At 72.8% G+C, this 55743-nt stretch carries 48 protein-coding genes and 1 riboswitch; of the genes, 23 read left to right on the forward strand and 25 right to left on the reverse strand.

All coding sequences use genetic code 11. The features are described 5' to 3' along the window. The first annotated feature begins 273 nt into the window (after positions 1-273). Complete coding sequence (locus tag ACGF3I_RS31985) at positions 274-525, forward strand: DUF3263 domain-containing protein (protein WP_393138221.1); 252 nt, start codon at positions 274-276, stop codon at positions 523-525. A 116-nt stretch (positions 526-641) separates the two neighbouring features. After that, positions 642-1481 (forward strand): trehalose-phosphatase, encoded by an 840-nt coding sequence (gene otsB, locus ACGF3I_RS31990; RefSeq protein ID WP_393138223.1) that lies wholly within the window; start codon positions 642-644, stop codon positions 1479-1481. Positions 1482-2030: 549 nt separating this feature from the next. Here the strand turns inward: otsB and ACGF3I_RS31995 are convergent. Further along, on the reverse strand, positions 2031-3524 hold the full coding sequence (locus ACGF3I_RS31995) for a trehalose-6-phosphate synthase (RefSeq protein ID WP_393138225.1): 1494 nt from the start codon (positions 3522-3524) through the stop codon (positions 2031-2033). A gap of 108 nt (positions 3525-3632) precedes the next feature. Further along, positions 3633-4580, reverse strand: coding sequence for a glucosyl-3-phosphoglycerate synthase (locus ACGF3I_RS32000; protein WP_393138227.1), 948 nt, complete (start codon positions 4578-4580; stop codon positions 3633-3635). Between the two features lie 132 nt (positions 4581-4712). Next, positions 4713-4867: riboswitch (SAM riboswitch) on the forward strand. Positions 4868-4883: 16 nt separating this feature from the next. Between ACGF3I_RS32000 and thrC the strand changes: the two genes are divergently transcribed. The 7 genes from thrC (at position 4884) to mycP (ending at position 14100) form a co-directional block, all read left to right on the forward strand. Further along, positions 4884-6170 carry a threonine synthase gene (gene thrC / locus ACGF3I_RS32005; RefSeq protein WP_393138229.1) on the forward strand — a complete coding sequence of 429 codons (1287 nt, stop codon included), beginning with the start codon at positions 4884-4886 and terminating at the stop codon, positions 6168-6170. A 31-nt stretch (positions 6171-6201) separates the two neighbouring features. Beyond that, the gene (locus ACGF3I_RS32010; RefSeq protein WP_393138231.1) at positions 6202-6477 is read left to right on the forward strand and encodes a MoaD/ThiS family protein; all 276 of its coding nucleotides are present in this window, start codon (positions 6202-6204) and stop codon (positions 6475-6477) included. A gap of 426 nt (positions 6478-6903) precedes the next feature. Further along, positions 6904-7107: a cold-shock protein gene (locus ACGF3I_RS32015; protein ID WP_005315736.1), complete on the forward strand. Its 204-nt coding sequence runs from the start codon at positions 6904-6906 to the stop codon at positions 7105-7107. Between the two features lie 1133 nt (positions 7108-8240). Next, positions 8241-9863 (forward strand): chaperonin GroEL, encoded by a 1623-nt coding sequence (groL, locus tag ACGF3I_RS32020; protein ID WP_393138233.1) that lies wholly within the window; start codon positions 8241-8243, stop codon positions 9861-9863. A 290-nt stretch (positions 9864-10153) separates the two neighbouring features. Then, positions 10154-10909 carry a DUF4097 domain-containing protein gene (locus tag ACGF3I_RS32025; RefSeq protein WP_393138235.1) on the forward strand — a complete coding sequence of 252 codons (756 nt, stop codon included), beginning with the start codon at positions 10154-10156 and terminating at the stop codon, positions 10907-10909. A gap of 107 nt (positions 10910-11016) precedes the next feature. After that, complete coding sequence (locus tag ACGF3I_RS32030; RefSeq protein ID WP_393138237.1) at positions 11017-11538, forward strand: hypothetical protein; 522 nt, start codon at positions 11017-11019, stop codon at positions 11536-11538. Between the two features lie 1098 nt (positions 11539-12636). Then, complete coding sequence (gene mycP / locus ACGF3I_RS32035) at positions 12637-14100, forward strand: type VII secretion-associated serine protease mycosin (protein ID WP_393138239.1); 1464 nt, start codon at positions 12637-12639, stop codon at positions 14098-14100. Positions 14101-14247: 147 nt separating this feature from the next. Here the strand turns inward: mycP and ACGF3I_RS32040 are convergent, their stop codons facing one another. From ACGF3I_RS32040 to ACGF3I_RS32050, 3 genes are all read right to left on the reverse strand, one after another. Further along, complete coding sequence (locus ACGF3I_RS32040) at positions 14248-15252, reverse strand: hypothetical protein (protein WP_393138241.1); 1005 nt, start codon at positions 15250-15252, stop codon at positions 14248-14250. Positions 15253-15580: 328 nt separating this feature from the next. Continuing rightward, the gene (locus ACGF3I_RS32045) at positions 15581-15916 is read right to left on the reverse strand and encodes a DUF397 domain-containing protein (protein WP_393138243.1); all 336 of its coding nucleotides are present in this window, start codon (positions 15914-15916) and stop codon (positions 15581-15583) included. After that, a complete protein-coding gene (locus tag ACGF3I_RS32050; protein WP_393138245.1) occupies positions 15900-16739 on the reverse strand; it encodes a Scr1 family TA system antitoxin-like transcriptional regulator in 840 nt (279 codons plus the stop codon). The genes ACGF3I_RS32045 and ACGF3I_RS32050 overlap by 17 nt, the downstream gene beginning before the upstream one ends. A 115-nt stretch (positions 16740-16854) precedes the next feature. On the opposite strand from ACGF3I_RS32050, the gene ACGF3I_RS32055 reads away from it, so the two are divergent. After that, on the forward strand, positions 16855-17112 hold the full coding sequence (locus tag ACGF3I_RS32055) for a hypothetical protein (RefSeq protein ID WP_393138247.1): 258 nt from the start codon (positions 16855-16857) through the stop codon (positions 17110-17112). 62 nt (positions 17113-17174) lie between these two features. Here the strand turns inward: ACGF3I_RS32055 and ACGF3I_RS32060 are convergent, their stop codons facing one another. After that, the gene (locus ACGF3I_RS32060) at positions 17175-19523 is read right to left on the reverse strand and encodes a hypothetical protein (RefSeq protein WP_393138249.1); all 2349 of its coding nucleotides are present in this window, start codon (positions 19521-19523) and stop codon (positions 17175-17177) included. Positions 19524-19726: 203 nt separating this feature from the next. On the opposite strand from ACGF3I_RS32060, the gene ACGF3I_RS32065 reads away from it, so the two are divergent. Continuing rightward, positions 19727-20224, forward strand: coding sequence for a hypothetical protein (locus ACGF3I_RS32065; protein ID WP_393138251.1), 498 nt, complete (start codon positions 19727-19729; stop codon positions 20222-20224). A 34-nt stretch (positions 20225-20258) separates the two neighbouring features. On the opposite strand, the gene ACGF3I_RS32070 is transcribed toward ACGF3I_RS32065, so the two are convergent. The 3 genes from ACGF3I_RS32070 to ACGF3I_RS32080 form a co-directional block, all read right to left on the reverse strand. Then, complete coding sequence (locus ACGF3I_RS32070) at positions 20259-21785, reverse strand: PTS transporter subunit EIIC (RefSeq protein ID WP_393138253.1); 1527 nt, start codon at positions 21783-21785, stop codon at positions 20259-20261. Between the two features lie 84 nt (positions 21786-21869). Next, on the reverse strand, positions 21870-22799 hold the full coding sequence (gene murQ / locus ACGF3I_RS32075; protein ID WP_393138255.1) for an N-acetylmuramic acid 6-phosphate etherase: 930 nt from the start codon (positions 22797-22799) through the stop codon (positions 21870-21872). A 30-nt stretch (positions 22800-22829) separates the two neighbouring features. Beyond that, positions 22830-23747 (reverse strand): MurR/RpiR family transcriptional regulator, encoded by a 918-nt coding sequence (locus ACGF3I_RS32080; RefSeq protein WP_393138257.1) that lies wholly within the window; start codon positions 23745-23747, stop codon positions 22830-22832. Positions 23748-23876: 129 nt separating this feature from the next. Between ACGF3I_RS32080 and ACGF3I_RS32085 the strand changes: the two genes are divergently transcribed. From ACGF3I_RS32085 to ACGF3I_RS32095, 3 genes are all read left to right on the forward strand, one after another. Continuing rightward, positions 23877-24236 carry a hypothetical protein gene (locus ACGF3I_RS32085; protein ID WP_393138259.1) on the forward strand — a complete coding sequence of 120 codons (360 nt, stop codon included), beginning with the start codon at positions 23877-23879 and terminating at the stop codon, positions 24234-24236. Continuing rightward, a complete protein-coding gene (locus tag ACGF3I_RS32090) occupies positions 24233-24499 on the forward strand; it encodes a DUF4031 domain-containing protein (protein WP_393138261.1) in 267 nt (88 codons plus the stop codon). The genes ACGF3I_RS32085 and ACGF3I_RS32090 overlap by 4 nt, the downstream gene beginning before the upstream one ends. 387 nt (positions 24500-24886) lie before the next feature. Further along, on the forward strand, positions 24887-25090 hold the full coding sequence (locus tag ACGF3I_RS32095; protein WP_393138263.1) for a cold-shock protein: 204 nt from the start codon (positions 24887-24889) through the stop codon (positions 25088-25090). 97 nt (positions 25091-25187) lie between these two features. Here the strand turns inward: ACGF3I_RS32095 and ACGF3I_RS32100 are convergent, their stop codons facing one another. The 4 genes from ACGF3I_RS32100 to ACGF3I_RS32115 form a co-directional block, all read right to left on the reverse strand. Continuing rightward, the gene (locus ACGF3I_RS32100; protein ID WP_393138305.1) at positions 25188-26393 is read right to left on the reverse strand and encodes a Cmx/CmrA family chloramphenicol efflux MFS transporter; all 1206 of its coding nucleotides are present in this window, start codon (positions 26391-26393) and stop codon (positions 25188-25190) included. A 218-nt stretch (positions 26394-26611) separates the two neighbouring features. Then, a complete protein-coding gene (locus tag ACGF3I_RS32105) occupies positions 26612-27151 on the reverse strand; it encodes a GNAT family N-acetyltransferase (RefSeq protein WP_393138265.1) in 540 nt (179 codons plus the stop codon). 124 nt (positions 27152-27275) lie between these two features. After that, positions 27276-27917 (reverse strand): hypothetical protein, encoded by a 642-nt coding sequence (locus tag ACGF3I_RS32110; protein ID WP_393138267.1) that lies wholly within the window; start codon positions 27915-27917, stop codon positions 27276-27278. A 113-nt stretch (positions 27918-28030) separates the two neighbouring features. Then, on the reverse strand, positions 28031-30250 hold the full coding sequence (locus ACGF3I_RS32115; protein ID WP_393138307.1) for a heavy metal translocating P-type ATPase: 2220 nt from the start codon (positions 30248-30250) through the stop codon (positions 28031-28033). A 409-nt stretch (positions 30251-30659) separates the two neighbouring features. Between ACGF3I_RS32115 and ACGF3I_RS32120 the strand changes: the two genes are divergently transcribed. Next, positions 30660-31349: a copper homeostasis protein CutC gene (locus ACGF3I_RS32120; RefSeq protein WP_393138268.1), complete on the forward strand. Its 690-nt coding sequence runs from the start codon at positions 30660-30662 to the stop codon at positions 31347-31349. Positions 31350-32160: 811 nt separating this feature from the next. Here ACGF3I_RS32120 and ACGF3I_RS32125 read toward each other — a convergent pair. Then, positions 32161-34134 carry a HelD family protein gene (locus ACGF3I_RS32125; protein ID WP_393138309.1) on the reverse strand — a complete coding sequence of 658 codons (1974 nt, stop codon included), beginning with the start codon at positions 34132-34134 and terminating at the stop codon, positions 32161-32163. A gap of 413 nt (positions 34135-34547) precedes the next feature. Then, positions 34548-35447 carry a sigma-70 family RNA polymerase sigma factor gene (locus ACGF3I_RS32130; protein ID WP_393138269.1) on the reverse strand — a complete coding sequence of 300 codons (900 nt, stop codon included), beginning with the start codon at positions 35445-35447 and terminating at the stop codon, positions 34548-34550. 230 nt (positions 35448-35677) lie between these two features. Between ACGF3I_RS32130 and ACGF3I_RS32135 the strand changes: the two genes are divergently transcribed. Together ACGF3I_RS32135 and ACGF3I_RS32140 are read left to right on the forward strand one after the other, a co-directional pair. Continuing rightward, positions 35678-35881: a hypothetical protein gene (locus tag ACGF3I_RS32135; protein WP_393138271.1), complete on the forward strand. Its 204-nt coding sequence runs from the start codon at positions 35678-35680 to the stop codon at positions 35879-35881. Between the two features lie 245 nt (positions 35882-36126). Continuing rightward, the gene (locus tag ACGF3I_RS32140) at positions 36127-37320 is read left to right on the forward strand and encodes a glycosyltransferase 87 family protein (RefSeq protein ID WP_393138311.1); all 1194 of its coding nucleotides are present in this window, start codon (positions 36127-36129) and stop codon (positions 37318-37320) included. Here the strand turns inward: ACGF3I_RS32140 and ACGF3I_RS32145 are convergent. Next, positions 37278-38921: a DNA repair helicase XPB gene (locus ACGF3I_RS32145; protein ID WP_393138273.1), complete on the reverse strand. Its 1644-nt coding sequence runs from the start codon at positions 38919-38921 to the stop codon at positions 37278-37280. The two genes, ACGF3I_RS32140 and ACGF3I_RS32145, sit on opposite strands and share 43 nt — an antisense overlap. 302 nt (positions 38922-39223) lie before the next feature. On the opposite strand from ACGF3I_RS32145, the gene ACGF3I_RS32150 reads away from it, so the two are divergent. After that, positions 39224-39475: a hypothetical protein gene (locus ACGF3I_RS32150; protein ID WP_393138275.1), complete on the forward strand. Its 252-nt coding sequence runs from the start codon at positions 39224-39226 to the stop codon at positions 39473-39475. 11 nt (positions 39476-39486) lie between these two features. Beyond that, on the forward strand, positions 39487-40650 hold the full coding sequence (locus ACGF3I_RS32155; RefSeq protein ID WP_393138277.1) for a flotillin family protein: 1164 nt from the start codon (positions 39487-39489) through the stop codon (positions 40648-40650). Between the two features lie 805 nt (positions 40651-41455). On the opposite strand, the gene ACGF3I_RS32160 is transcribed toward ACGF3I_RS32155, so the two are convergent. Further along, a complete protein-coding gene (locus ACGF3I_RS32160; RefSeq protein ID WP_393138279.1) occupies positions 41456-44068 on the reverse strand; it encodes a helicase-associated domain-containing protein in 2613 nt (870 codons plus the stop codon). 155 nt (positions 44069-44223) lie between these two features. Here ACGF3I_RS32160 and ACGF3I_RS32165 point away from each other — a divergent pair, with 155 nt between their 5' ends. Beyond that, complete coding sequence (locus tag ACGF3I_RS32165) at positions 44224-45345, forward strand: hypothetical protein (RefSeq protein WP_393138281.1); 1122 nt, start codon at positions 44224-44226, stop codon at positions 45343-45345. 626 nt (positions 45346-45971) lie between these two features. On the opposite strand, the gene ACGF3I_RS32170 is transcribed toward ACGF3I_RS32165, so the two are convergent. Genes ACGF3I_RS32170 through ACGF3I_RS32180 form a run of 3 tightly spaced genes read right to left on the reverse strand, consistent with a single transcriptional unit; the run spans position 45972 to position 48907 of the window. Then, entirely contained in the window at positions 45972-46829 is an 858-nt protein-coding gene (locus ACGF3I_RS32170; RefSeq protein ID WP_393138283.1) for an ABC transporter ATP-binding protein, read from the reverse strand. Further along, the gene (locus tag ACGF3I_RS32175) at positions 46830-47900 is read right to left on the reverse strand and encodes a FecCD family ABC transporter permease (RefSeq protein ID WP_393138285.1); all 1071 of its coding nucleotides are present in this window, start codon (positions 47898-47900) and stop codon (positions 46830-46832) included. Continuing rightward, positions 47897-48907 carry a FecCD family ABC transporter permease gene (locus ACGF3I_RS32180; RefSeq protein WP_393138287.1) on the reverse strand — a complete coding sequence of 337 codons (1011 nt, stop codon included), beginning with the start codon at positions 48905-48907 and terminating at the stop codon, positions 47897-47899. The genes ACGF3I_RS32175 and ACGF3I_RS32180 overlap by 4 nt, the downstream gene beginning before the upstream one ends. A gap of 88 nt (positions 48908-48995) precedes the next feature. On the opposite strand from ACGF3I_RS32180, the gene ACGF3I_RS32185 reads away from it, so the two are divergent. Beyond that, positions 48996-49628: an HAD family hydrolase gene (locus ACGF3I_RS32185; RefSeq protein ID WP_393138289.1), complete on the forward strand. Its 633-nt coding sequence runs from the start codon at positions 48996-48998 to the stop codon at positions 49626-49628. A 70-nt stretch (positions 49629-49698) separates the two neighbouring features. On the opposite strand, the gene ACGF3I_RS32190 is transcribed toward ACGF3I_RS32185, so the two are convergent. Then, positions 49699-49953, reverse strand: coding sequence for a hypothetical protein (locus tag ACGF3I_RS32190; protein ID WP_393138291.1), 255 nt, complete (start codon positions 49951-49953; stop codon positions 49699-49701). 187 nt (positions 49954-50140) lie between these two features. Here ACGF3I_RS32190 and ACGF3I_RS32195 point away from each other — a divergent pair, with 187 nt between their 5' ends. After that, the gene (locus tag ACGF3I_RS32195; protein ID WP_393138293.1) at positions 50141-50524 is read left to right on the forward strand and encodes a cold-shock protein; all 384 of its coding nucleotides are present in this window, start codon (positions 50141-50143) and stop codon (positions 50522-50524) included. Positions 50525-50580: 56 nt separating this feature from the next. On the opposite strand, the gene ACGF3I_RS32200 is transcribed toward ACGF3I_RS32195, so the two are convergent. The 4 genes from ACGF3I_RS32200 to ACGF3I_RS32215 all read right to left on the reverse strand — a co-directional run bounded on the left by ACGF3I_RS32200 (position 50581) and on the right by ACGF3I_RS32215 (position 54128). Then, positions 50581-51432: a 1,4-dihydroxy-6-naphthoate synthase gene (locus ACGF3I_RS32200; protein WP_393138295.1), complete on the reverse strand. Its 852-nt coding sequence runs from the start codon at positions 51430-51432 to the stop codon at positions 50581-50583. Beyond that, positions 51422-52153 (reverse strand): futalosine hydrolase, encoded by a 732-nt coding sequence (locus ACGF3I_RS32205; protein ID WP_393138297.1) that lies wholly within the window; start codon positions 52151-52153, stop codon positions 51422-51424. Before ACGF3I_RS32205 ends, ACGF3I_RS32200 begins: the two co-directional genes overlap by 11 nt. 17 nt (positions 52154-52170) lie before the next feature. Then, a complete protein-coding gene (locus ACGF3I_RS32210) occupies positions 52171-52668 on the reverse strand; it encodes a DUF2771 domain-containing protein (protein ID WP_393138299.1) in 498 nt (165 codons plus the stop codon). 86 nt (positions 52669-52754) lie between these two features. Next, positions 52755-54128: an MFS transporter gene (locus ACGF3I_RS32215; protein ID WP_393138301.1), complete on the reverse strand. Its 1374-nt coding sequence runs from the start codon at positions 54126-54128 to the stop codon at positions 52755-52757. Positions 54129-54447: 319 nt separating this feature from the next. Between ACGF3I_RS32215 and ACGF3I_RS32220 the strand changes: the two genes are divergently transcribed. Next, positions 54448-55359 (forward strand): DUF3027 domain-containing protein, encoded by a 912-nt coding sequence (locus ACGF3I_RS32220; RefSeq protein WP_393138303.1) that lies wholly within the window; start codon positions 54448-54450, stop codon positions 55357-55359. Positions 55360-55743 lie beyond the last annotated feature (384 nt).

Raw genomic sequence — 55743 nt, forward strand, 5'->3', positions numbered from 1 at the left:
CGGGGGCTGCGCCCCCTGCACCCCCCTTTCGCGCCTGAACGGCGCTCGTCCTCAATCGCCGGACGGGCTGAGGTGACCGGTGCGGGCCAGCACCGGTGCTGTTAGGGGCGCGGGGAACTGCGCGACCAGCCACGCACGATCCGCAGACGACCGAGGGTTGGGGGCGCGAGGAACTGCGCGAGAAGCGACCACGGTCCGCAGGGCACGCTCGCGCCCCCGGAGGGTCTCGGGAAGGGGCGGGGTGGGGGCAGAACAAAAGCTACGGTGAACCCCATGGCCCACGACCCCCTGGACCCCCCGAACTCCCTGAACCCCCAAGCCCAAGCCGTACTCCACATGGAGTCCCGCCCATGGCCCACCCCCGGCGCCAAGGAACGAGCCATCCGCGAGGAACTCGACATCTCCCCCACCCGCTACTACCAGCTCCTCAACGCCCTCCTCGACGACCCCCGCGCCCTCGCCCACGCCCCCGTCACGGTCAACCGCCTCCGCCGAGCCCGCCAAGCGCAACGCGACAGCCGCTGACACCCGGCCACCGCCACCAGCACCCCCGGCCGGAGGGCACCCTGCACCGCCGCCGCCCCGTTGCGCCACCCATGCCCCCCACCCCCGTCCCGCCACCCCCCGATAGGGTCGGACCCATGGGAAGCCAACCGGAACCCCTCCCGACCCCCGCCACCCCGTCCGGCCGCGACGGCCTGGCCGCGATCCTCCGGCGCCCGGACCGGGCCGTGATCGCCATCGACTTCGACGGCACGCTCGCCGAGATCGTCGCCGACCCGGAGAAGGCCCGGGCCCACCCCGACGCCGTACCGGCACTCGCCGCCCTCGCCCCGCACGTGGCGTCCGTCGCCGTGATCACCGGCCGCCCGGCCGGCGTCGCGGTCCGCCACGGCGGCTTCGCGGGCGTACCCGGCCTGGAGCACCTCGTGGTCCTGGGCCACTACGGCGCGGAGCGCTGGGACGCCGTCACCGGCACCGTCCACACCCCCGCCCCCCACCCCGGAGTGGCCGCCGCCCGCGCGGAACTCCCCGGGTTCCTCGACGCACAGGGTGCCTGGCGTGGCACCTGGGTGGAGGAGAAGGGGCAGGCCGTGGCCGTGCACACGCGCCGCGCCAGCGACCCGCAGGCCGCGTTCGAGGCCCTGCGCGAACCCCTCGCCGACCTCGCGACCCGGCACGGCCTGATCCTCGAACCCGGCCGCATGGTCCTGGAGTTGAGGCCCCCCGGCATGGACAAGGGAGTGGCCCTGGCCGCGTACGTACGGGAGGTGGGTGCGGAATCGGTCCTGTACGCGGGCGACGACCTGGGCGACCTGCCCGCGTTCGCGGCCGTGGAGAAGCTCCGCTCGGACGGTACGCCTGGGCTGCTGGTGGCCGCGGACACAGTCATCACCGACCTCGCCGACCAGGCCGACCTGACCCTGTCCGGCCCCGCCGAAGTAACCAGCTTCCTGAAGTCCCTGTCGACCCACATGTAACCCCGAGAGCGCTGGCTCGCCCCCACCCCCTCGATCGTGCGCCGACCGTGCCCGCGTTTCGCGCGTTCCCCGCACCCCTAACCCCGGCCATGTGCGGACCGTGCTCGCGTCTCGCGCGTTCCCCGCACCCCCAACCCCTCGGCCACGTGCGGACCGTGCTCGCTTCTCGCGCAGTTCCCCGCGCCCCTAACAGGACCGGTGCTGGTCCGCATGCGCATCCTCAGCCCGTCCGGCGTTTGAGGACGAGCGCCGTTCAGGCGCGAAAGGGGGGTTCGGGGGCGCAGCCCCTGAGCAGGGGTGCAGGGGGCGCAGCCCCCGCCGGGGTTCGAGGGGCGGAGCCCCTCAGGGGGTCTGGGGCGCAGCCCCAGGGGCCGGACCCTTCCAGCCCGCCGCACGGGCGGGTGGGTGGGCAAGCGCCGCCGGGGTCTGGGGCGGAGCCCCAGGGAGCCGGGCCAGCCAACCCCCGTCACGGGCGGGCGGGTGGGTAAACCCCCCGGGGCCCCGGGGCGCAGCCCCGCTGGGGGAAGCGAGGGGGCGGCGCCGAGCCCCCTAGACCCCCAACCCCTCCAACTGCTCCAGGAACCACCGCCGAGGCACCAACCCCACCCCCGCCGCAGCCAACCGCTTGGTCCGCTCCGCCCGCTCCCCCTCCGGCATGGACAGCCCGGCGTGCAGCGCGGCCGCCGTCCCCGTCACGTCGTACGGGTTCACGACGAGCGCGTCCTCGCCCAGCTCCTCGTACGCCCCCGCCTCCCGCGACAGCACCAGGACGCACCCCGCGTCGGACACCACCGGCACCTCCTTCGCCACCAGGTTCATCCCGTCGCGCACGGGGTTCACCAGGGCCACGTCCGCAAGCCGGTACGCGGCGAGGGAGCGCGCGAAGTCGTCCTGGACGTGCAGCACGACCGGCGTCCAACTCGCCGTCCCGTACGTGGAGTTGATGTCCTCGGCGACGCGTGCGACCTCCTCGGTGTACTCCCGGTACACCGCCAGGTCCTGTCGCGAGGGGTAGGCGAAGGCCACGTGCACGACCCGTTCGCGCCACTCGGGGTGGGTGTCCAGCAGGTGCCGGTAGGCGAGCAGGCCTCGCACGATGTTCTTGGACAGCTCGGTGCGGTCGACCCGCACGATCGTCCTGCGGCCGGCCCCGATCTGCTCGCGGAGCGCGGCCATCCGCTCCTCGACGTCCGCCTCGTGCGCCCGGCGCCGCAGGAAGTCCCCGTCCGCCCCGAGCGGATGCACGGCCACCACGGTCTCGCGCCCGGCCCCGGCCGAACCGGCCCCGTCCGAGCCCCCCGCCCCGTGCCGGAAGAACGACCGTCCCTCCTCACCCGCGCCCGGACGGCACACCTCGCCCTCGCCCGGCTCCAGCACCCCCGCCACCGAGTCCAGGAACGCCGAGGCCCACCGGCGGGTGAGGAACCCGAGCCGGTCGGCGCCCAGCATCCCGCGCAGCAGCCGGCGCGCGATGTCGTCGGGCAGCATCCGGAAGTAGTCCACCGGCGCCCACGGCGTGTGCGAGAAGTGGCCGATGCGCAGGTCCGGCCGCAGCTCGCGGAGCATCCCCGGCACCAGCGCCAGGTGGTAGTCCTGCACCAGGACGCGCGCCCCGTCCGCCGCCTCGGCCGCCAGTGCCTCGGCGAAGGCCCGGTTGTACTCCTCGTACGACGCCCACTGGCGCCGGAACTCCGCGTCGAAGACGGGCTCGAAGGGCGTCTGGTAGAGCATGTGCTGGACGAACCACAGCACCGAGTTCGCGATGCCGTTGTACGCGTCGGCGAAGACGTCGGGATCGATGTCCAGCATCCGGACACCCGGCTCACCGACCCCCTGGCGCACCGCCTCCCGGTCGCCCTCGGTGAGTGCCGCGCACACCCATACCGAGTCCGCGTCGGAGCCGATCGCGCTGAGCCCGGAGACGAGCCCGCCCCCGCCCCGCTTGGAGGCGAGGGAGCCGTCGTCGTTCAGGGCGTACGAGACGGGGCCGCGGTTGGAGGCGACGAGTACCTGGGCGAGGGGGTGTGCGTGCGGGGTGACCATGTTGCGGAACCTAGCCCGCCCCGCAATCTCTCAAACACCCGTACGCCCACCGCGAAGCCCCCGAACCGGCCACCGTCCCGTTCCCCGAACCGGCCACCGTCCCGTCCCTCAAGCGGCCCGGTGCACCGCGTACTCCTCGATCTCCCGCATCGGCGGCCGCTCCTCCGTGTCCACCGCGTACGTCCGCGGTACGAAGCCCTCCTCGCCCCGCTCGAACTGGGTGAGCTCCGGACGTACGAGATGGCCGCGCGACAGGCGCAGCTGGGCGGTGCGGTAGATCGCGGCGGCCATCCTGCCGAGCGCCTGCCCGTCCTGGTGGCGGTGGCGGCGCACGCCCACGTCCACCTGGGCCAGCGCGTCCAGGCCCACCGTGTGCAGCGCGTCCACGAGCAGTGCGAGCTCCACGCCGTACCCGACCGGGAACGGCAGCCGTTCCAGGAGCGAGCGCCTGGCCGCGTACTCGCCGCCCAACGGCTGGACGATTCCCGCCAGTTGGGGCCAGTGCAGATTGAGCAGCGGACGCGCCACCAGTTCGGTGACCCGGCCGCCCTGACCCCCCGTGGTCCCGAGGGGCCGGTCGTACATCGCCTTGACGAAGTCCACGCCGGGGTCGGTCAGGAGCGGCCCGACGATGCCGGAGACGAACGCCGCGTCGAAGTCCTTCAGGTCGGCGTCGACGAAGCACACGATGTCGCCGCTGGTCACCAGGAGCGAGCGCCACAGGACCTCGCCCTTGCCCGGCAGGGCCGGAACGCGCGGCAGGATCGTGTCCCGGTGCACGACCCGCGCCCCGGCCGCCGCCGCGACCTCGGCCGTACGGTCGGTGGAGCCGGAGTCGACGACCACCAGCTCGTCCACGAGCGGCACGGTGTCGGTCATCAGCTCGCGCCGGATCGCGGCCACGATGTCACCGACCGTGGCCTCCTCGTCGAGCGCGGGCAGGACGACACTGACGGTCGTCCCCGTGCGGTGTTTCGCGGCCAGGATCCGGTCGATGGGCCGGTCGGCCGCGGACCAGGAACGCCTGCTCAGCCAGCGTTCCACCTCTTCCAGCACGGTCCTGGGCCTCCTCGTGTGATCCATCTCGCGGTTCGGACGACTATCTCAACCGTCCGGGGCTTCGGTTACAGTCTTGAACAACGCGGACGACGCTCGCATGCCGGGGTCGTCACGCCGACAATCGAATACCGCTCATCCAGAGGGGCAGAGGGAAACGGCCCGTTGAAGCCCCGGCAACCCTCCAGTCGGTTCTCGTCGATCGCACAGATCAAGACACGGGGCCACCGGCTAGGGAAGGTGCCAAATCCGTCTCATGGCGAGGTTCGCCATGAGGAAGATGAGGAGAAAGGGCCTCCCTCCATGTCTGCACAGACTGTTGCCTCCCGCACCGCCGTCGACCTCGGTCCCGCGTCCGGGCTTTCCTGCCGCGAGTGCGGCGAGCGTTTCGAACTTGGCCCGATCTTCGCCTGCGAACTGTGTTTCGGACCGCTCGAAGTGGCTTATGACCTGCCGCTCGGCGACCCCGAGGCGCTGCGCAAGCAGATCGAGTCCGGTCCCGAGAACATCTGGCGTTACGCCCCGCTGCTGCCCGTCCCCGCGGACGTCGCCGACAAACCGAACCTGAACCCCGGCTTCACCAAGCTCGTCAAGGCCGAGAACCTGGCCCGCGAGCTGGGCGTCGAGCCCGGCAAGCTGTTCGTCAAGGACGACTCCGGCAACCCGACGCACTCCTTCAAGGACCGTGTCGTCGCCCAGGCCCTCGAGGCCGCCCGAGCCTTCGGCTTCACCACGCTCTCCTGCTCCTCCACCGGAAACCTGGCCGGAGCCGTCGGCGCCGCCGCCGCCCGGGCCGGCTTCCGCTCCTGCGTGTTCATCCCGCACGACCTGGAGCAGGGCAAGGTCGTCATGGCCGCGGTGTACGGCGGCGAGCTCGTCGGCATCGAGGGCAACTACGACGACGTCAACCGCTTCTGCTCCGAGCTCATCGGCGACCCGCTGGGCGAGGGCTGGGGCTTCGTCAACGTCAACCTGCGGCCGTACTACGGCGAGGGTTCCAAGACGCTGGCGTACGAGATCTGCGAGCAGCTCGGCTGGCAGCTCCCCGACCAGCTGGTCATCCCGATCGCCTCGGGCTCCCAGCTCACCAAGATCGACAAGGGCCTCCAGGAGCTGATCAAGCTCGGCCTGGTCGAGGACAAGCCGTACAAGATCTTCGGCGCCCAGGCCGAGGGCTGCTCCCCGGTGTCGACCGCCTTCAAGGCCGGCCACGACGTCGTACGCCCGCAGAAGCCCGACACCATCGCCAAGTCGCTCGCCATCGGCAACCCGGCGGACGGCCCCTACGTCCTGGACATCGCGCGCCGCACGGGCGGTGCGGTGGAGGACGTGAACGACGAGCAGATCGTGGACGCCATCAAGCTGCTCGCCCGCACCGAGGGCATCTTCGCGGAGACCGCGGGCGGTGTGACGGTCGGCGTGACGCGCAAGCTCATCGAGGCCGGCCTCCTCGACCCGTCGCTCACCACCGTCGTGCTCAACACCGGTGACGGGCTCAAGACCCTGGACGCGGTGGCGGCCACCTCCCAGGCGACCGCGACCATCCGTCCCAGCCTGGACGCCTTCCGCGACGCGGGCCTCGCCCACTGAGCACTGCCGAACGACTAGGAGCACCGACACCATGAGCGTGAACGTCCGCATCCCCACCATCCTGCGCACCTACACGGGCGGCCAGGCCGAGGTCGCCGCCGAGGGCACCACCCTCGCCGAGGTCATCGCCGACCTGGAGAAGAACCACACGGGCATCGCCGCGCGCGTCCTGGACGACCAGGGCAAGCTGCGCCGCTTCGTCAACGTGTACGTCAACGACGACGACGTCCGCTTCGAGCAGGGCCTGGAGACGGCCACGCCCGACGGTGCCGGTGTCTCGATCATCCCGGCGGTCGCTGGCGGCTGAACGCCGCAGCACCCCTGCACCCGCCGAACGCCGCGCGCGGTATTCGGAATTGCCCCCTCCGCACGAGAAGCGGAGGGGGCAATTCAACATGGTTGAGCGGGGTACAGTTGGGGAAGCCCCTTCGCTTCGTGTGCCGAGCGCATATGAGAACGCGACAACATGGGGTCAAAGTGTGAGAGCCCTTTGCGCCTTAAGTGCGCTTTGCCCGGCCCGACTTGCCCCGGAATGTTGAATTGATGGCATTCCGCTCTCCTCGCGTGCCCGGAATTCTCGTCCGATTGACCTGTTGCAGAGGGCAGTTGGGCAGATACATTCAGCCGCGGTCGACGCGTTCCGGCGCACACCCTCTCCTGTCGGAGGGTGCAGGTCTGACCCGGGTCCGCGAAGTGTGGTCCCGTGCAAGGGCCAGTAATAGGGGAGTTAGGCATGGCTCAGGGCACCGTCAAGTGGTTCAACGCGGAGAAGGGGTACGGCTTCATCGCGGTCGACGGTGGTGCGGATGTTTTCGTCCACTACAGCGCGATCCAGATGGACGGTTACCGCACCCTTGAAGAAGGTCAGCGAGTCGAGTTCGAGATCTCGCAGGGCCAGAAGGGTCCGCAGGCGGACATGGTCAAGCTCGCCGTCTGATCTCGGCGCGATCGACCACCGACGCAAGCAGGCATGAAGGGGGCCACCCCCAAAGGTGGCCCCCTTCACGCATCCCCTCCCCCTGGGGCTCCGCCCCGGGCCCCGAGCGCTTGCCCGGCCGCCCGTGCAGGGTTCGAAGGGCGCGGGCCCCTGCGGCTCCGCCCCAGACCCCGGGGGCGCTTGCCCACCGGCCCGCCCGTGACGGGGGTTGGCTGGGCACCGGCTCCCTGGGGCTGCGCCCCAGACCCCGAGGCGCTTGCCCACCCGCCCGCCCGTGCAGGGGGTTGTATCGGCTGAGCCCTGGGGCTGCGCCCCAGACCCCCCAGGGGGCTTGCCCACCCGCCCGCCCGTGACGCGGGTTGAAGGGTTCGGCCCCTGGGGCTGCGCCCCAGACCCGCTGAGGGGCTCCGCCCCTCGAACCCCGGCGGGGGCTGCGCCCCCTGCACCCCCGCTTTCGCGCCTGAACGGCGCTCGTCCTCAATCGCCGGACGGGCTGAGGTGGCCGATGCGGGCCAGCACCAGTGCTGCTAGGGGCGCGGGGAACTGCGCGAGAAGCGACCGCGGTCCGCACACGACCGCGGAGCCAAGGGGTGCGGGGAACTGCGCAACCCCCGGGCACCCCCAGCCCTGCCAGGGGCGCGGGGAACTGCGCGAGCAAGCGGGCACGGTCCGCATGCGACCGAGGTTTTTGGGGGCGCGGGGAACTGCGCGAGAAGCGACCACGGCCCGCAGGGGAGAGGGGGTTCGAGGGGCGCGGGGAACGGCGCGAGGAGCGAGCACGGCCCGCACACGGACGAGGGGTTGAGGGGCGCGGGGAACTGCGCACACCCCGGGCCCCGGGGGGCGGGCGGCCCCGGGTGGCATCCGCGGGCCCCCGGGGCGGCGCCCCCGGGACAGGCCGACCCGCAGGGCAAATCAGAGCGCCCGGTTCAAGAGACTCGCTTGCACTCGCAGGTGCCGAGTGCTAATCATTGGGCTTAGCACTCTCCAGGTGAGAGTGACAGAACTTGGATCGGGCCAGTGAGGCCCGCAACCCGGGTGGGGCAAGGAACCACAAGGGCTGCAGGCCGTCCGTCGCGGGCACGAGCGCGATCCACGAAGAACGCCACCCCTGTCCGGGAGGACCACTTCACATGGCCAAGATCATCGCGTTCGACGAGGAGGCACGGCGCGGTCTCGAGCGCGGGATGAACCAGCTCGCCGACGCCGTCAAGGTCACCCTCGGCCCCAAGGGCCGCAACGTCGTCCTCGAGAAGAAGTGGGGCGCCCCCACGATCACCAACGATGGTGTTTCCATCGCCAAGGAGATCGAGCTCGAGGACCCGTACGAGAAGATCGGCGCCGAGCTGGTCAAGGAAGTCGCCAAGAAGACGGACGACGTCGCCGGTGACGGAACGACCACCGCGACCGTCCTCGCCCAGGCCCTGGTGCGCGAGGGTCTGCGCAACGTCGCCGCCGGCGCCAACCCGATGGCCCTGAAGCGCGGCATCGAGAAGGCCGTCGAGGCCGTCTCCGCCGCCCTCCTGGAGCAGGCGAAGGATGTCGAGACCAAGGAGCAGATCGCTTCGACGGCCTCCATCTCCGCCGCCGACACCCAGATCGGCGAACTCATCGCCGAGGCGATGGACAAGGTCGGCAAGGAAGGCGTCATCACGGTCGAGGAGTCGCAGACCTTCGGTCTCGAGCTCGAGCTCACCGAGGGCATGCGCTTCGACAAGGGCTACATCTCGGCGTACTTCGCCACCGACATGGAGCGTATGGAGGCGTCGCTCGACGACCCGTACATCCTGATCGTCAACTCGAAGATCAGCTCGGTCAAGGACCTGCTGCCGCTCCTCGAGAAGGTCATGCAGTCCGGCAAGCCGCTGCTGATCATCGCCGAGGACGTCGAGGGCGAGGCCCTGTCGACCCTGGTCGTCAACAAGATCCGTGGCACCTTCAAGTCCGTCGCCGTCAAGGCCCCGGGCTTCGGTGACCGCCGCAAGGCCATGCTCGGCGACATCGCCATCCTCACGGGCGGCACCGTCATCTCCGAGGAGGTCGGCCTCAAGCTGGAGAACGCCGGTCTCGACCTGCTCGGCCGCGCCCGCAAGGTCGTCATCACCAAGGACGAGACGACGATCGTCGACGGCTCCGGTGACAGCGACCAGGTCCAGGGCCGCGTCAACCAGATCCGCGCCGAGATCGAGAACAGCGACTCGGACTACGACCGCGAGAAGCTCCAGGAGCGCCTCGCCAAGCTCGCCGGCGGCGTGGCCGTCATCAAGGCGGGCGCGGCCACCGAGGTCGAGCTCAAGGAGCGCAAGCACCGCATCGAGGACGCCGTTCGCAACGCGAAGGCGGCCGTCGAGGAGGGCATCGTCGCCGGTGGTGGCGTGGCCCTGCTCCAGGCTTCCGCGGTCTTCGAGAAGCTTGAGCTCGACGGTGACGAGGCGACCGGCGCCAACGCCGTGAAGCTCGCCCTGGAGGCCCCGCTCAAGCAGATCGCCGTCAACGGTGGTCTCGAGGGTGGCGTCGTCGTGGAGAAGGTGCGCAACCTGGCCGTCGGCCACGGTCTGAACGCCGCGACCGGCGAGTACGTCGACATGATCGCCGAGGGCATCATCGACCCGGCGAAGGTCACGCGCTCCGCGCTGCAGAACGCCGCCTCCATCGCGGCGCTCTTCCTCACCACCGAGGCCGTCATCGCCGACAAGCCGGAGAAGGCCGCCGCGGCCGCTCCGGGCGGCATGCCGGGCGGTGACATGGACTTCTGAGCCCCGGCTCAGCAGCTCCTGGTCGTAACCGAGGGCGGCACCCCCATCGCGGGGGTGCCGCCCTCGGGCGTTCCCCGAACCTCTCCCGCACGTCCACCTCCGAACCTCTCCCGCACTTCTTCCGGACTTCTCCCGTGGTTCGCGCAGTGTGCGGGGTTCGGTTTTCCCACCCATCGAAGGTGGTGCTGGCTCCATGGTGAAGGCCTTCGGGCGGGGCTAACTTGGTGATCGGAGGGCGCGACCGGCCCTGATCGGCACACAGCCGACTGACGTACACCTGGGGGAGTTTCATGCGTACCGCACGCCGGCTGATCCGTACCGTCGCGGCAGCGAGCCTGACCGCGCTCGCGGTCGTCGCGCTGGGCGCGTGCGGCTCGATGGACGCGATGGGCGACACGACGTTCAAGGACGACGCGAAGCTCAAGGACCGCATCACCGCGGTACGCATAGACGGCCGAGCGGACGGCTTCCGGGTGCGCGGCAAGAACAAGCTGACCCAGGCGTCCGTGCACCGCGAGGTCACCTACCGGGGCAAGTCGAAGCCGCAGGATCCGACGTTCCGGGTGGACAACGGCGTACTGGTCCTCGGCGGTTGCGCGGGCCACTGCTCGGTGGACTACGTGGTGGACGTCCCGGCGGGCGTCCCCGTCACGGGCACGACACGAGCGGGCCGGCTGAGCCTGTCGTCCGTGGGTCAGGTGCAGGTGTCCACCGACGACGGCGGAGTGAAGGTGCGCGGCGCGACGGGCCCGGTCGACATCCGCACGAGCAACGGCGCGATCGACGCGGACGGCCTGAAGGGCGCGAACACCACGGCCACCACATCGAACGGCTCGATCTCCCTCTCGCCCGACACGGCCCAGGACATCACGGCCCGCTCCAGCAACGGCAGCATCACGGTGACGGCCCCGCGCGCCCCCTACCGCGTCTCGGCCCGCACCAGCCACGGCCGCCAGGCTCTCGGCATACCCGACGACCCCTCCGCCCCCCACCACCTGACGCTGACGAGCGCCAACGGCGGCATCACCCTGAAGCAAGCCAAGTAGCCTCGGCGAACCGCCACCCCACCCCCGCCTCGGACCGTCACCGGCCGTCACACTCCGCGCCCATTCGGACGCGAAGCGCAACAAGTGACGACTAAGGTGGGAGCCAAGTGCGCAACAAGGGAGGGGTGTTGGCGACGAGCGAGGATGAGGGAGCGCCGCATCCACCGCCCCGGATGTTCGGCGTGCTGGACGTGGGGGCCGCGGCGGCGGGCGACGTGGTCGCCGAGCTGTCGTCCTTCACGACGTTCCGGCGCCGGGTGGACGAACTGCTCCGCACCCTCAAAGGGTCACCGGCCGGCCCGCACGAAGTGGGTCAACAGCGCGTGGCCCGCGACCAGTTCGGCGGCGGGGCCGCCGCCTTCCACGAGGCATCGGGCCTGTTCGCCTCCTACGACAGGGTGATCGCCGAACTGGAAACCCTGTCGACTCTGCTGGCGGACTCCCTTGAAGGCATGGGCATCGCGGTCCTCGCCTCGCACGAGGGCTACCAGAACATTGACGAGGACGTCCGCCGACGGATGGCCGCGATCAGCGAGGAGACCAGAAAGCACTACGGCCCCGCCCCTGCCCGGCCCGCCCCGGCCCCGGGCAAGCCCCGCCCCGGCGGCGACACCGGAGGCACGATCTGATGGGCGCGAGCACCCCCTTCGAGGGAATGAGCCACGAGGCGATGCTGGCCTGGCTGGACCGGGCGAACGGAGGCACGGTCCAACAAGCGGCCGACCGGCTGGCCGCCGCGGCCCAGGAGATCCGCACGATCGCGGACGACCTGAAGGTCCGCCCCCAGTGGGTGGAGTGGAAGGGTGCGGGCGCGGACGCGTTCCGCACCTGGAGCGCGGACCTGGCCAACGCCGCGCTCCGCCTGGGCGACTTCAGCGAAGGCTCCGCAAAATGGCTGACCCAGGCCGCATCCGCCATCGCCACGGCCCAGGCGGCCATGCCCCGAGCCACCCCGCCCCCAAACCCGGCGCGGGCCCCCCGCGAGCACCCACAAGAACCGACGCCCCTGGAATCGGACCGTGAACGGCTCCGCCAGGAGGCGGTGACCCAAATGAGAAAGCTGAGCCAGGCCTACCGGCACTGCGAAACCCAGTTGAACGCCCTTGAGCGGCCCCGGTTTCCGTCGATGCCGACTGCGATCGTGCCGGAGCACGTCCGGTTGCGCGACCGAAATGGCACGGACATTGGCTCGGTTCCGGCGGGCCAGGATGCTGGTCCCCTCGCCCGCAGTGCCCCAGCGCATGCACACGCGTCCGCCTCTTTCGCGCCTGCTCAGTCGTACCGGCCGGACGTCGTCGCATCTGATCCCTCTGTTCGGGCGAATGCCTGGCGCCGTGTGCATATGGACGCTGACTCGGTGGCCTCGATGCCAGCCTCTGCACGCACAACAGGGCACGCTGCGAACTTGTCTGGACCGACCACCGACGGTGGTGCCCCGGCAGTGAGTGCGTATCAGCCAGCCTTACCCGACGGGCTGAGCGCGCCTTCAATCCGGGTCGTCCCGGAACGCAACACGGCCTGGGAGCAAACTCCGTCGGGGCCCAGGCAGAGTCCGCCCGGTCGCAATGCGGTCCGCATGCCTGGCAGCAGTTCCGGCATCACGGGTGGTCGTTCAATCCCGACTCCGCAGACTCACGGTCCGGTCGCTCAAGGCAGGGGGGTGGGCGGCGGAAGTCAACAGCACGCGGTACGAGCGACTGGCCCCCGTCCCGTTCCCTCCGTCGCAGGTGAAGAACGAGCAGGCGTTTATGGCGGAAGGCCGGTCGCTGGGAGTCCGGTTGGCGCAGCCCCTGGCGGCGGACGACCGCCCCGAGACTCACAAAATGGACGATCGCAGCGGGACGCCGGCGGGAGTGTCCGAGGCAATCTCGTCGAAGACGATGAGACGTGGCTGCGCGCTGACCCACGAGTTGTGCCACCCGTCATCGACTGAGGTGCGCGGGAAGGTGCGAGAGGAACTCATGCCAACTAGCAGTGTTCGGCGCAGGCGCGGGTCCGCTGCGGCATCGATTTTGTGTGGCCTTTTGCTGATGGAAGCGGCAACCACGTCAGCCTGCGCGGAGTCGACACGTGAAAAGCAATGGTTCCTCGACGCCATGAAGGCGGACGACATGTGGCGCACCAGTAGAGGCACAGGCATCACCGTCGCCGTGATCGACTCAGGCGTCGATTCGACCAACCCCGACTTGCTCGGGCAAGTCCTGCCAGGTAAGGACTTTGCACAGGGGCTACCAGGCGGCGAACAGTACGACGTTGAGGGCCACGGCACCAGCATGGCCGGGCTTATCGCTGGAACGGGAGCACGAGGCGGAGGGAGCGGCGCCTTTGGTCTCGCACCAGGCGCAAAGATCCTCGCAGTCCGTATGCCTAAATCAGGTGACGTCAACCAAGCTGAAGGCGACAACCGGTTCAACGCGATCGCTCCCCAGGCGATTCGCTACGCAGTCGACCACAACGCGAGAGTTATCAATATCTCTCTGGGGAGCGTTGAAGGCTCACCTCAGCTGACCGCAGCGGTGAAGTATGCCCTGGACAAAGGGGCGCTGGTCTTCGCTGCGGTTGGGAACAGTGGGGACAGCGGCAACGAGGTCGAGTACCCGGCCGCCACCCCGGGCGTAGTGGGGGTAGGCGCGGTCGGCAAGGATCTTCGCCGGACCGCATGGTCCCAGTACGGCCCCCAGGTGGACATGGCCGCGCCGGGCGAGGACATGGTCCACCCCTGCGGAGGCAGAACCGGGCTCTGCAAGAGCGATGGCACAAGCGATGCCACAGCACTGGCATCCGCGTCAGCCGCGCTCATCTGGTCCGCCCACCCGGAGTGGACCAACAACCAAGTCCTCCGCGTCATGCTGAACACCCTCGGCGCCCCCACCGACGGCTCGAAGCGGAACGATTCGATCGGGTACGGGATCGTCCGCCCCCGCATCGCCCTGGAGACCCCCGGCGACCCGGGCCCCCCGGACGTCTACCCCCTGCCCGACCTCAACCCCCCGCCCGCACCCCACGCACCCCACGCCCCCCACGCCCCGACCCCGGCCGGCGCCCCCTTGCGAGTCGGCGGGTCCGTGGTGAGTGGCTCCGGATGGTGGTCAAACCCCGCTGTCGCATGGGGGGTTGGGGCGGGCCTTGTCCTGGTCGGCGGGCTGCTTGGGGTGGCTCTGAGGCGGCGTCGCGCGCGCAGCGCGGGCTGACGTCGGCCGGGCCCGAGGCCGCAGCACCCACCCCCTCAGCCGCACCCACCCCGCAGCGCGCACCCCCTCAACCGCACCCACCCCTCAGCGCGCACCCCCTCAGCCGCACCCATCCCTCAGCCGCACCCACCCCGCAGCCGCACCCCCTCAGCCGCATCCCGGGCGGACCGCTGCCGCGCGGGCCTCGGCGGCCAGGGCGCGGACCCGGTCCGAGGACAGGGTCGTGCCGGGCGGACGCGGGGCCGGTGCGCCCCGGCACGCCGCGCACTCGCCGCCCGGCAGGACCTCGGCACGTCCCGGGGCCCCGCACTTCACGCACTCCAGGATTCGTAGCGTCGGGCGCGCGGGGGGTGGGGGTTCCGGGGGCAGCTTGTTGATGAGGCGGGTCCGGGTCAGCGCCGCCGGGCTGTGCACCGGGGTGGGGAGCCCGGCGGTCAGGGCGCGCAGCACGTCCTGTTCCGCCGCACCCCGGTCGAACCAGGCGGCGGCCAGCGGTTCAAGCTCCGCGCACTCCCGTGCCGACAGGGACAGCGCCGGTGCGGTGCGACCCAGCGCCGCGAGCAGGACCAACGCCCGGCTCCGGGTGCCCGGTTGAGCCGTGACCCGAGCGGGGCGGGAGGACGTCTGCGGCGGTGAGGGAGGCGTCGGGGACGGCGTCAGCGAGGACGGTGGCCGGGGCGTTGGTGGCGGTGTGGAGGGTGGTGGGGGCGCCTGCGGGGGCGGGGGCGGGGGAGGGGGCTGCGGGGAGTTGTCGCCGCCACCCCCACGGGTGAATTCCGCCCACCACGCGTCGTCCCGCGCCGTACGCGAGAACCAGGTCCGGGTCACCCAGCGCGCACTGTCCGAGCCGCGCACATGTTCCCGTCCCCGCCGCACGTGCCCTGCCGCTACCAGCCGTTGCAGCGCTGTCCGCAGGGCGCACTGCCCGTACGGCAGCACCTTGGCCAGCGTCTTCACGGACATGTCCGCGCCCTCGGGCAGCCGGTCTATGTATCCGGCGACCGCCGCCTCACGGGGCGTCAGGTGCAGGAAGTCGTCGTTCGTGCGCGCCAGTTCGCCGGGAACGCGCTGCTTTCCGTAACCCGGACTGGCCATGGGATGCCGGTCCGGCTGCGCGGCGAAGGGGTCGGTACTAAAGTAGCTGTCAGCCATCGGAGATCGCCTGTTTCGATCGAGGTGGTCGCGCCGTCTGATCGCTCCTAACGATCTTCGGCCAGCCCCCGCAGGTGTTTCAGCGCCTGTCGGGGGCTCTTTGGTGTCTGGGACGCTAGACCGTTGTCACCCTCCGTTGCAAGTCGAACGCGGAAAGTGTTCGGCAGCCACCGAGCTGCCAACTCGCAGGGAGGGTGGGCGGGTTGAGACCCGCCTCCCATTCGATTTCCAGCACCGCTCGGCGCGGGACGCTTGAGCTTCGAGCCGTACGCGATCGAGCCGGCCGCCCTGGGAAGGGTGACCGGCTCGGGGTGCGTCAACCGCCTGTTCAGGAGCCTGTGTTGGACGCCTTCACGTTCTCGATGAAGGCACCCCATGCCGGGGCTCGGAACACGAGCATCGGGCCGTGCGGGGCCGTCTTCGAGTCCCGGACGGGGACGATGTGCGGGATGTCGTCACGGACTTCGAGGCAGTCGCCGCCGCTGCTGCCGCTGTGCGTGGACTTGCGCCAGTGGCCCACTTCGAGGCAGTTGCCGCCCTCCCCGCCGCTGTAGGTCGACTTCTGCCAGCGGGCGATCTCCAGGCAGTCGCCGCCTTCTCCGCCGCTGTAGCTGGACTTGTGCCAACTGGCCTTGCTCAGGTCGTACTCAGGGCTGATCCTCATGGGCGTAATCCTCTGCCACTGACTCGATCAGGGCCAGGGATTCCGAGGGTGACAGTGCGCTGGCCCCTACCAGATCGTAGGTCAGTTCGTGGCGCGCGACGATTGCCGGATCGTCTTCCAGCCGCCCGGTGCCCAGGCCGTCGATGAATGCCAGGGGCGGGGCGTCGTTGAAGGCCATCAGCTTGAGGGCACCGCTCATGGCGGCGTGCGCTCCGACGCTGAACCGCAGCACCTGCACGATGATGCGATGACGGAACCCGAGGCCGGCGACATGGGCCAAGGCTTCGGCCATGACCGGGTTGCCACCCACGTTGCGCCGCAGCACCGACTCGTCGAGTACTGCCCACATCAAGGGGGTTGTTGGATCGTCGAGGAGCCGGGTGCGTTCCAATCGGGCGGATACGAGTTCGTCGATGGTTTCTTCCGTCGCGGTGGGGCGGTGGGCACGGAAGACGGCGCGCGCGTATGCCTCGGTTTGGAGGAGCCCCGGGATGAGTGAGGGCGCGTACTGACGGATGGTCGTGGCCACAGCCTCCGCCTCTGCCGCCTCGGCGAAGTGGTCCGGGTACTTCGACTTGGCCGCCGCGACGCAGTTGCGGCTGAAGAACCCGTCCGTGCCCAGGATCTGGTCGATCTGGCGGGCGTATTCGAGGTGCATGCGGCGCGTGCCGGACTCCAGCTGGCCGATGAAGGAGCCGGAGACGAAGAGGGGCTGGCCGAGTTCGTCCTGGGTGAGGCCGGACTTTTCGCGGGCGAAGCGGAGTTCGGCGCCGAGGAAGGCGCGGGGCGAGGAGGAGGGGTCGAGGTCCTTGGGGCCTGGCATGGGCAACTCCCTGTACATGCGGGGTTGTTGGGTTGCCGTCGGTAGTCAGGCTAGCCGGATTCGGCCACGCTGGGTGAGGAAAGCGAAACACTCGGTGTGCAGGAGGGCAAGGCAGATGGCACTGACCGCGATGGAGCGGGTGCGGGCGGCGGAGGAGGCCGTGGAGCAGCTGCGCAGGGAGCTGGCCCGGGCCGGGGTGGTGCTCCCGTCGCTCAGGATCGACCCGCTGACGTGCGGGGGACACGTCCTGTTCCCGCTGGTGGACCTGGGGCGTTGCAACATGGACATGGCGCTGCGGCTCGTGGCCGTACTGGCCGGGACGTACGGCAAAGGGGCGCCGCTGGAGGGCGGCGCCCCTTCGGTCGAGGCGTGAGCGGTCCTGAGGGCCGGTCCTAGGCCGGTAGGGACGGGGCCTGGGGCCGGTCGGGACGGGGCCTAGTTCAGCCCGCCCCGGCGGCGCCGGAGCCAGACCAGGCCGGCGCCCAGGCCCACCAGGGCCAGGGCCACGCCCGCGAGCGTGGCGATCCGGGTGCCGGTGTTGGCGAGGCCGCCGCTCGCGTGCGGGTCGGCGGGGGCGGGCTTGTGGGCGCCCTGCCCGGAGGGGGCCGGGGCCGGGGTGGACGACGGCGGGGTGGAGGGCCCGGCGGTGTGGCTCGGGGTGGGGGTCGGGGTCGGGGTGCCGCCGGTGCCCGTGTGGGCGGCGGTGTTGCCGCCGAGCGCGAGCAGCGCCTTGTTCTCCGCGTCGTCCGTCATCGCCCTGACGGAGATGTCGGTGGTGCGCGGCAGGTGCTGGTGCTCGGCGGTGAACTTGGCCTGAGTGACATTCTGCTTGGGCGACTTGGAGAAGTCGACACCGCCCATGACGCAGGTGCCGGGGCGGCCGGCCTTCTCGCAGGGGTAGCTGTAGTCGCCCTGGGTGAAGGACTTCACGTAGTCGTCGTACGTCTGCTTGGGCGTCCAGGAGGCGTTCTTGCCGCGCAGGGGCCAGTCGGTCGCCTTGTTGCTGTTGATGATCGCGTGGTAGTCCGTCGGCGACTTGGTGTCCTGCTGGCGGATCCACTCGGCCGCGACCCGCGCGTTGTAGACCGCGCGCAGATCGGCGTACTTGGCGTCGCCGTTCACCTTCTTCTCGATGTCCGGCACGATCAGGGCGTCCATGAGCTGCGTGACCCGCTTGTGCTGGGCCTCGGTCAGGTTGCACTTGCCGTTCGGGCTGGGGGTGTTGACCTCCTGCGGAACGGAGTTGACCTTGAGCGGGGCGTCCAGGATGTAGAGGCCGCCGTCCTGCTCGCGGACCTCGGCCGGCTTGGGCACGATCCAGTTGCGCACGCCATGGGTGCAGGGGATGTTCTCGGCGGCCAGCTTGTCGAAGAGCTGCTTGCCGACGCCGGTGCGCGGATCCATGTCCTTGGCGTAGTCGTGCTTCATCTCCAGGTCGGCCTGGAGCAGCACGCGGCCCGCGTCGGTCGTGCCGAACGTCTTGTCCATGACGCGGTCGGGCTCGTCCGGGTTGAGGTTCACCCAGAACTTCTCCGGGGTCAGCGCGAGCCAGGTGAAGAACGAGTCGGAGATCAGCTCGGCCTTCTGCCGGCCTCCGTAGCCGAGGCCCGCCGACTCGTCCACCTTGTTGGCGGAGAAGGAGTAGTTGAGACCCTGGCCCTTGACCGGCTTGCCGACGTAGCGCAGCTCCAGGGTGGAGAAGTCGACGCCGCCGGGGCCGCGCACGCGCAGGCCCGTCGGGTCGCCGGCCCGGACGCGCTGCATCTGCCGGGCCATGTCGGCCGGGGTGGCCGGCGACTGGCGGACGACGTCGGAGCCGCGGCCGATGCTGCGCGCGGTGTCCTGCGCCGTGTACTTGCCGGGCTTGAACTGCGCCTCCGGCGTGGAGACGTGCTCGTAGGTGGTGACGCGGCCCTGCCCGCCGAGCTTCTTGAGGCCGGCGGTGTAGCGGGCGGTGTCCTCGGACTGCGGCTGCCCGAAGGCGTAACGCAGCTTGTAGTCCTTGTACTTCGGGTCCTTCAGGAACGCGCGGTCCTTCGGCGCCTGCGAACTGTCGTGGTTGCCCCCGGACTTGATCTCCAGGACTTCCTTGGTCTTGTGGTTGACCGCGTCGAAGCGCCGCTTGTACGGCTTGTTGGTGTCCGGATCCGTGACGTCGAGGGTCTCCTCGCAGATCCAGTCCGGGCCGAGCAGCCCGAGGTCCTTGACGACCTTGCCGTGGAAGGCCTCGCCGCGCGGATTGCGCCCGTACACCTCGATGTAGGCCTCGTTCAGCCAGTTGCCGAAGCCGCCGTACTTGGTGTCGGTGTTGCCGTTGCGCGACAGGTAGTCCTTGTACGTGGCGTAGACCCGCTCGGGCGTGCCCTCCGCGTACTTCTTGTACGGCAGGGTGAGCTTGCCGAGGATCTTGTCGCGCTCGGCCGGGTCGTCGGGCAGGGTCAGGCCGTCCATGGCCTGGCGCTGGTTGGGAAACCCGTAGGAGTCCCAGTCGGCCTCGGGCCGGGTCGCGTCGCCCTTGGCCCAGGGCAATTTGCCCGGGTCGGTCGGCTTGCCCTTCAGCTTGAACATCTGCTCGCAGGGCATCGCCTTGGTCGCGGCGTCGGCGGTGCCCTGGAGCTGCGGCAGGCCGCTGACGGAGAGGAGGCCGACGGTGGCCAGGGCCACGGCGGCGCGCGCCCAGAGGTGCCGGCGGCGGGTGGGTGCGGATGACGGCCTCGTGGAGGCGGTCGGCACGAGCGATCGGCTCGTCCCCGCCGCGGACGGCGGGACTATCGGATGGTTCACGCGAACGTGTCTTTCCCCGGGAGCCCATGACAGGTGGGCGTGGAGCGTGTCGCGACACCAGGGGCCCCCGTGCTCGATGGTGTCGCGCGGCACCACACGCTAGCCCCATCGACCCACAGGGGACACACAGTTTCCGCGTCCCCCAAACTCCCAACGCCCCATCTCCACAAGCCTCTTACACCTCTCCCGTACGCTCGGGCCCCATGAGCGAGCAGCAGTGGACGGACCATCCCCGGCTCGGCGCCTGGCTGGCGGAGCAGGAGGCGGCGTTCGGGGAGTGGGCCGCCGCGCACCCGGGCCCGTGGGACTTCACACCGTCCTCCCTCGACGCGCTGGAGCGCGCGGTGCGGGCGGACTTCGCGGAGCGGGAGTGGGAGGACGTACGCGCGGCCCAGGACACACCCCGGGTGGCGGCGCCGGCGTGGTACCTCGGCGAGGTGTGCGTACGGGCGGGCGCGGTGTGGAAGGTGAACCCGACGACGGACTTCACGGCGTGGGACGGCCCGTTCGTCGGCGTCCCGGGCGACCCGATGGAGGACCCGGACCACGAGGACCTGTACGAGGACGACGACTACTGGCCGGCGGCGGTGCCGGTCCCCGAGATCCGCGACATGTTCCTGAAGGAGGCGCCGTGGCGGCTGCGGAACGTGGTGGCGGAGTTCGAGGAGTGGTCGGCGAAGGGGCACCCTCCGGCGGCGTAAGGGCGCCCTCCGGAGGCGTGAGGGCGCCCGCCGCTCAGGCCCGGGCCGGGGCCGGGGTGTGTTCCGGGTGGTCCGGGGGCGCGGTCGGCGTGGCGGGCGCCGGGTTCAGGGCGGCCAGGGAGTCGCGGGTGAAGCCGAAGTAGTACGTGGCCAGGAAGCCCACCGCGTAGCCCGTCGCCAGGCCGCCCGCGTAGATCGCGACCGTCGTCGCCAGGCCGTGGTTGCCCTGGAGGAGGGGGAACAGGGCCCAGCCCGAAGGGCCGATCGCCGTGGAGCCCACCTTGTCGCCCAGCATCGAGAACAGCCCCACGAACGCGCCGCCCGCCGCTCCGCCCGCGCAGGCCGTGACGAACGGGCGGCCCAGCGGCAGCGAGACGCCGTAGATCAGCGGTTCGCCCACACCGAGGAAACCGGCCGGGAGCGCCGACTTGATCGTGGTGCGCAGCGATTCGTTGTGCCGCGCCCGCAGGTACACCGCCACCGCGCAGCCCACCTGCCCCGCGCCCGCCATCGCCAGGATCGGCAGCAGGACCGTGTAGCCCTGCTGCTCGATGAGGGTGGTGTGGATCGGGATCAGGGCCTGGTGCAGGCCCAGCATGACCAGCGGAAGGAACAGCCCGCCCAGGACCAGGCCCGCGAACACGCCCGTGTGGTCCAGGAGCCAGTTGGCGCCGTGTCCGATGCCGGTGGCGACCTCGCCCGCCACGAACATCAGGCCGTACAGCGTGACGAGGCCGGAGACCAGGACCGTCAGGGTGGGGGTGACGAGGACGTCCAGGGATTCCGGGACCCAGCGCCTGCACCACTTCTCGACGTACACCGCGAGCAGGGCCGCGCCGAGGGCGCCCAGCACCCCGCCCTGGCCCGGCGCCAGCGTCTGGCCGAAGACGGTGACCTTCGCGACGCCCGCGAAGACGATGATCGACGCCACCGCGCCGCCCAGGACCGGAGTGCCGCCGAACTCCTTCGCCGTGTTGAACCCCACGAACACCGCGATCAGTGCCATGAACCCCGAGGCGATGGCGGCGAGGGAGGGGGTCAGGCCGGTCAGCCAACCCAGGTTCACCAGCAGGCCGTTGAGCCCGGCGATGATGCCGCAGCCGATCAGGGCCGGGATCAGCGGCACGAAGATGTTGGCGATCCTGCGCAGGGCCAGCTTGACGGGGGTGGCGTTCCTCGCCTTACGGGCCGCCCTCAGGTCCGAGCCGCGCGCGGCCAACTCGGCCGCTGTTGTATGGGTGTCGGCGCCCGCCGCGTGGGTGCCGGGGGCCGCTGCACCGGGGCCGGGATCCTCGGCAGGCTCCGCGGCCAGCAGCGCCTCGAACTCCGGGGCCACCTTCGCGACCGTGCCGGGGCCGAGCACGATCTGGTAGGTGTCGTCCTCCACCACCCCGAGCACCGCGGGCAGGGCCTTGAGGGCGTCGTCCTGGACCAGCGCCCGGTCCTTGAGGCCCAGGCGGAGCCGGGTCATGCAGTGGGCGACGGAGTCGATGTTCCGGGCGCCGCCGACGAGGGGGAGGATCGCGGCGGCGGTGGCGCGGTTCTTGTTCTCTGGTGCCATGGTGCTGGTGCCTTGCTGTGCGGGGCCGGGGGGAGCCGCTGTGCGGGGCCGGGGGAGCCTTGTGGGTGTCCGGGGGCGGAGGGGTCAGAGGGCCGCGTGCAGGGCGGCGCGCAGGTGGCCGCCCGAGTCGGCGAGCAGGCGGGCCGCCGTCGCGCCCCCGACGCCGCCGAGGATGACCAGGATGGCGTTCTTCACCTCGCCGTCCGTGGCGGCGAGCGCGGCCTCGATCTCCGGATCGTCCGCGCCGGTGGCCAGCGCCACGATGCGGCGCGAACGGGCGCGGAGCTTCTCGTTGGAGGCCCGGACGTCCACCATCAGGTTCCCGTAGGTCTTGCCGAGCCGGATCATGGTGATCGTCGAGATCATGTTGAGGACCAGCTTCTGCGCCGTCCCGGACTTCAGCCGCGTGGAGCCGGTCAGCAGCTCGGGGCCCACCACCACCTCGATGCCGTGCTCGGCGGCCGCCGCCAGCGCCGAGCCCTCGTTGCAGGACAGGCCGATCGTGAGCGCGCCCAGGCGTCGGGCGTGCTCGACGGCGCCGATCGCGTACGGGGTGCGGCCCGAGGCTGAGATGCCGACGACCGTGTCGCGCCCGGTCAGGCCCAGCGCGGTCAGGTCCTCGGCCGCCAGCTCCTTGGAGTCCTCGGCGCCCTCGACCGCCTTGACCATCGCGGACGGGCCGCCCGCGATCAGGCCCACGACCTCGGACGGGTCGGTGTTGAAGGTCGGCGGGCACTCGCTCGCGTCCAGGACGCCGAGCCGCCCCGCCGTGCCGGCGCCCGCGTAGACGAGCCGGCCGCCCCGCGCCATGCGCGCGGCCGTCGCGTCGATCGCCGCCGCGATGACGGGCAGCCGCTCGGCCACGGCCGCCGGGACCGTGGCGTCCTCGCCGTTCATGATCCGCGCGATGTCGGCGGTCGGCAGCCGGTCGATCTCCGCGAGCTCGGGCCGGAACGCCTCGGTGGTGAGGGTCGCCAGCTGGGCGCGGAGCTCGGCGTAGTCCTGGGTGGTCATGTGACGGCGGCTCTTTCTCTGCGTACGGCTCTAGCGGGTGCGGGGGTTGTGGCGGTGGGCGAGCGCCTCGTACGAGGCGGACAGGGCCGGGGCCGCCGTCTCGTAGGTGCGCTGGGCGATGCCGATGAACAGGCAGTCCACGACGAGGAGTTGGCTCGTGCGGGAGGACATGGCGGCCGGGCGCAGCTCGCTCTCGCGGGCCGTGGACGTGGTCAGGACGTGGTCGGCGTACTGCGAGACCGGGCCGTCCGGGCGCCCGGTGATGGCGATCGTGGTGGCACCGTGGTCGAAGGCGACGCGCAGCGGTTCTATGACGTCGCCGGTCGAGCCGGAGTGGGTGATGGCGACCGCCGCGTCACCGGAGCGCAGCTGTACGGCGTTGGTGACGGCCAGGTGCGGATCGGTGTGGGCGTGCGCGATGAGGCCGATGCGCAGGAGCTTCTGCGCGAGGTCCTGACCGACCAGGGACGAGGCGCCGGCGCCGTAGATGTCGATGCGGCGCGCCCCCGCCAACGCCCCTACCGCGGCGCCGAGTTGGACGGTGTCGAGGGCGGCGGCGGTGTCGGCGAGGGTCTGCTGCTCGTCGTAGGCGAGCTTGGCCACCACGTCCGCGATCGGATCGTCGACGGCTATGTCCGCGGTGACGGCCGGGGCCCGGCCGGACTGCTGCTGGGCGGCCAGACCCGCGAGCGCGAGGCGCAGGTCGCGGTAGCCGGGATAGCCGAGGAGGCGGGCGGTGCGCACCACGGTGGCCTCGCTGGTGCCGGTGAGCTCGGCGAGGCCGGTGACCGTGAGGGCCGCGCAGCCGGCCGGGTCCCCGGCGACGGCTTCGGCGACCCGCTGCATGGAGCGCGTCATGGACGGCGCGAGCGTGCGCACCTTGGCCGCGAGGGCCGCCGGGGCGGGCGGTGCGCCGTGGTTGAAACTTTCCTTCACGTCGTTGGTCACCTCTGAAAGATATTTTCGGCACGTTCCCCGGTCAACCCCCCTCCGGCCTCCTTGCGCGGGCTCCCCCTCCGGTCTCCTCGCGCGGGCTCCCGCCGCCTGCGGTGGCGCGGGCGGGGTGACAATGGGGGGATGGACGACGTACGACCCCTGGAACAAGCCCTGCACGCCGCCCGCGCGCTGGTCCTCGCGGACCTGGCGGCGCGCGACGTGGCGCACGCGGACGTCGTCTCGATGGTCGAGGACGCGGTGACCCACCGGCGCTGGTGGGTGGAGCAGTGGCCCGAGGGCACGGAGTTCGTCGCGGGGCTCGTCGCCCAGGACGTCCAGGACGCCCTCCTGGAGCGGTACGGGCGCTGGCCGCTGTGCCCGGTGTGCGACGTGGGCGATCCGCACGCGCTCGACGTGGAGCCCGAGCTGGGGCCCGACCCGCACTGGGTGTGCGGCAAGGCCGGTGTGGTGGTGGCCCGGGTCGGCGGGCTCGGCGGATGACCCTCTACATCGACCCGCCGACCTGGCCCGGACACGGGCGGATGTGGTCGCACCTGGTGAGCGACGTCTCGTTCGAGGAGCTGCACGCGTTCGCCGCGTCCATCGGCTGCCCGGAGCGCGCCTTCGAACGCGATCACTACGACGTGCCGTCGCACCGGTACGAGGACGCGGTGCGGGCCGGTGCGGTGCGGATCGGTTCGAAGGAGCTGGTGCGCCGTCTCACGGAGGCGGGGCTGCGGCGGCCGAAGGGGCGGCCGGCCTGAGAAGCCGCCCGTGCGGTGGCCCCGGGGGCAGGGCCGGGGAGGGGCTCGGCGGGGTCCCGGGGGCAGGCCCTGAGAAGGGCTCGGCGGGGTCCCCGGGAGGGCTCGCGAAGGGTCCGTGGCGGGCCGGCGCGAGGGTGGCGCAGGGGTGGTGAGGGGCCGGTGGAAAGACCCCTCTGGCCGGAACTTGTCCCCGGTTCGGCTGCGGCCCGTAGCCAGACGATCGCGGATCGGCTAACTTCCTTGCCAGTAGTCGTGGTTCCGAAGTCTCAACGCCCGCGGTTTACGCCGTGGGCGTTTGCTGTGCAGCAATGTCCGAGGACCAGGGCGATCACCTCACCCAGGGGTACTGACAAGGCAGCACCCCGCGATCCTCGACAGGGGAAACACATGGCAACCGGCACCGTGAAGTGGTTCAACGCGGAAAAGGGCTTCGGCTTCATCGCGCAGGACGGCGGCGGCCCGGACGTTTTCGTCCACTACTCCGCGATCAACTCGACCGGCTTCCGTGAGCTGCTGGAGAACCAGCAGGTCACCTTCGACGTCACCCAGGGCCCCAAGGGCCCGCAGGCGGAGAACGTCACCCCCGCCTAAGGGACTCGTGACCCCGGCCCGCCGGGGGAACACCGAAGCGCCCCGCACCCGGTCCACCGGGTGCGGGGCGCTTTCGCGTGTGCGGGCGCCGGCCCGCTCACACGCGGACGGCCGAGGGGGCCTGCGCCCGGTCGGCCGAGCGGGCGACCACGCGGGACCGGGACTTGTGCAGCCGCAGCGACGCCGTGACCAGGACGAGCGCCAGGACGGTCATCGCGGCGCCCGCCCAGGCGGTGGCGGCGAAGCCCAGGTTCGCGCTGATCACGAGACCGCCGAGCCAGGGGCCCGCGGTGTTGCCCAGGTTGAACGAGGACGTCGTGGTCGCACCGGCCAGCGTCGGAGCGGCGCCGCCAACGTTGAACATCCGGGCGTTGAGCGCCGGGGCCGTGTAGAACGCCGAGAGGCCGATGAGGAACGACAGGGTGACCGCGACGGCGGGTGTCGAGGCGAACAGGGCCAGCGCGACCAGGAACACCGTGGAGGCGGTGATGCCGCTGAGCAGCACGCCGAACAGGTGGGCGTCGGCGACCCGGCCGCCGATCGTGGTCCCGATGAGCGCACCGACACCGAACAGTCCGAGCACGGCAGGGACCCAGCCCGCGTCCACGTGCGCGACATCGGTGAGCAGCGGCTTGAGGTAGCTGAACGCACAGAACACGCCACCGGCGGCGAGTGCGGTGATCGCCACCGAGAGCAGCACCTGCGGGTCGCGGTAGATCCGCAGCTCACGGCTGAGCCGGGGCTTCTGTTCGGGCAGCGGGATGCGCGGGATACGGGTCAGGATGCCGACGAGGGCGATGGCGGAGGCGGCGCCGACCGCCCAGAACGCGGAGCGCCAGCCCAGGCCGTCGCCGAGCAGGGCGCCGAGCGGCACGCCGAGGACGTTGGCGATCGACAGGCCGCCGATCATGACGGCCATCGCACGGGCCCGCGCGTTGACCGGCACCATCGCGATGGCGACCGCCGCGCCGACCGCCCAGAACCCGGCACAGGCCAGCGCCGAGACGACCCGGGAGGCGAAGAGGAGCGCGTAGTTCGGGGCCAGCGCGCCCGCGACCTGGCCCAGGCCGAACACCGTGATCAGCGCGACCAGGGTGGTGCGGCGGGGCAGCCGGAGGGTGGCCACCGCGAGCAGCGGGGCGCCCACGACCATGCCGATGGCGAAGGCGGAGATCAGCAGTCCGGCCTGCGGGATCGACACGCTCATGTCGTCGGCGATGGCCGGAAGCAGCCCCGTGAGCATGAACTCGCTCGTGCCGAGCGCGAAGACGGAGAGGCCGAGGATGTAGACGGCGAGCGGCATTCGGGGTGCGGATCCCGACGGGGACGGAGCGGCGGGGGAGGCCTGCGCGGCCTGCTCGGCGTGGGGTGCGGGGGGTGGGGAGGCGGGCACGGGCTCGGTGGGTATGGGCTCGGCGGGCATGTCGCGTGACAACGCGGATGGCCGGATCCCTATTCCCGCAAGGCCTCCCGCGCGGTCGGGCCGCGATGGCCCGGCGGCCCGTACCCGGGGGGTCGCCGTCAGGCGCGGCGGGCGCGGGTCGGGGTGTCCCGCGCCCGTTCGAAGAGGTACTGGGCGTCCCGGCCGCCGATCAGGCGCGGGGTGTCGCCGATGCGCAGGAAGCCCGCCCGCTCCAGGACGCGCTGGGAGGCGGTGTTGTCCTCGTCCGTGGTGGCGTACACCATCTCGACGTCCGGCTGGGCCAGTGCCCAGGCGGTGAGCGCCGTCAGGGACTCCGTCGCGTACCCCTGGCCGCGTACGGACTCGGCCAGGTCGTAGCCGATCTCCACCCGGCCGTCCTCGGGCGGACCGTGGAAGCCGATCCCGCCGATCGCCCGGCCGTCCTCGGCGCGGACCATCACATAGGCGCCCCAGCCCGTGCGGTGCCGGCCCGTCTCGATGCCCGCGAGCATCTTCGCCGCGGCGAAACGGCTGCCCTCGTGCGGGCCGCCCTCGGCCCACTCCCAGTCGCCCGGGCCGCCGTCCTGGAGGTCCGCCGCGGCGGTGCGGGTCAGCTCGTGGAGGGAGACGCGGCCGGCCTGGACTGTCAGGGGGAGCACGAGGGGCACCTGCTTTCCGTCGGGGCGGGGTCCCCGGGGACCTGGGGGCCGGGAATCCGGGGGCCGGCGACCCGGCCGGGAATCCGGGGCTCTGAGTTCGGGGCGAGCGGTGGGCTCGGGGCGATTATGCGGTCAGCAGGATCAATTCCGCCTCAAGATTCTCCCGGGCCGTGCCCTCCCACTCGCGGGCGCCGTAGGGAGTGCGGAACAGCCGTGGCAGCGACAGCAGTTGGGCCAGCACGTCGGAGCGGCCGGCCCGGAACGCCTCGTCCGGCACGAACGCGTACTCCTCGCGTACGGCGGCGGCGTACGCGGCGTACGCCTCGGGGGCGGCGGCCAGGATCGCGAGGTCCGCGTCGCACAGGACGGCGCCGTTCGCGTCGTCCTCCTCGGGTGCGTGGGTGACGGTCAGGCGCACCAGGCGGGCGACCTCGGCGGTGTCCTGCCGGGTCAACCCCGCCTCGGGCAGCGCGCGTTCGGCCAGCGCGGCCGAGCGCTCCTCGTTCTCGGAGCGGTCCGGGAGGTACACGGCGTCGTGGAACCACGCGGCCAGGCGTACGAGGTCGGGCTGATCGGCGTACTGCTCCAGTACGTCGATGTGGTCCAGGACCGCGGTGAGGTGGGCGGTGTCGTGGTAGCGGCGCTGCGGCTCCGCCCAGCGCGCGAGGAGGGCGTCGGCGTACGGGGCCGGGTCCACGGGGGGTGCCCCGGCGGGGCGGGCCGCGAGGAGGGTGGTGTGCCAGCGGGCGTGGAGGGGGGTGGGCATGGGGTGAGGGTAGCGGGGGCGCCGTGCGGCCCTCCGCCCGCCCGTTCCGGCGATCCGAGGGGTGGCTCGGGGGGCTGGAGGGGCGGGACGGGGGCCGGGGTCGGGGGCGCGGGTCACGCCGCCTTGAAGCGGCGCAGGCGCAGGGAGTTGCCGACCACGAAGACCGACGAGAACGCCATCGCCGCGCCCGCGATCATCGGGTTCAGCAGGCCCGCCGCGGCGAGCGGCAGGGCCGCCACGTTGTAGGCGAAGGCCCAGAACAGGTTCGACTTGATGGTGCCGAGCGTCTTGCGGGAGAGCCGGATCGCGTCCGCCGCCGCCCGCAGGTCGCCCCGTACCAGGGTCAGGTCGCCCGCCTCGATGGCGGCGTCGGTGCCCGTGCCCATCGCCAGGCCGAGGTCGGCCTGGGCCAGGGCGGCCGCGTCGTTGACGCCGTCGCCGACCATGGCGACCGAACGCCCCTCGCGCTGAAGGGACTTGACCACGTCCACCTTGTCCTGCGGCATGACCTCCGCGTACACCGTGTCGATGCCCACCTCGGCCGCCACCGCCTCGGCGACGGCCCGGTTGTCGCCGGTCAGCAGGATCGGGGTGAGGCCGAGGGCGCGGAGCCGGGTAACGGCCTCGGCGCTCGTCTCCTTGACGGCGTCGGCCACTTCGAGGACCGCCCGCGCCTCGCCGTCCCAGGCCACCGCGATGGCCGTGCGTCCCGCCGCCTCGGCCTGCCGCTTCGCCGTCCGCAGGGCCGGGGTGAGCTCCATCGCCCACTCCGCGAGCAGCGCCTCCCGGCCGACGAGGACCGCGTGTCCCTCGACGACGCCCTGGACGCCGAGGCCCGCGAGGGTGGTGAACTCCTCGGGGACGGGCAGGGGGCCGGTCTCGGTGACGGCCGCGTCGGCGACCGCGCGGGCGATGGGGTGCTCGGAGGCGTGCTCCAACGCGCCCGCCAGACGCAGGACTTCGGCCCGCTCGGTCCCCTGCGCCGGGTGGACGGCGAGCAGGGTCATACGGCCGGTGGTCACGGTGCCGGTCTTGTCAAGCACGACGGTGTCGACGCCGCGGGTCGTCTCCAGGACCTCCGGGCCCTTGATCAGGATGCCGAGCTGGGCGCCCCGTCCCGTACCGACCATGAGCGCGGTCGGCGTGGCCAGGCCGAGGGCGCAGGGGCACGCGATGATCAGTACGGCGACGGCGGCCGTGAACGCGGCGGTGAGCCCGGCGCCCGCGACGAGCCAGCCGGCGAGGGTGGCGAGCGCCAGGCCGATGACGACCGGCACGAAGACGGCGGAGATCCGGTCGGCCAGGCGCTGGGCCGCGGCCTTGCCGTTCTGGGCGTCCTCCACGAGCCGGGCCATCCGGGCGAGCTGGGTGTCCGCGCCGACCCGGGAGGCCTCGACGACGAGCCGGCCGCCCGCGTTCAGGGTGGCGCCCGTGACGGCGTCCCCGGGGGCGACCTCGACGGGCACGGACTCGCCGGTCAGCATCGAGGCGTCCACGGCGGAGGTGCCCTCGACCACCGTGCCGTCCGTGGCGATCTTCTCGCCGGGCCGCACGAGGAAGCGGTCGCCGACGGTCAACTCCGCGACGGGGACGGTGTGTTCGCCGCCGTCGGCCCGCAGCACGGTGACGTCCTTGGCGCCCAGTTCGAGCAGGGCCCGCAGGGCCGCACCCGCCTTGCGCTTGGAGCGGGCCTCGAAGTAGCGCCCGGCCAGGATGAAGGCGGTGACGCCCGAGGCGGCCTCCAGGTAGATGTTGCCCGCGCCGTCCGAGCGGCCGACGGTCAGCTCGAAGGGGTGGGTCATGCCGATCATTCCGGCCGTACCGAAGAGCAGGGCCCACAGGGACCACAGGAACGCGGCCGAGGTGCCCACCGAGATCAGCGTGTCCATGGTCGCGGCGCCGTGCCGGGCGTTCGTCCAGGCGGCCCGGTGGAAGGGCCAGGCGGCGTACGTCACGACCGGGACGGTCAGCGCGAGCGAGAGCCACTGCCAGTACGCGAACTGCAGGGCCGGGGCCATCGACATCGCGATGACGGGGGTGGCGAGGGCGAGGGCGGTGAGCAGCCTGCGGCGCAGGGGGCGCAGCTCGTCGGTGCCCTGGCCGCCGGCGGCGCCCGCGTCGCCGTCCTGGCGGTCCGGTACGGCCGGCGCTGCGGGGGCGGGCTCTGCGGCGGTGTAGCCGGTGGCCTCGACGGTCGCGATGAGGTCGGCGACGGAGACGTCCTCGCGGTGGACGACCTTGGCCTGCTCGGTGGCGTAGTTGACGGTGGCCGTCACCCCGTCCATGCGGTTGAGCTTCTTCTCGATCCGGGCGGCGCAGGAGGCGCAGGTCATGCCGGTGATGGAGAGGTGGGTGGGGGTCTGGGTGGGGGTGGGTTCGGGGTCGGTGCTGGGGCCGGCGCCGGGGACGGGGGTGGAGGTGGAGGTCATCGGGCGGCTCCGGGGTCAGTGGGCGGGTGGTGGGGCGGGGGTGGGGTGAGGTGCGCTTTTTGTGTACCCCCTGGGGGTATTGCTCATTGGTTCATGTATACCCCCGGGGTGTACGGGATGCAAGGGTCGATCCAGTACGGGGTGGGGGTATCTGGGGTGCGGTGAGTGAGGTTCGCGTCCCAACGGGGTGGAAAGTTCCGCCCGGCCGTGTTTTGTCGTCCGCGTGGTTGGGCATTTCGCGGCGTAGGCTAGTCAATGGACTAGACCTATTTGGGCCCGAGCCGGGGCCCGGGTTACGGAGGAATGGGGTCAGATGAGCAACCGCGCACTGCTTGAGGTGATCGCGCTCGACGCGCAGGACGCCGTCGCGGCCCAGGCCGGTGGGGCGGACCGCCTTGAGCTGGTCACCGACATGGCGGCCGACGGGCTCACTCCGCCCCTGAAGACCTTCGCGGCGATCCGCGCGGCCGTCGACATCCCGCTGCGCGTGATGCTGCGGTCGGCGGACGGGTTCGCGGCGGGGGACGTCGACGCGCTCGTACGGGATGCCCAGGCGCTGCGGGCCGAGGGGGCGGACGAGTTCGTGCTCGGGTTCCTCGACGAGACCGGGGGGCCGGACCTGGCGGCCGTTCGCGCCCTGGCCTCCGCGCTCCCCGGGTGCCGCTGGACCTTCCACCGGGCCATCGACCGAGCCGCCTCCCGCGATGCCCTGCGCAAGGAGCTCTCCGGGATGCCCGGGCTCGACACGTACCTCACGGCCGGGTCCCCGCTCGGGGTCGACGACGGGTTGCCGGTGCTGCTGGCCGAGGCGGGGCGGCGGGGGGAGCCGGGGTATGAGCCCCGGATCCTCGTGGGGGGCGGGTTGCGGTTGTCCCACCTGCCGGTGCTGCTGGCTGCCGGGGTTGATGCCTTCCACATCGGGGGGGCTTCTCGGCCCGGGGGGTGGGGGGTGCCTGTTTCTTCTTCTGCTGTTGCGCAGTGGAGGGGGGCGCTGGACGCGTGAGCCCGGGGTCGCCCGGGGGGCCGGCTCCCTGGGCCCGGGCTCGGCCCGGCTCCCTGGGGCTCCGCCCCAGACCCCGGGGGCGCTTGCCCACCCACCCGCCCGTTCGGGGGGTTGGATAGGCCCGGCTCCCTGGGGCTGCGCCCCAGACCCCGGGGAGCTGTCCCACCCGCCCGCCCGTACAGGGGGTTGCAGGTCCGGCCCCTGGGGCTGCGCCCCAGACCCGCTGAGGGGCTCCGCCCCTCGGACCCCGGCGGGTTTGCCCACCCGCCCACCCGTGACGGGCATCGAGAGGTCGAGCCCTGGGGCTGCGCCCCAGACCCGCTGAGGGGCTCCGCCCCTCGGACCCCGGCACGCTTGCCCACCCACCCGCCCGTGCAGCGGGTTGGATTGGCCCGGGCCCTGGGGCTGCGCCCCAGACCCCCTTGAGGGGCTCCGCCCCTCGGACCCCGGCGGGGGCTGCGCCCCCTGCGCCCCCCTTTCGCGCCTGAACGGCGCTCGTCCTCAAACGCCGGACGGGCTGAGGATGCCCATGCTGGCCAGCACCGGTGCTGCTTAGGGGCGCGGGGAACTGCGCGACCAGCCACGCACGGTCCGCAGACGACCGGGGGTTAAGGGGCGCGGGGAACTGCGCAAGGCAGGCCGGTCTACACGTGCGGCCCAGCACCGACCCCGCCAGGGGCGCGGGGAACTGCGCGAGAAGCGACCACGGTCCGCACATGACCGGGGGTTGGGGGCGCGGGGAACTGCGCGGACCCTGGGCGCCCCCCAATCCCGCCCGGGGCGCGGGGAACTGCGCGGACGGGGGCGGGGGCTAGGGGGTCAGTTGGGGTGGGAGGGGGGTGGTGTGGAGGATTTGCAGGCCTGAGACCGCTCTCGTCAGGGCCACGTACAGGCGACGCAACCCCGTGCGTTCGTCCGGCTCCCCCTCCACCACCGCCGCCGGCTCATCCAGCACCACGTAGTCGTACTCCAGCCCCTTGGCCAGCGACGCGGGCACCAGGGTCAGGCGGGACTCCTTCGTCGTCTCCTCGCCGGGGGCCAGGTAAAGGTGGCCCGCCGCCTCAAGTGCCGCTGCGAGTGCGGGAATTCGGGCGTCCGCCGCGATCAGACCGATCGAGCCCTCGTACGTCAGGGCCGCCGCGCACGCCGCCACCACGTCCGCGTCCAGGTCCGCCGACTCGCGGACCTCAAGCGAGCCCGGCGTCTCACGCACCGACTCGACCGCCGCAAGCCCCGGGGAGATCGCGGGGAGCAGCTTCGAGGCGTACGCGATGACCTCGCGCGGCACGCGGAAGCCCGCCGTCAGCTCCTCCACCACCGCCTCCTCCTTGCCGAGGTGGCGCAGGGCCTCGGCCCAACTCGCCGTCGCCCAGGGCGTGGTGCCCTGCGCCAGGTCGCCGAGCACCGTCGCCGAACCCGTCGTGCAGCGCCGTCCGACCGCCCGGTACTGCATGGGCGAGAGGTCCTGCGCCTCGTCGAGCACGACATGGCCAAGCGAGTGGGTGCGGGCCACCAGATCGCTCGCCTCGTCGATCAGGACGGCGTCCGCGGCCGTCCACTTCGCCGACTTCACGCTCCGCGCGGGCTTCGGCGACAGGATCGTCCTCTGCTCGTCCGCGGTGAGGATCCCCTCGGCGTGGGCCGCCAGGAATGCGGGGTCGTTCAGGAGGCGCAGCACCAGTTTCGCCGGGTCCACGGGCGGCCAGATCGTCTTCACGGCCGCCTTCACCGCGGGGTTGCGGGCCACCGCGTCCTGCACCCGGTCGTCGGGTGCCTCGCCCGCCTGCTCCATCCGTACCAGCACCGTGTGCGCGATCCGCTGCGGCAGCGCCTCGCGGGCCGCGCCGTAGCGGATGTCGCGGTCTCTCAACTCCTGCACGATGTCCGTGAGTTCGTACGCCGGTACCCGCCAGCGGCGCGAGCCGCGCACCACGACCAGCGGTTCGGTGGGAGGCGTGACGTGCGACCAGATCGCCCGGCGCAGCACCTCCGCCATCCGCGCGTCCCCCTTGACCAGGGCCGACTCCGCCAGGTCCGTCCCGCGCACCTCCACGTCCTTCGTCACCAGGTCGTCGACCGTGGCCTGCTGCACCTCCAACTCGCCCAGCGCCGGGAGCACTTGCTCGATGTAGTGCAGGAACGACCGGTTCGGGCCGATGACGAGCGTGCCGGTGCGCGCCAGACGGTCGCGGTGGGCGTAGAGGAGATACGCGACCCGGTGCAGGCCCACCGCCGTCTTCCCGGTGCCGGGACCTCCCTGCACACAGACGCTGCCGCTCAGCCCCGCCCGGACGATCTCGTCCTGCTCCGGCTGGATCGTGGCGACGATGTCACGCATCGGACCCACGCGGGGGCGCTCGATCTCCGCCTGGAGCAGCTTGCTGGTGCGCGCCGTCTCCGCGGGGTCCATGAGGTGCTCGTCCTCGTACGCCGTCAGCTCACCTCCGGTGTAGCCGAAGCGGCGGCGCAGCCCGATGTCCATCGGGTCCTTCTGCGAGGCGCGGTAGAACGGCTGCGAGACGGGGGCGCGCCAGTCGATCACCATCGGGTCGCCGTCGGCGTCGTGGACGTGCCGGCGGCCGATGTAGAACCGCTCCCCGTCGGCCCCTTCGGCCAGCTCCGCGCCGGGGGCGTGGAGGTAGTCGAGGCGGCCGAAGAAGAGGGGGGTGTGGGAGAGGTCTGCCAGGGCCTTGATGCGGTCGTCGATCTGGCGTTGCAGGACGGCGGCGTTCACCCAGTTCGCGGTGACGTCCTTGATGTCCAGGGCCTCGACGTCCTCGCGCATCGCGCGGAGGGCTGCGCGGGAGTGGGTCAGGTGGGTGCGTTCTTGGCGGAGCAGGGGGTCGGGGGCTTGGGGGAGCAGGGGGTCGGGGTCTTGGGCGTGCGTCTGCACGGGGGGCCTCCGGCGGGTGGGCGAAGGGGGGATTTTAGGGGTGGGGGTGGGGGTGGGGCCAATGGGTTTTCGCCCCGCCCCGCCCCTTCCCGTAACCCTCCGGGGGGGGATGGGGGGTGATCGTTGGGGTGCCGTGCGGGTCGTGGGGGCTTCTCGCGCAGTTCCTCGCGCCCCTGGGGGGCCGGGCCTCAGGGGGCGGGGAGGAGATGTTCAGGGTCTGGGTGCGGCGCGGTGCGGTGCGGGTCGTGGGGGCTTCTCGCGCCGTTCCTCGCGCCCCTATGCCCCCTGCCCCGGGTCGCCGGGGCTCAGGGGGTCAGGAAGGTGATGTCCAGGGTCTGGGTGCGGGTCGGGTCGGCCAGGATGTTCAGTTCGGTGATCTTTCCGTGCTCGCCCACCGTGAACGCCAGGACCGAGACCGCCCGGCCCTTCGACGCCGCCAGGATGCCCGGCATGCCGTTGACCAGGACGAGCTGGTTGAGGGCCGCGAACTTGCGGAAGCTGTACGCCTGTTCGGCCACCACCCGGGCGCCGCGCACCAGCTTCGTCGTCGGCAGGGAGCCCGCGTCGGCGCGCAGCACCACGTCCGGGTCGAGCAGGGCGAGCAGCGCCTCGAAGTCGCCGCCGCGCGCCGCGGAGATGAACGCGTCCACCACCTCGCGCTGGCGCGCGCGGTCCACCGTGGGGGAGGGGGCCCGGCCCTGTACGCGCCGCCGGGCCCGGCTCGCCAGCTGACGCGTGGCCGCCGGTGTCCGGTCGACGATCGGCGCGATCTCCTCGAAGGGCAGCGCGAACATGTCGTGCAGCACGAACGCCAGGCGCTCCGCCGGGGACAGCGTTTCCAGAACCACCATCAGAGCCAGGCCCACCGAGTCCGCGAGCAGCACCTCCTGCTCCGGGTCCACCGTGTCCACGGGACCGAGCACCGGGTCCGGCACGTGCGCGTACGCGTACTCCTGGACGTCGAGCGCCGCCTCGCGCCGCGTGCCGCGGGCCCGCAGCATGTTCAGGCAGATCCGGGCGACGATCGTGGTGAGCCAGCCGCCAAGGTTCGCCACGTCCTCGCTGTCCGCGCGGTCGGCGCGCAGCCAGCTCTCCTGGACGGCGTCCTCGGCCTCGCTGAGCGACCCCAGCATCCGGTAGGCCACCGCGCGCAGGTGGCCGCGGTGCTCCTCGAAGCGCCGGGCGAGGTCTTCGGCGTCGTCCATCCTGGTCGTTCCTCCGTCGCGTTGCGTGCCGCCCCCGCTCTGACACGTGAGCGGGGCGTGATGTGACAGGGACCTTCGGCCCGTTGCCGCGGGGGTCCCCGGTCCCCCCGGTGGGGGGCGGTGGCTCATACCCGTAGGGGACCGGGTCGGACCAGAGGACTACGCGGGGGGTGGAGAGGTTCAACCCCGGGGTCGATGTGCCGGGGATGTCCAGAATCCATCATGGATACATGAGTACAGCGACCTTCACCCCAGCCCCCTCCGCCCGTTCCGGCGGCCCCCATGGCGCCACCGCCTCCGGCGCCGCCCCTCACCGTACCCACAAGATCGGAAACGCGGTCCGGGCCGCGAAAGTTCTCGCCGGGGCCGCGTTCAGCGTGGTCGTCATGGGCGAGTTCGCCGAGGAGGCCGGGGTCCGTCGGCGGCAGCGCTGAGCCCTTGAGCTCCTGAGCTCCTGAGCCCCTGAGCTCCTGAGCCCCCGGGCCGCCCCGCTGCGGCCCGCGCCGCGTCATCGGCGCCTCGCGCGCGCTGAGTTGCCGCGCCGCTAGGGTCACTTCGTGTGACCGTTCGTTCACCGCGTGCCGCCGCCCGGTTCTCCCTCCCGGCCCCGGCGCCGCTCCTGTTCCTCGCGCTCTCGCTGACCGCGCTCGCCGCGCTCTGCCTCGGCCTGCGCATCCCCATGGCCGACGCCCTGGTCTACCGGGCGGAGGGCGCTGCCGTCGTGCACGGCACCGCGCTGTACGGGTTCACCGTCACCCCCTGGCAACTGCCCGCCACGTATCCGCCGTTCGCGGCCCTGCTGTTCGTGCCGGCCGCGCTGGTGCCGCTTCCCGTACTCAAGGCGGCCTTCTGCGTCGGCAACGTCGCCCTGCTCGCGCTGCTCGCCGTCCTCTCCCGCCGCTTCGCCGGAACCCAGGTCCGGACTGAAGCAGGGGCCGGGGCGTCGTGGCCCCGGTTCGGCTTCGTGGCCCTCGCCACCGCCTGCGGGCTCTGGCTCGAACCCGTCTTCCAGACGCTGCTCTTCGGGCAGGTCAACCTCGCGCTCGCCTGCCTCGTGCTCTGGGACCTCTCGCGCCCGGCGGGCGCACTCGGCAAGGGTGTCGCGGTCGGCATCGCGGCCGGCATCAAGATCACACCGCTGTTCTTCGTGCTGCACCTGCTGGTGCGCGGACAGCGCAGGGAGGCCGTCGCCGCGCTCGCCGGGTTCGGGGCGACCGTGGGGGCCGGGGCGCTCGTACTGCCGTACGCCACCGTCGAGTTCTACACGCGGCGCCTGTTCGAGACCGGCCGGGTGGGCAAGGCCTGGATCGTCGACAACCAGTCCCTGCAAGGGGCGACGGCCCGGCTGCTGCACACCGCCGAGCCCGGCGCGGGGTGGGCGGTCGCGGCCGCCGCGGTGGGTGCCTTCGGGCTGTGGACCGCGCGCCGGGCCGACGAGCGCACGGCCCTGCTCGTGACGGCCTTCACCGCGCTGCTGGTCTCGCCCATCAGCTGGTCCCACCACTGGGTGTGGTGCGTGCCGCTGATCGTCGTCCTCGTGGCCGAGGGGCGGACCCGTACGGCCGCCGTCGTCGCCCTCGTCTTCACCGCGCGCAGCCTGTGGCTGGTCCCGCACGCGGGCGACCTCGACCTCCAACTACCGCTCTGGCAGCAGCCGTTGGCGTCCCCGTACGCGCTCGTCGGACTCGCAGTGCTGGGCGGGGCGGCCCGGCGTACGCTCCGCCGGACCGCGCGCGGGACCGCCTGCGGGCGCGAAGCCGCCGCCCGCGAGCACAGGGCCGCCCGCGAGCGCGGGGGCCCGTCGGCGCGGGCGGCGGGGGGCTGCCGTGCTCAGCCGTCCGCGAGGAGTTCGTCCGCGTCCATGATCCGGTAGGCGTAGCCCTGCTCGGCCAGGAAGCGCTGGCGGTGGGCGGCGAAGTCCTGGTCGACGGTGTCGCGGGCGACCACCGAGTAGAAGTGCGCCTGGTGGCCGTCCGACTTCGGGCGCAGGACCCGGCCCAGGCGCTGGGCCTCCTCCTGGCGGGAGCCGAACGTGCCGGACACCTGGATGGCGACGGTCGCCTCCGGCAGGTCGATCGAGAAGTTCGCCACCTTCGACACCACGAGCACGCTGATCTCGCCCTCGCGGAACGCGCCGAACAGCTTCTCGCGCTGGGCGTTGGTCGTCTCGCCCTTGATGACCGGCGCGTTCAAGTGCTCGCCCAGCTCGTCGAGTTGGTCGATGTACTGGCCGATGACGAGGATCTGCTGGCCCGCGAACCTGCGCACCAGCGCCTCCGTGACCTTCCGCTTGGTCGCGGTGGTCGCACAGAAGCGGTACTTCTCCTCGGTCTCGGCGGTCGCGTACGCGAGACGCTCGGAGTCGGTGAGGTTGACGCGGACCTCCACGCAGTCGGCGGGCGCGATGTAGCCCTGCGCCTCGATCTCCTTCCACGGCGCGTCGAAGCGCTTGGGCCCGATCAGCGAGAACACGTCCGACTCGCGGCCGTCCTCGCGCACCAGCGTGGCCGTCAGGCCGAGCCGGCGGCGGGCCTGGAGGTCGGCGGTGAACTTGAAGACCGGCGCGGGCAGCAGGTGCACCTCGTCGTAGACGATCAGGCCCCAGTCGCGCGAATCGAAGAGTTCCAGGTGCGGGTAGACGCCCTTGCGGCGGGTGGTGAGCACCTGGTACGTGGCGATGGTGACCGGGCGGATCTCCTTGCGCGTCCCGCTGTACTCGCCGATCTCGTCCTCGGTCAGACTCGTCCGCTTCACCAGCTCGTGCTTCCACTGGCGGGCCGAGACGGTGTTGGTGACCAGGATCAGGGTGGTGGCCTTCGCCTCGGCCATCGCGCCCGCGCCGACCAGCGTCTTGCCCGCGCCGCAGGGCAGCACGACCACACCGCTGCCACCGTGCCAGAACCCCTCGACGGCCTGCTTCTGGTACGGCCGCAGGCTCCAGCCGTCCTCGGCGAGGTCGATGGGGTGGGCCTCGCCGTCCACGTACCCGGCGAGGTCCTCGGCCGGCCAGCCGAGCTTCAGGAGCGTCTGCTTGATCTGGCCGCGCTCGGAGGGGTGGACCGCGACCGTGTCCGGGTCGATCCGGGCGCCGACCAGCGGGGTGACCTTCTTGGAGCGCAGGATCTCCTCCAGCACCGGGCGGTCGGTCGAGGTGAGGACCAGGCCGTGGGTGGGGTGCTTGCTGAGGGTGAGGCGGCCGTAGCGGGCCATCGTCTCGGCGATGTCGACGAGCAGGGCGTGCGGCACGGGGTAGCGCGAGTACTCCACCAGCGCGTCCACCACCTGCTCCGCGTCGTGCCCCGCGGCCCGCGCGTTCCACAGGCCCAGCGGTGTCACGCGGTAGGTGTGGATGTGCTCGGGGGCCCGCTCCAGCTCCGCGAAGGGCGCGATGGCGCGACGGCAGGCGTCGGCCTGGTCGTGGTCGACCTCCAGGAGGAGGGTCTTGTCGCTCTGGACGATGAGTGGTCCGGTCACCTGGGGCGTGTCCTTCCGGCGGTTGGCCACCCGGGCAGGGCGGGCAAACTTCCAGTCTGCCCCATCGGGGGGTCGGGTGGGGGCGGGTGTCTGTCGCGGCGCCCGTCGCGGGGCCCGTCGCGGGGTCTTGCGCGGGGCCTTGCTGGGGCCCAGCGCGAGGCCTTGGGCGGAGCCTGCCGAGGGGCCTGCCGAGGGGTCTGCCGAAGGGGTCGGCCAACACAGGGTGGCCCGAGGATAGGCGGGCGATCGTGGCAGGTCTAAGGTCTGGAATCCAGGACCAGAACGATGGGGGGCGCAAGGCCGTGGATCAGGACGATGCGGTGGTCGGCTGCCCCGGTGTGCTGCTGATCGCCACGCGGGGAACCGCCGGGCCCGGTGAGGTCGTGGTGAGCGTCAGAGGTGGCACGGAGGCCTTCCTCGCCTGGTCGCAGGAACCCCTGCCGAAGGGGGCGACCGTACTCGTGATCGGATCCCGTGGCACCCGCCAGGTGGACGTCATCGAGTGGGCCGATCCGTTGGACGCGTTGGGCGGCCTGTCCGCCGACGCCGGTTAAGGAGACAGAGGATGTTCGGTTACCGGGTGCCCGCCCCCGACGAGGCGATGCTGATCTCGGGTGGCAGGCGCGGTCTCGGGGGCGCCCCGTTCCGCGTAGTGACCGGCCACGGCAAGTTCGTCCTGCCGATTTTCCGCAAGACCCGATTCCTGACGCTCTCGATGTGCGAGGCCGAGGTCACCGAGACCTGTGTGACCAAGCAGGGCATCGCGCTGCACGTCCGCGCGGTGATCGCGTTCAAGGTCGGCAACGACACCGAGTCCATCGTGAACGCGGGGCAGCGCTTCTTGTCCGACCAGGACCAGATGTCGGTCCTGACCGGCCGGATCTTCGCCGGTCACCTGCGGTCCATCATCGGCTCGATGACCGTCGAGGAGATCGTCACCGAGCGGCAGAAGCTCGCCGCGGAGGTCCTGGAGACCTCGAAGACCGAGATGGCGAAGATCGGTCTGATCGTGGACTCGCTCCAGATCCAGTCGATCGACGACGGCGACACCGGCTACATCGACGCGATGTCCGCGCCGCACAAGGCCGCGATCCAGCGGGCCGCGCAGATCGCGCAGGCGCAGGCCACGCAGGCCTCCGTCGAGGCCGAGCAGGTCGCGGCGCGCAACCAGGCCGAGTACGCGCGGCAGACGGCGGTGGTCAAGGCCGAGTACTCCGCGGAGGTCGACCGCGCCCAGGCGCACGCCGCACAGGCCGGCCCGCTCGCCCAGGCCCACGCCCAGCAGGAGGTGCTGGCCGCGCAGACCGAACTCGCCCAGCGGGCCGCCGAGTTGCGCCAGCAGCAGCTCGTCGCCGAGATCGTCAAGCCCGCGCAGGCGGAGGCGGAGCGCATCAAGGTCCTGGCCGTCGCCGAGGCCGAGCGGATGAAGATCCAGGCCGAGGCCGCGGCCTCCTACGACCGCGTCGCGCTCGACCGCATGCTCATCGACCAGCTCCCGCAGATCGTCAAGGAGGCGGCCGGGGGTCTGGCCGGGGCGAACGTCAATGTCCTGAACGGGGCGGACGGGCTGGGGGAGATTGCGGCGGGGCTGGTGGGGCAGGGGTTGACGATTCTGGACTCTGTTCGGCAGAACTTGTCGGGGGAGGGGCGGAGTGAAGGTAAGGGTGGGGGGCAGTTGTCTCTGCCCGGGTTGACCTCCAAGGGGGACGGCCCGATCGGCATCGACTAGCCCGCTCCGCGGGGGGCCCGCCGGCTTGCTTGCGGAGTTCCCCGCGCCCCTGAACCCGCTGTCGGCCTCGCGCCGTGCGGGCTGGTCGCGCAGTTCCCCGCGCCCCTTGGTTCCGCGGTCGTGTGCGGGCCGTGGTCGCTTCTCGCGCCGTTCCCCGCGCCCCTGGCAGGACTGGTGTCGGCCCGCACCTGTGGCCCAGCCCGCCTTGCGCAGTTCCCCGCGCCCCTTGGCGGGGCCGGTGCTGGCCCGCGCGTGGATCCCGGCCTGGCTCGCGCAGTTCCCCGCGCCCCTTAACTGCTTGGTGCTGGGCAGCACCAGGCCACCTCAGCCCGTCCGGCGTTTGAGGACGAGCGCCCTTAAGGCGCGACCGGGGGTGCAGGGGGCGCAGCCCCCGCCGGGGTTCGAGGGGCGGAGCCCCTCAGGGGGTCTGGGGCGCAGCCCCAGGGCTCAGCCGATGCAACCCCCTGCACGGGCGGGCGGGTGGGCAAACCCCTCGGGGGGTCTGGGGCGGAGCCCCAGGGGCCGGGCCTATCCGACCCCTTGCACGGGCGGGTGGGTGGGCAAACCCCCTCGGGGTCTGGGGCGGAGCCCCGGGGGCCGGGCCTATCCGACCCCCTGCACGGGCGGGTGGGTGGGCAAACCCCTCGGGGGGTCTGGGGCGGAGCCCCAGGGCCAGGCACCCTCCAACCCCCTGCACGGGCGGGCGGGTGGGCAAGCGTCTCGGGGTCTGGGGCGGAGCCCCAGGGGGTCGAGGCCTCCGGCTCGCTGCATGGGTGGGTGGGCAAGTGCCCCAGGAGGGGGGCGGTTACGGGGGGTCGGCCAGTTCGGCTACGCCGGTGATGCGGTGGAGGGGGTACGTGCGGACCTCGTCCGCCGTGTGGTCGTACCCCGTCACAAACCCCCCCTCCACCCGCACCGGAGCAATGACCCGCTGACTGGCCGCCCCCTCGGCGTTCACATACCCGATCCACACCGCGGACCCCGTCATCGCCGCCGCCTGCACCGTCGCCAGCGTCTCCGCCGACGACGTGCGCGGCAGGGACGCGGCGCCCGCGCCAGGGGAGCCGGGCCGGTCGGACCCGGGCCGGTCCGAGCCGGGCCGGTCGGACCCGGCGCCGCCGGAGCCCGCCGGGTCCTTGCGGATGACCGTCGCCGCGGTGTCCCCCGCCCGGATCGCCCGTACCGCAGCGTCCAGCAGCGTTTCGTCCGGCAGCGGAGGCCCGTCCGGCACGGGTACGGGCGCCGTCCGGCGCGGCGTGCGGCGCGCGTCGGCGCGGGTGATCACGACATCGCCCTCGGCGGACTCGGCGGCCGGCGCGTACCCCATCGACCGCAGCCCGTCGAGCAGCGCGGCCGGCTCCGCGGTGGTGGCGAGCACGGTCGGTGCGAGGCGGCGCAGCCGCAGCGGGCGGCTGCGCTTGTCGGCGAGGATCTCGCCCAGCATCGCCTCGTCGTCGCAGCGTACGTACGCCGAGGCGGCGCCCACCCGCAGATGTCCGTGGCGGCGGGCCACGTCGTCGATGAGGTAGCTGAGGGGCTGCGGCACCGGCGTACGGCTGTGCTCGGTGAGGAAGGCCTGGAGGTCGGAGGCGGTCTGCCCGGCGTCGAGCGCGCGGCGCACCGAACCCGCGGTGAAGCGGTACACGGTGGCGCCGCCCTTGGACTCGATGTCGGCGAGCACCCCCAGCATCGCCGCGAGCGGCCGTCTGAGCGGTCCGGGCGCGACCGCCGTGAGGTCGGCCTGGAGCAGGACGTGGTCCACGGGTTCGGGCAGGTGCGGGGCGAGCGCCTGTGCGGCGGCCATGCCGAGCGCCCCGCGTTCGAGGGGCCCGGCGGCCGGGGCCAGCAGCGTACGGCCGTGCGTGGTGAGCGCGCCCCGGCCGGTCACGCCGAGCAACTCCGCCTCGGACAGCGCCCATTGGGCGAGTCGCGAGCGCAGGTCGTCGGGCCCGCTGCGGGCCGGGTGCTCCCAGCGCAGCCGGGCGAGCAGCGACTCGGGCTCGGCGGACGTGGCCCCGGGCAGCGTGTCGAGCAGGGCGAGCACCCGGCGGCGGACCTCGGGAGCGGGGGAGCGGTCGAGGTCGGGGCCGAGCGCGGCGAGGGTGCGGCCCTTGGCGTCCTGCTCGCCGACGAGCCCCGCGGTACGGGTGGCGTCCAGCCAGGCCACCGCGAGCCGGGCCCACCGCTCGGCGGGCGGCAGCTCCAGCCAGTCGTCGTACTCCGGGGTCGGCGCATAGCGCTCGTCGGCCTCGCCGTCGGACGCCAACAGGCCTGCCGCATAAGCGAGTTCGAGCCAGAACGCGGCCAGGGGCTCGGTGGTGTCCAGGGCGGTCGCGGTGCGCTTGAGGTCGCGTACGGACAGACCGCCGGCGCGCAGCACGGCGGGCCCGCCCTCGTTCCACCCGGCGAGCAGGTCCTCGACGGTGGTCAGCGCGGTGAACGCCTGGCCCGCGGCGGTCGCGTCCACCACCTGCGGACGGTACTCGCGCAGCGGCGCGACCGCGGGCGCCACCGGAGCGGTGGTGCGGTGCGCGCGTCCGGCACGCAGGTGCAGGGCCACCTCGCGGGGCAGCACCACGGTGCGTGCCGAGGCCGGGAGCAGCAGGCCGTGGTCGCGCAGCCAGCGCACGGGGGGCGGCGGGTCCGCCGACACCTCGCCGTACGGCGGGCCCCACACCAGGCGGTCGAGGACGGTGAGCGACTCGGGCGGCGCGCTGTCCAGGAGCTGCCCCATGCGCGTGCGGTCGGTGAACAGCGAGGTCAGCGCGGCGACCGCGGACACCGGATCGTGGGTCGCGGCGAGCCCGGCAGCCTGGAGGATCTCCTGCACCCGGCCCGGCGACATGCCCGAGGTCGCCTCGGCGACGGTCGGGCCGAGGCCGGTGGGCGAGGGGTGCGTGGGCGAGGGGGCGAGCAGTTCGCGGGCGGTGCGCACCAGGCGCAGCCGGTCGTCGCCGCCCCACACCAGGGCCTGTTCGCGCAGCGCCGCGAGCGCGCCGGGCAGCGCGTCCTCGACCGCCGGATCGCCGTCGTCCCCGGCGAGCAGGGCCCGTACGGCCTCGTACGGGGCCGGGTCCGGGGCGACGGCGAGGGCCTGGGCGGTCTGGAGCGCGAAGGTGTCGAGCCGTTCCAGGGCGCGTACGACCGAGGCCCGGGTGCCGGCGCGGGTGGCCAGCTGCGTGAGGTCGCCGGGTACGGGGCTGAGCAGATCGGGACGGGCCCGCAGCAGCGCGGCCAGCGAGTCGTCGGGGCGCGAGCGCAGGGACTCGGCGAGGGTGCGGGGTGCCGCGGCGGGGGCGTGCGGGGCGGACGCGGGGGTGTGCGGTGCCGGGGCGGGGCGTGCCGGGGCAGCCCCGTTCGTCGCGCCGGTCGTTCCTTCGGGCACGTGCGCCTCCTGATTGCGCTCGCCGGTCCCCATCCGCCCCACGGTAGCCCGTGCGCGCTACCGTCAGGACCCGGAGCCGGTGTCCGGAACACGACTGGGCCTGCGGACGGCGGCCTTCGGGGTGGCCGGCGGCCGCCCTGCTCCTCAAGGGCCTGGGGGCGGGCGGGGCCCGCGGAGGGGATGCGCGCGTGGGGATCGAGAGCGACCAGCTGGTCTACGACTATCTGAGCCGGGTCGGCGACCTGGCCCAGCAGCGGCAGCTGCCGTCCGGGGACCGGATGCGGCTGGTCTCGTCGCTGCGCAACGAGATCGACCGGCAGCGGGCGAAGTACGGGACGGAGACGCCGGCGACGGTGCGGCGGGTGCTCGGGGGGTTCGGCTCTCCGGAGGACGTCGTGGAGCGGGCCGCGTCCGGGGCGGGGCTGCCCGCCCCGCCCGTCGCCGAGCCCCCTCCGCGGCGGGCGGTCCCGGAGCAGCGCGACCGGCTGTTCCCGGGCCGCGCCAAGCGCGTCCCGCGCCCCCGCCCGCGCCGGGCCGAGCCGGAGGAGCCCCCGGCCCCCGCCCTGCCCACGCCGCCGCACCTGGCGGGTCTGGACGAACTCGGCCCGCAGGGCGACGAGCCCGACTGGTGGCGCCTCGGCCCGGCGGGCGGGCCGCTGGGGGGTGACTCCGTCGCGGGGTTCGTGGGCGGGGTGGAGATCCCGGAGATACTGCGGCCGCCGGCGGAGGACGAGGAGGCCTCACCCGGGGCTGCCTCCGCCAAGGGTGCGTCTGCTCGGGGTGCGTCGGCCGGGGGTGCGTCGGCCGGGGGCGCCCGCGCCAAGGACGCCTCCGCCAAGGACGCCTCCGCCAAGGGCGCCTTCGCCAAGGGTGCTTCCGCCGTGGACGCCTCTGCCGAGGAGGCCGAGGTCGATCTGGTACTGGAGCCTCCCGTACGCCGTCGGCTCCGTCTGCGCCGTCCCGACGGCCCCCGCTTCTCCAGCCCGTTCCTGCTGCTGGCGGCGGTGCTGTTGGTGGCGGGCGCGCTGTTCGGCCTGTGGTGGGCGCTGGGGGCGGGCTGGCTGCTGGCGTACGCGTCGCGCCGGCTGACCCCGGCGGAGTCGAAGTGGGCGGTGTTCGGGTTGCCGGGGTTGGTGTTGGTGGGGGCGATGGTGTGGTTGTGGGGGCGGCAGGACGGGCGGTGGGGGGAGCCGATTGCTGCGGGGGGGATGGGGGTGGCGGTGTCGGGGGTGTGGCCCTGGGTGGTTCGCCTGGCGGCCCTGGCCTCGGCGGCCTACCTGACCTGGCGAGCCCAACGCCCGCTCCGCTGAACCCTTTCGCGCAGTTCCCCGCGCCCCTGGGGGTGCTGGGGGTGCCCGGGGTTTGCGCAGTTCCCCGCGCCCCTTGACCCCGGTTCATCTGCGGGCCGTGTGTGGCTGGTCGCGCAGTTCCCCGCGCCCCTTAGCGGGACCGGTGCGGGCCAGCATGCGCGTACCGGCCTGCCTTGCGCAGTTCCCCGCGCCCCCAACCCCTTGGTCGTGTGCGGACCGTGGTCGCTTCTCGCGCAGTTCCCCGCGCCCCTAAACGGGACCGGTGCGGGCCCGCACGCCTGTCCTAGCCCGCCTTGCGCAGTTCCCCGCGCCCCTAACCCCCTGCCGTGTGCGGGCCGTGGTCGCTTCTCGCGCAGTTCCCCGCGCCCCTGGCAGGACCGGTGCGGGCCGGCATGCGCATCCTCAGCCCGTCCGGCGTTTGAGGACGAGCGCCCTTAAGGCGCGATAGGGGGGCGCAGCCCCCGCCGGGGTTCGAGGGGCGGAGCCCCTCAGGGGGTCTGGGGCGGAGCCCCAGGGGCCGGGCCTATCCGACCCCCTGCACGGGCGGGCGGGTGGGCGAGCCCGTCGGGGTTCGAGGGGCGGAGCCCCTCAGCGGGGCTGGGGCGGAGCCCCAGGGGCCGGGCCCTTCAACCCCTCGCACGGGCGGGCGGGTGGGCAGACCCCTCGGGGTCCGGGGCGGAGCCCCGGGGGGCGGCCGGGGTGCGGGGGGCCCCGGGCACCACCAGGGGCGAGCCCGTCACGGGGTCGGGTATCACCACCGCCTCCAACCCGAACACCTCGCGCACGAGCCCGACCGACACCACATCCCCAGGCTCCCCCTCGGCAACAACCCGCCCACCCCGCATCGCCACCAGATGATCGGCGTACCGAGCGGCCTGGTTGAGGTCGTGCAGCACCATCACCACCGTACGGCCCCGCTCGTGGTTCAACTGCCGTACCAGGTCCAGCACTTCGACCTGGTGGGCGATGTCGAGGTAGGTGGTCGGCTCGTCGAGCAGCAGGACGTCCGTCTCCTGGGCGAGCGCCATCGCGATCCACACGCGCTGGCGCTGACCGCCGGAGAGTTCGTCGACGGGGCGGTCGGCGAGGGAGGCCACGTCGGTGCGCGCCATCGCGTCGGTGACCGCCCGCTCGTCCGCCTCGGACCACTGCTGCCACCAGTGCTGGTGCGGCTGGCGTCCGCGCGAGACCAGGTCGGCCACCGTGATCGCCTCGGGCGCCACCGGTGACTGCGGGAGCAGCCCGATCGACTGGGCGATCTTCCTGGTGGGGATGCGCGCCAGCTCCGTACCGTCGAGCAGCACCGCGCCGCCGCGCGGCTTCAGGAGGCGGCCGAGGGCCCGCAGGGTGGTGGACTTGCCGCAGGCGTTGGGGCCGACGATCACCGTGACCCGTCCGTCCGGCACCGCGAGGTCGAGCCCCTGCACGACGGTACGGTCCTCATAGGCGAGGGTCAGGCCGCTGGCGGTCAGCCGGCTGCTCATCTACTTTCCTCCAGTCGTACGGCTGCGCACGATCAGCCAGATCAGATACGGGGCGCCGATCACCGCGGTGAGCACGCCCACCGGAAGCTCGGTGGGCGAGAACAGCCGGCGGGCCAGCAGATCGGCGAGGACCACGATGAACGCGCCCGTCAACGCCGAGCAGAACAGGGGGATCTGGGCGGTGCGCGTCATGCGGCGGGCGATCTGCGGGGCGAGCAGCGCCACGAAGTCGACCGGCCCCGCGGCCCCGGTCGCCACCGAGGCCAGCACCACACCGGTCGCCACCAGGCCGAGCCGCACCCGGCCGAGCCGTACGCCGAGCGCGGTCGCCGTGTCGTCGTCGAGGGCGACGGTGCGCTGTGCGCGGGCCGCCCACAGCACGGCCGGCGCGAGCGCGAGCAGCACCCAGCCCAGCGGCGCCGCCTCGTCCCAGCCGCGCCCGTTGAGCGAGCCCGTCATCCAGATCTGGGCCTGCTGGGCGACGAGGTAGTCGCCCTTGGTCATGAACAGCGTGGTGACGGAGCGCAGCGCGATGGCGAAGCCGATGCCGATCAGGACGAACCGCGTGGCGTGCAGCCCGCCGCGCCAGGCGAACGCGTAGACCAGGACCGCCGCCAGGACACCGCCGGCGACCGAGAGGTAGGGCAGCACCGCGTAGGAGGTGATGCCGAACGTCATCGCGCCGACCGTCAGCGCGGAGGCGCCCTGGCTGATGCCGATGATGTCGGGGCTGGCGAGCGGATTGCGGGCGACGGTCTGGACGAGCCCGCCCGCGATCCCGAACGCGGCGCCCACCATCAGGCCCGCCACCATCCGGGGCAGACGCAGCGTGCCGACGACGAGTTCGGCGGACGAGTCCTGGCCGGTCAGCACCTTCAGGACGTCGCCGGGCGCGACGAAACTCTCGCCCACGCACAGATAGGCCACGCAGAGCGCGGCCAGCAGGACGAGGAGCCCCGAGCCGACCGCCGTCGCCCTGCGGTGCAGCAGGAACGCCGAACGGCCGGCCCGTACGACGGTGTATCCGGCGGGGCGGACGGGGGCGGGCCGGGCCGCGGTCGTGGTGCTCATGCCGGGACCGCCTTCCTGCGCACCAGCGTCACCAGGAACGGCACGCCGATCAGGGCGGTCATCACGCCCGCCGGGATCTCGCCCGGCGGGAAGACGATCCGGCCGGCGGTGTCGGCGACGAGCAGCATCACCGGGCCGACGAGCGCCGCCATCGGCAGCACCCAGCGGTGGTCGCCGCCCACGATCGCGCGGGCGATGTGCGGGATCGCGAGGCCGATGAAGGCGATCGGCCCGGCCGCGGCCACCCCGACGCCGGTCAGCACGGTGGCACCGAGGCCGCCGACGATCCGTACCGTCGCCACGTTCTGGCCGAGGCCCTTGGCCACGTCCTCGCCGAGGGCGAGCGCGTCGAGGCCGCGCGCCACCCACGCCACGAGGACGACGCCGACCAGGAGGAACGGCCAGATCTGGTGGGCGACTTGGGCATCGCGTCCGGCGAGCGAGCCGACCTGCCAGAACCGGAACTCGTCCAGGGCGGCCGCCCTGGTGGTGAGCACGCCCATCGTCACGGAGACCAGCAGGGCGTTGATCGCGGCGCCGCTCAGCGCGAGCTTCACCGGTGTCGCGCCGCCGCGTCCGCGGGAGGCGATCGCGTACACCACGACCGAGGCGACGGCGGCGCCCGCGAACGCGAACCACACGTACCCGGTGAGCGTGTGCACGCCGAGGAAGGCGATCGCAAGGACCACCGCCACCGAGGCGCCCTGGCCGATGCCGAGGATGCCGGGGTCGGCGATGGGGTTGCGGGTGATGCCCTGGAGGACGGTGCCGGCGACCGCGAGGGCCGCGCCGACCATGAGCCCGATCAGGGTGCGCGGCACCCGCAGTTCGCGCACGACCTCCGCGTCGGGGGTGTGCGCGCCGCCGAACAGCGCGTCCAGGACCACGGACGGCGGGATCGGGCGGGCGCCCACGGCGAGTGAGAGGAGGAGGGCGACCAGGAGCGCGGCGACGGCCGCCGCCGTCGCGAGCAGGCGTCTGGTCCGGCGGGGTGCGGCGGCTGGCATCGGGCCCATCACAGGTCGGTGTTTGGTAAGGCTTGGCTAACTACGGCCGCCAGTCTAGGGGGCCGGGCACGCCGCCCACCTGGGCACAATGGCCACCATGCTCATAGACGCCCCCACGGTCGGCTTCGACCTCGACATGACCCTGATCGACTCGCGCCCCGGTATCCACGCCGTCTACCAGGAACTTTCCGCCACGACCGGGACGTACATCGACGCCGACCAGGCCGTCAGCAGGCTCGGACCGCCGCTCGACTGGGAGCTGCGCCACTGGTTCGCCGAGGAGCTCATCGCCGAGATGGTCCTCAAATACCGTGAGATCTACCCCACACGCGCGATCCTGCCCACCCCCGCGCTGCCCGGTGCGGCCGACGCGGTGCGCGCGGTGCAGGAGCTCGGCGGCCGGGCGATCGTGGTCACCGCCAAGAACGCCCCGCAGGCCCGGCTGCACCTCGACCACCTCGGCATCGCGCCGGACGAGGTCGTCGGCGGGCTGTGGGCGGAGGCCAAGGCGGTCGCGCTGCGCGAACACGGGGCGCGCGTGTACGTCGGCGACCACCTCGGCGACGTGGCAGGGGCGCGGGCCGCGGGCGCGCTGTCGGTCGCGGTGCCGACCGGGCCCATCGGCGCGGACGAACTGCGCGCGGCCGGCGCCGACGTCGTCCTCGACGATCTGACGTCATTTCCGGCCTGGTTGAAGGGTTACGCCGCCGAACGCGCTTGACAGCGCCGCCCCGCACGCGCGTACGGGAGCGGCCGGTTCGGGTGGCTTCCCGTCCGCCTCACCGGCCCGGTCAGGCGCGGGCCCGCCGGCGCTGCTCGGCGATGGTGTGCAGCACGCCCGCGCCCGCGATCAGGAAGCCGGCGCCCATCAGCATGCAGACGAGATAGGCGTACGACGGGAACGGGGCGGTGTGCAGGAACAGCGGCGCCACCGTGACCAGCGTGGCGAGTGCGCCGACGAAGAACACGACGGCGCCGACGCGAACCAGCCGATCACCGGTGGTGAGGGCTTCGCGGTCGGTCCCGGCCTGGGTTTCGGTAGTCACTGCGCCAGGGTAGTTCCCTGCTCGTAAGGATGGACAAGGACGTCTTGTCAGGCGCCCGGGGACCACTAGCCTTGGAGTCGGCGGGTCCGAGGCGACCCGCTGCAGTGCTGTCCGGAGCCGTTTTCGCCCACCGCCCGCTCAGCACGACGCCCCGCACACAACGACGAGTACGAGGACGAGGACAGACGTGCCCACCGGCAAGGTCAAGTGGTTCAACAGCGAGAAGGGCTTCGGCTTTCTCTCCCGCGACGACGGCGGCGACGTCTTCGTCCACTCCTCCGTGCTCCCCGCCGGAATCGAGGCACTCAAGCCCGGTCAGCGCGTCGAGTTCGGCGTCGTCGCCGGTCAGCGCGGTGACCAGGCCCTGTCGGTCACGGTCCTCGACCCGGCCCCCTCGGTGGCCGCGGCCCAGCGCCGCAAGCCCGACGAGCTCGCCTCGATCGTGCAGGACCTGACGACGGTCCTGGAGAACATCACGCCCCTGCTGGAGAAGGGCCGTTACCCCGACAAGGCGGCCGGCAAGAAGATCGCCGGCCTGCTGCGCGCGGTAGCCGACCAGCTGGACGTCTGAGCCGGGCCGCCCGCCCGCCGACGTCCGGCCGGACGGCCCGCCCGGGGGCCGTGGCCCTAGACGAACGACAGCGCATCGCGGCCGAGGGGCGGTACGAGCCCCTCGGCCGCGGCGCGGGTCAGCAGCCCGCGCACGGCGGCGTAACCGTCCTCGCCGAGGTCCGCGGTGAACTCGTTGACGTAGAGCCCGATGTGCCGGTCGGCCACGGCCGGGTCCATCTCCTGGGCGTGTTCGCGTACGTACGGACGGGACGCCTCGGGGTCGTCCCAGGCCTGCCGTACGGAGGCGCGGGCCGCGTCGGCGAGCCGGCGCAGCATGTCCTCGCCCAGGGAGCGCTTGGCGATGATCGCGCCGAGCGGGATGGGCAGACCGGTGGTCGCCTCCCAGTGCTCGCCCATGTCGGCGAGCGAGTGCAGACCGTAGTCCTGGTAGGTGAAGCGGGCCTCGTGGATGACGAGTCCGGCGTCCACCTTGCCGTCGCGCACCGCCGGCATGATCTCGTGGAACGGCATCACGACCACCTCGCCGACCCCGCCGGGCACCATGTCCGCGGCCCACAGCCGGAACAGCAGGTACGCCGTCGACTTCTCGCTCGGCACCGCAACCGTCCTGCCCGTCAGGTCCGTCGCGGGCTCGCGGGTGAGGACCAGCGGGCCGCAGCCCCGGCCGAGCGCGCCGCCGCAGGGCAGCAGCGCGTACTCGTCGAGGACCCACGGCAGCACCGCGTACGACACCTTCAGGACGTCGAACTCGCCGCGCTCCGCCATGCCGTTGGTGATGTCGATGTCCGCGAACGTCACGTCGAGGGCGGGCGCGCCGGGCACCCGGCCGTGCGCCCACGCGTCGAAGACGAAGGTGTCGTTCGGACAGGGAGAGAAGGCGATCTGCAGCGCCGGTTCAGTGCTCATGCGGGGTCCAACTCTCCAGTACGGGCGGGAGCTTCCCGCAGGCGTCGCCGAGCGCGGCGAGCGCGTCGCCGATTCGCCAGGCCGAACGGTCGCGCGGACCAACGGAGTTGGAGACCGCGCGGATTTCCAGGACCGGCACACCGTGCTGGTCGGCCGCCTCGGCGACGCCGAAGCCCTCCATCGCCTCGGCGAGGACGCCCGGGTGACGGGCCAGCAGCTCCGCGGCGCGCTCGGCGGTCCCGGTGGCGGTGCTGACGGTCAGGACAGTGCCGTGCGGGGCGCCGAGCGCCCGGGCCACGTCCTGGCCGAGGCCCTGGGGGGCGGCGAGGCGGTCGCGGCCGAAGCCGAGGCCGGGCAGCGGCAGAAAGCCCTCGGGGGATCCGGCGCCGAGGTCGGCCGCGACCAGGTCGGTGCCGACGACGAGCGAGCCGAGCGGAGCGGCGCCGGGGAAGCCGCCGCCGATCCCGGCGGAGATCACCAGGCGGTACGGGGCGCGGGCGAGCGCGAGCGCGGTGCCGGCCGCGGCGGCGGCGGGGCCGACCCCGGCGGGCAGCACGTCCACGGCGACGGGGCTGCCCTCGGCGCGGAAGCGGACCAGCGGGGGCTGCGCGGCGCCGGGGCGTACCGATTCCTCGCCCGCGGGCGCGTATCCGGCGCGGGCGAGGCCGGCGGCGACGGAGTCCGCCTCCGCCGTCACCGCGGTCACGACCAGCACACGCATCAGGCGGGGCCCGGTCGTCAGGAGTTGGTGCGCTTGAGCGTGAAGCTCCAGACCGACTCGGGCTTGCTGTCCTTGTTGACCTGCACGATGCTGATCTTCTTCTCCTTCGGCGCGGCACCCTGCCCGCCGGTCGAGAAGACATCCGCGCCGGGGAAGCTCCGGTAGGTCTGGGAGGACGCCTCGGTGATCGGGCTGCCGTCGAGCAGCGCGATCCACTTGCTGCCGTTCTCGACGACCTTGGGGTCGACCCCCAGACGCAGGGTCGCACCGGGCGCGTAGTCGATCGACTTGGCGTCCTTGACGCCGCTGAGGCAGCTGGTCAGCTTGGCCTCGGCGAGCGGCTTGCCGTCCTCACCGCGGCAGGACGCCTCGGTGTTGACGGAGTTCGTGCCGACCGTCACGGTCGCGAGAGGCGTCGGCTTGTCGCAGGCGGAGAGGACGAGGAGTCCGGCGGAGGCGGCGGCGAGTGCGAGGCCGGCCCGGCGGGTCCTACCGGAAATGAACGCAACGGTCATGGAGCGAAGGCTATCGGTCGCCCCGAGCCAAGCCGCGCGGGGGTGCGGCGTGCCGGTGTGGCGCGGTCGCCGCGGGGGCGGGCGGCTCAGGCCACGCGGGGGTGTGCGGTGCCGCGGCGGGCCGCGCCGAGCAGGCCGCGTACCGAGACGACCGCGCCGAGCGCGAGCAGGGCAGCGGCCACCGACATGCCGAGCACGCCGTTGAGGGGCAGCGCTATCCCGATCGCCCCGCCGAGCACCCACGCCACCTGGAGCAGCGTCTCCGAGCGGGCGAACGCGGACGTCCGCACCTCCTCCGGCACATCGCGCTGGATCATCGCGTCCAGGGACAGCTTGGCCAGGGCCTGGGTGAGCCCGGCCGTCGCGCCGAGCACCGCCACCATCACCCCGCTGAAGAACGCCGCCGACAGGGCCGCCGCACCCAGCGCGATCATCAGCATCGTCACGATCAGCACCTCGGGCCCGCGCGCCCGCAGCAGCGAGCCCACCGCCGTGCCGAGCGCGTTGCCCACCCCCGCCGACACGCCGACGATGCCGAGCGAGACGGCCGCGCTCTGACCCGACAGGGGGTGTTCGCGCAGCAGGAACGCGAGGAAGAAGATCAGGAACCCGGACAGCGCCCGCAGCGCCGCGTTGGCGTACAGGCCGTTCTGCACCGAGACCCCGACCGTGCGCAGACTCGGCTTGCGGCCGCCCCGGTCGGACAGCCGCGCCTTGGTCTCGCCCTTCGCCGAGTCGACCTTCGGATCCAGTGTGAACGCCAGGAACGTGCCCCCGACGAAGACACAGAACGCCCCGTACAGCGGCCACTCGGGCCCGATCCGGGACAGCCCGGCGCCGATCGGGGCCGCCGCGCCCGTGGCGAGCAGCCCGGCCAGGGTGACCCGGGAGTTCGCCTTGACCAGGGAGAAGCGGGGCGGCAGCAGCCGCGGCACCACGGCGCTTCTGACCACCCCGTACGCCTTGGACGCCACCAGCACGCCGAGCGCCGCCGGGTACAGCTCCAGGCCGCCGGTGGCGACCGCGCCCGACATGGTGAGGGCGAGCAGGGCGCGGGCCAGCATCGCACCGGCCATCGCGGCCCGGCGGCCGTGCGGCATCCGGTCGAGCAGCGGGCCGATGACGGGCGCCAGAAGGGTGAAGGGCGCCATCGTGATCGCGAGGTACAGGGCGACCCGGCCGCGCGCCTGGTCGGTGGGCACCGAGAAGAAGACGGTCGAGGCGAGCGCCACGGTGATCATCACGTCGCCGGCGCCGTTCACCGCGTGCAGCTCGATCAGCTTGCCGAGCCCCGACTCACCGGCGCCGTGCGCATGGGTGGCTTTTCTGATCGAACGCGCCGTCCCCGTGAACGGCAGATGCAGGGCGCGACCGACCGCCCGCCCTGCCCTGCCCAGGCGGCCGGACCCGTCCGAAGACCCTGACGACCTCGCGGTTGCCACCCCGCCATAGTGCCCCACACCCGCCCGACCCGAACCAGGATTCGGACGCGCAGGTGGGCCGGGGGCCACGAAGGGGGTAGCGTGACAGGCGCGCCGCCCGCGGCTGCCCAAGGCCGCGCGCCTCTCCGTGATCCCGCAGAATGGGTCGCAGAAGGTGCGCCTCCACGCTCATACGGAGCAGGGGGGACCCCCTTGGTCAGTGAACTGGACAGCCGCTGGGCAGTTGATCGCCCGGGCGCGGACGTTGACGCGGCCCCCTGGTCCGCTCCGCCCGCCGCCCGTACGCATTCGGCTCCCCGGCGCACCCGTGAGACGGCGTAGGAGAGAAGCGAGACCTGTGAGTGCTGCGACGACGCGAAGCCGTACCCCCGACCGCCTGTGCGCCGAGGCGATCGACCTAGCCCGCGAGGCGGCGGAGGAAGCCGCCGCGCCCGGGGTGGTCGGCGAGCACGTGACCCTCGTGTCGGAGGGCGACCGGGTCGTCACGCACTTCTTCGAGTGCAAGGAACCCGGCTACCGGGGCTGGCGCTGGGCGGTGACCGTCGCCCGCGCCTCCCGCGCCAAGCTGGTCACCCTCGACGAGACGGTCCTGCTGCCCGGACCCGACGCCCTCCAGGCCCCCGAGTGGGTGCCGTGGAGCGAGCGGCTGCGGCCCGGCGACATGGGGCCGGGCGACCTGCTGCCCACCGAGGCCGACGACCTGCGCCTCGAGCCCGGCTACACCGGGGAGGACGCGCCGCCGCCGAACTCCGCGGTCTCCGAGGAGCTGGCCGAGCGGGTCGAGGCGGAGGACGCCGAGCTGTCCGACCGGGACGTCCCCGCCGGGACGGCGCGCGGGTCCATCGCGTCCGTCGCCGACGAACTCGGCATGCGCCGGGCGCGGGTGCTCTCGCGGTACGGGCTGCATGCCGCGGCCGACCGCTGGGAGGAATCCTTCGGGGGCAAGACCGCGATGGCTCAGGCGGCGCCGGCCTCCTGTGTGTCCTGCGCCTTCCTCGTGCCGATCGCCGGGTCGCTCTCCCAGGCGTTCGGCATCTGCGCCAATGAATTCGGTCCTGCGGACGGGCGTGTCGTGGCGTTCGACTACGGGTGCGGGGGGCATTCGGAGGCGGCCGTCATGCCCAAGCCGCCTCGGCCGGCGGAGCCTGTGCTCGACACGGTGGGGGCGGATGTCCTCTCGGTCCGCCCGGACCGGTCCGGGTCCGTGCCGGACGCGCCCGACCCCTCGGACGATCTGGGCCACTCCTGACCCTGGGGGCGGCTGAGCTTTTGGGGCTCCGCCCCAGACCCCGGGGGGTTCGCCCACCCATCCGCCCGTGCGGGGGGCTTGAAGGGTCCGGCCCCTGGGGCTGCGCCCCAAACCCCCAGGGGGTCGCCCACCCACCCGCCCGTGCAGGGGGTTGGATGGCCCGGCTCCCTGGGGCTCCGCCCCTCGGACCCCCGGGGGGTTTGCCCACCCACCCGCCCGTGCAGCGGGCTGGAAGGGTTCGGCCCCTGGGGCTGCGCCCCAGACCCCCTTGAGGGGCTCCGCCCCTCTGACCCCGGCGGGGGCTCCGCCCCCTGCACCCCTGCTCAGGGGCTGCGCCCCCGAACCCCCCATCGCGCCTGAACGGCGCTCGTCCTCAAACGCCGG

Origin of the sequence: Streptomyces sp. NPDC048111, assembly GCF_043202815.1 — a bacterium.
Lineage (GTDB): Bacteria > Actinomycetota > Actinomycetes > Streptomycetales > Streptomycetaceae > Streptomyces.

Bases quoted from the DNA above. Each gene is read 5' to 3' on its own strand.
- ACGF3I_RS32135 (WP_393138271.1), top strand. From the start codon at position 35,678: ATGAGTACAGCGACCTTCACCCCAGCCCCCTCCGCCCGTTCCGGCGGC.
- ACGF3I_RS32140 (WP_393138311.1), top strand. From the start codon at position 36,127: ATGGCCGACGCCCTGGTCTACCGGGCGGAGGGCGCTGCCGTCGTGCAC.
- otsB (WP_393138223.1), top strand. From the start codon at position 642: ATGGGAAGCCAACCGGAACCCCTCCCGACCCCCGCCACCCCGTCCGGC.
- ACGF3I_RS32070 (WP_393138253.1), bottom strand. From the start codon at position 21,785: ATGGCACCAGAGAACAAGAACCGCGCCACCGCCGCCGCGATCCTCCCC.
- ACGF3I_RS32055 (WP_393138247.1), top strand. From the start codon at position 16,855: ATGGCACTGACCGCGATGGAGCGGGTGCGGGCGGCGGAGGAGGCCGTG.
- ACGF3I_RS32010 (WP_393138231.1), top strand. From the start codon at position 6,202: ATGAGCGTGAACGTCCGCATCCCCACCATCCTGCGCACCTACACGGGC.
- ACGF3I_RS32110 (WP_393138267.1), bottom strand. From the start codon at position 27,917: ATGCCCACCCCCCTCCACGCCCGCTGGCACACCACCCTCCTCGCGGCC.
- ACGF3I_RS32045 (WP_393138243.1), bottom strand. From the start codon at position 15,916: ATGAGGATCAGCCCTGAGTACGACCTGAGCAAGGCCAGTTGGCACAAG.
- ACGF3I_RS32160 (WP_393138279.1), bottom strand. From the start codon at position 44,068: ATGGGGACCGGCGAGCGCAATCAGGAGGCGCACGTGCCCGAAGGAACG.
- groL (WP_393138233.1), top strand. From the start codon at position 8,241: ATGGCCAAGATCATCGCGTTCGACGAGGAGGCACGGCGCGGTCTCGAG.
- ACGF3I_RS32065 (WP_393138251.1), top strand. From the start codon at position 19,727: ATGAGCGAGCAGCAGTGGACGGACCATCCCCGGCTCGGCGCCTGGCTG.
- ACGF3I_RS32085 (WP_393138259.1), top strand. From the start codon at position 23,877: ATGGACGACGTACGACCCCTGGAACAAGCCCTGCACGCCGCCCGCGCG.
- ACGF3I_RS31995 (WP_393138225.1), bottom strand. From the start codon at position 3,524: ATGGTCACCCCGCACGCACACCCCCTCGCCCAGGTACTCGTCGCCTCC.
- ACGF3I_RS32200 (WP_393138295.1), bottom strand. From the start codon at position 51,432: ATGAGCACTGAACCGGCGCTGCAGATCGCCTTCTCTCCCTGTCCGAAC.
- ACGF3I_RS32025 (WP_393138235.1), top strand. From the start codon at position 10,154: ATGCGTACCGCACGCCGGCTGATCCGTACCGTCGCGGCAGCGAGCCTG.
- ACGF3I_RS32210 (WP_393138299.1), bottom strand. From the start codon at position 52,668: ATGACCGTTGCGTTCATTTCCGGTAGGACCCGCCGGGCCGGCCTCGCA.
- ACGF3I_RS32125 (WP_393138309.1), bottom strand. From the start codon at position 34,134: ATGCGCGAGGACGTCGAGGCCCTGGACATCAAGGACGTCACCGCGAAC.
- ACGF3I_RS32130 (WP_393138269.1), bottom strand. From the start codon at position 35,447: ATGGACGACGCCGAAGACCTCGCCCGGCGCTTCGAGGAGCACCGCGGC.
- ACGF3I_RS32090 (WP_393138261.1), top strand. From the start codon at position 24,233: ATGACCCTCTACATCGACCCGCCGACCTGGCCCGGACACGGGCGGATG.
- ACGF3I_RS32100 (WP_393138305.1), bottom strand. From the start codon at position 26,393: ATGCCGCTCGCCGTCTACATCCTCGGCCTCTCCGTCTTCGCGCTCGGC.
- ACGF3I_RS32180 (WP_393138287.1), bottom strand. From the start codon at position 48,907: ATGCCAGCCGCCGCACCCCGCCGGACCAGACGCCTGCTCGCGACGGCG.
- ACGF3I_RS32175 (WP_393138285.1), bottom strand. From the start codon at position 47,900: ATGAGCACCACGACCGCGGCCCGGCCCGCCCCCGTCCGCCCCGCCGGA.
- ACGF3I_RS32120 (WP_393138268.1), top strand. From the start codon at position 30,660: ATGAGCAACCGCGCACTGCTTGAGGTGATCGCGCTCGACGCGCAGGAC.
- ACGF3I_RS32050 (WP_393138245.1), bottom strand. From the start codon at position 16,739: ATGCCAGGCCCCAAGGACCTCGACCCCTCCTCCTCGCCCCGCGCCTTC.
- ACGF3I_RS32205 (WP_393138297.1), bottom strand. From the start codon at position 52,153: ATGCGTGTGCTGGTCGTGACCGCGGTGACGGCGGAGGCGGACTCCGTC.
- ACGF3I_RS32095 (WP_393138263.1), top strand. From the start codon at position 24,887: ATGGCAACCGGCACCGTGAAGTGGTTCAACGCGGAAAAGGGCTTCGGC.
- ACGF3I_RS31985 (WP_393138221.1), top strand. From the start codon at position 274: ATGGCCCACGACCCCCTGGACCCCCCGAACTCCCTGAACCCCCAAGCC.
- murQ (WP_393138255.1), bottom strand. From the start codon at position 22,799: ATGACCACCCAGGACTACGCCGAGCTCCGCGCCCAGCTGGCGACCCTC.
- ACGF3I_RS32185 (WP_393138289.1), top strand. From the start codon at position 48,996: ATGGCCACCATGCTCATAGACGCCCCCACGGTCGGCTTCGACCTCGAC.
- thrC (WP_393138229.1), top strand. From the start codon at position 4,884: ATGTCTGCACAGACTGTTGCCTCCCGCACCGCCGTCGACCTCGGTCCC.
- ACGF3I_RS32115 (WP_393138307.1), bottom strand. From the start codon at position 30,250: ATGACCTGCGCCTCCTGCGCCGCCCGGATCGAGAAGAAGCTCAACCGC.
- ACGF3I_RS32155 (WP_393138277.1), top strand. From the start codon at position 39,487: ATGTTCGGTTACCGGGTGCCCGCCCCCGACGAGGCGATGCTGATCTCG.
- ACGF3I_RS32015 (WP_005315736.1), top strand. From the start codon at position 6,904: ATGGCTCAGGGCACCGTCAAGTGGTTCAACGCGGAGAAGGGGTACGGC.
- ACGF3I_RS32170 (WP_393138283.1), bottom strand. From the start codon at position 46,829: ATGAGCAGCCGGCTGACCGCCAGCGGCCTGACCCTCGCCTATGAGGAC.
- ACGF3I_RS32040 (WP_393138241.1), bottom strand. From the start codon at position 15,252: ATGGCTGACAGCTACTTTAGTACCGACCCCTTCGCCGCGCAGCCGGAC.